Source organism: Rheinheimera soli, from assembly GCF_021290985.1.
In the GTDB taxonomy this organism is placed as follows: domain Bacteria; phylum Pseudomonadota; class Gammaproteobacteria; order Enterobacterales; family Alteromonadaceae; genus Pararheinheimera; species Pararheinheimera soli.
Map to the genome: position 1 here is coordinate 1 of NZ_JAJOYU010000031.1, position 51,648 is coordinate 51,648.

The window sequence follows — 51,648 nt, forward strand, 5'->3', positions numbered from 1 at the left end:
AGGCAGCGCAAGCTGCCTTTTTCTTCTGTGCTTAAGCAAAATAAGCGCCTTTCGCTGGGCTTTGCTGATTTATTATTTTTTTATCCTGCCTTTTGATTGAGCGACAAGCCGCCCTTTGTTATAATTTTCACCCGTCCTAAGTTCGTAAATTCTTTATTGCCAATGGCGTCTCAGGGGTCTCATGACTACAAGATACATCTTCGTGACGGGTGGGGTTGTCTCATCCTTAGGTAAAGGCATTGCTGCTGCATCGTTAGCGGCTATTTTAGAAGCCCGTGGCCTGAAAGTGACCATCCTTAAACTGGATCCGTACATTAACCTGGATCCGGGCACCATGAGCCCAATTCAACACGGTGAAGTGTACGTCACAGAAGACGGCGCAGAAACCGACCTCGATTTAGGTCACTACGAGCGGTTTATCCGCACCAAAATGACCAAACGTAATAACTTCACCCAAGGCCGCATCTACTCAGACGTATTACGTCGTGAGCGTCGTGGTGATTATTTAGGTGCCACTATTCAGGTTATTCCTCATATCACCAACGAAATCAAAAGCCGTGTAGTTGCTGGTGCTGAAGGTTATGACATTGCTATCGTTGAAATTGGTGGCACTGTAGGTGATATCGAATCCTTACCATTTTTGGAAGCTATTCGTCAGTTAGGTACTGAACTTGGCCGCGAGCGTGCCATGTATATGCACCTGACCTTAGTGCCGTACCTGGGCACAGCCGGTGAAATCAAAACCAAACCTACTCAGCATTCGGTGAAAGAGCTGCGTTCTATTGGTATTCAGCCGGATATTCTGGTCTGTCGTTCTGACCGCGCTATTCCATCGAACGAGCGCGCTAAGATTGCACTTTTCACCAACGTGGAAGAACGTGCAGTTATTTCTTTAAAAGACGTGTCCAGTATTTACCAGATTCCTGCGCTGTTAAAATCCCAGGGTCTGGATGAATTAGTAGTACGTCGTTTCCATATTACCTGCCCTGAAGCAGACCTGACCGAGTGGGAACAGGTGTTGTATCAGGAATCCAACCCTACAGGTGAAATCACCGTAGGTATGGTGGGTAAATATGTTGAACTGCCGGATGCTTATAAATCAGTGAACGAAGCGTTAAACCATGCAGGTTTGAAAAACCGTTTAACTGTGCATATCAAATACATCGACTCGCAGGACGTAGAAAGCAAAGGTACAGATATTCTGTCTACTGTGGATGCGATTCTGGTACCAGGTGGCTTTGGTGAGCGTGGCGTGGAAGGCAAAATTTTAGCGGCCCGTTATGCTCGTGAAAACAAGGTGCCTTACCTCGGCATTTGTTTAGGTATGCAAGTAGCGCTGATTGAGTATGCCCGTCATGTAGCTGGTATGAAAGACGCACACTCTACCGAATTTAATAAGAACACGCCTTACCCTGTGGTGGGTCTCATCACAGAATGGCTGGACTCTGATGGTAATGTTGAACAGCGGACCGACAGGTCTGATATGGGCGGCACTATGCGTCTGGGCAGTCAAAACTGTAACCTCAAAGCCAATACAAAAGCCCGCGAGATCTATGGCAGCGACATCGTCAGCGAACGTCATCGTCACAGATACGAAGTGAACAACAACTATGTTGCTCAGCTCGAAGAGGCTGGCTTAAAGATCTCTGGTTTGTCGGCGGACAACCAGTTGGTTGAAATGATTGAAATACCTACACACCCATGGTTTGTGGCGGGTCAGTTCCATCCGGAATTTAACTCAACACCACGTGACGGGCATCCGTTATTCCAGGGCTTCGTGGCCGCCGCTTATAAATATCAGAAACAGCAACTCGTTTAACCAGTTGCAGCCGGGCTATTAGTCCGGCTTTTTTATGCGACAAACAGAAGGGGATTTACATGTCTGAGATCGTTAATATTATCGCCCGTGAGATCATGGATTCACGCGGAAACCCAACAGTAGAAGCCGACGTTTTCCTGGCCAGTGGTGCTATGGGTCGTGGCTGTGCGCCATCAGGTGCTTCTACTGGTACCCGTGAAGCCTTAGAACTGCGTGACGGCGACAAAAGCCGTTACTTAGGTAAAGGCGTGCGTACTGCTGTTGCCAATATCGATGGCCCAATCAAAGCAGCTTTACTGGGCAAAAATGCCTATAAGCAAGCAGAAGTAGACCAGATCATGATTGATTTGGACGGCACTGAGTCTAAATCTAAATTAGGCGCTAACGCTATTCTGGCTGTGTCTTTAGCTGTAGCCCGCGCAGCTGCTGCTGACAAAAAAATCCCACTGTATCAGCACATTGCCGACTTAAACGGCACACCAGGCGTGTACTCCATGCCAGTACCAATGATGAACATCATCAACGGTGGTGAACATGCGGATAACAACGTCGATATTCAGGAGTTTATGGTGCAGCCTGTTGGCGCTAAAACTTTCGCTGAAGCTCTGCGTATGGGCGCTGAAATTTTCCATCAACTGAAAAAAGAACTGCACAGCCAGGGCTTAAATACAGCTGTAGGTGATGAAGGTGGTTTTGCTCCGGATCTGAAATCAAACGAAGAAGCTTTAACTGTGATTTCTAAAGCTGTAGCTTCTGCAGGTTATGAGCTGAACAAAGACATCACTTTAGCCTTAGACTGCGCTGCATCTGAGTTTTATGTTGATGGTAAGTACAAACTGTCTGGCGAAGGCAAAGAATTCACTTCGTATGAATTCAACGACTTCCTGGCTGGTTTAGCGAGTCGTTTCCCGATCATTTCAATTGAAGACGGTTTAGACGAGTCGGATTGGGATGGCTGGAAAGACATGACCAATAAAATGGGCGATAAAATCCAGCTGGTAGGCGACGATTTATTCGTCACCAACACCAAGATTCTGACCCGTGGTATTGAGCAGGGCATTGGTAACTCTATCCTGATCAAGTTTAACCAAATAGGTAGCTTAACTGAAACTTTAGCTGCCATTAAAATGGCGAAAGATGCGGGTTTCACTGCAGTTATTTCTCACCGTTCAGGCGAAACTGAAGATTCCTTTATTGCTGACTTAGCTGTAGGTACAGCTGCTGGTCAAATCAAAACAGGTTCTTTATGCCGCTCAGACCGCGTGTCTAAGTACAACCAATTACTGCGTATTGAGCAGGAATTAGGTGCTAAAGCCCCGTACCGTGGCCGTGTAGAAATTAAAGGCCAGGCGTAAGCCAGGTCAGATAAACCAATCAAGGGGTCTTTGCTCTGACCCCTTGATCGGTTTTGCTCCCTTGATTACCATCAACGGATGAAAAAACATTCAGCCGATCAACATCAGCTGTGGCATGGCCCGGCGCAGGACCTGACTTATACAGAGCTTTGTAATGCTTTGTATGAACGGGAGTTGATGCGTTATGCCAAAATGTCGCCCGAATTTTTAGCCAGTCTGCAAAAACGCTTAGCCAGTTTACCTTTTTATATCCGCCGCGCTGCCAGTAGTATTTTGTCGCATAAATCTCCACTTGAAATTGATAGCCAGAATGCCAGTTGGATGGGACGTCAGAGCCCACAATGTCCGGCCAAAGAACAGGGCATAGAGCAAATTGAGCAGTTTTATTTAAAACACAAAAAACTGGCTTTGATAGTGCCTGTGTATCAAAACCAGCAGTCTTTGGAGACCATCTTTCTGGATTCAGTGGATGAAATTGATCTGGCCGGACAAAAGCTACACTGTAATGAACATGGCTGGTTTAGTTTTAATGGCACTCCTCTTACCGACGAAAACAGCGATAAATTCCTGCTTAAGCCAACCAAAAGCTTAATGACAGCTGCTTGTTGTGGTCATCAATGGCTCAACAGCGAACGCAAAACCCCACGGGTGCTGAGTTTAAGAGAATTATTATTGGCCAGCCGACTGAATTGGCAGAATTTTGCTAAGCCTTTTCAGCCTTAAGCAGCATTTTTGTGCAGCAAGCCTTTATTTTCGGCCTTATTAGGGCTTTCCAGTATGGCCGATAAGCTTCATAATACTTCTATGTCTTTATTTTTTGGTTCGTTATGCGCCTGTTAGTTTTATTGCTACTCACGCTGCTTGCAGCACTTCAACACCGCTTATGGCTTGGCCAGCACAGCGTGATGGAGTATTGGGCACATAAAACTGAACTCGCCAAGATGGAACAACAAAATGAAGTTCTGACCAAACGTAATAAATTACTCAAAGCCGACGTCACCGACCTGCAAATAGGTTTAGATGCGATTGAAGAACGTGCCCGTAACGAATTGGGTTTAATTAGACAAGACGAAGTGTTTTTCCGGATTATTAGCCCGCTGGACAAAAAATGACCGCTATTCCTGCTATTGCGACTGTGATCCCGGCCGCTGGTGTTGGCAAACGAATGAAGGCGGATAAGCCCAAACAGTATCTGCAACTTTGTGGTCTGACTGTGCTGGAGCAAACTCTGTTTCGCTTAAAACAAGTTCCTGCCCTACAACAATTTTTTCTGGCGCTGAGCCCGGACGATCCTTATTTTCCTGAATTGCCTGTAGCTTTAGACCCACAAATTCAACGTCTGGATGGTGGCGCGGAGCGTGCCAACTCAGTGCTGAATGCCTTAGTTCAGATTGATGAACAATTGTACCCATGGGTGCTGGTGCATGACGCGGCCCGTCCTGTAGTGCGGGTTAGTGATATCGAACTTTTAATTGATAGCTGTATCGAAGCTGGTCAGGGTGGCATTTTAGCTACACCGGTACGGGATACGATGAAACGCGGCTCTACTGCTGTAGAACACACAGTCGATCGGGTTGGTTTATGGCATGCCTACACGCCGCAATTATTTCCTACCGCTTTGCTCAGAGACACACTGCAACAAGCTTTAGCCCAAGGCGTGGCCATTACCGATGAGGCCAGTGCTATGGAATGGGCAGGATTGCCAGTGCTTTTAGTGCAGGGACATGCCGACAATATCAAAATTACTCAGGCTGAAGATTTAGCTTTGGCCGCTTTTTACCTGGAGCATTCTGTATGATGCCGTTTCGTATTGGCCATGGTTTTGACGTACACGCTTTTGGTGGCGAAGGCCCTATTACTTTAGGTGGCGTAAAAATTCCTTATCAGCAAGGTTTGCTGGCACACTCCGATGGTGATGTGGTGTTGCATGCGGTATCAGACGCTTTGTTAGGTGCTATGGCCTTAGGTGATATTGGCCATCATTTCCCGGACACAGACGCTGCTTTTCAAGGCATCGACAGCCGTATTTTATTGCGCAAGGTGTTTGCTGATGTCAAAGCTCTGGGTTATGAAGTCGGTAATCTGGATGTGACCATTATGGCGCAAGCACCAAAAATGGCCCCTCATGTGGATGCGATGCGTGCTTGTATTGCCGAAGATCTGATCTGTGGTTTATCGCAGGTCAATGTCAAAGCCACCACCACTGAAAAACTGGGGTTTGTTGGTCGTAAAGAAGGCATTGCCGTTGAAGCCGTCGTACTGTTGGTGAAGTCCTGATGCAAAAAACAGCGGAACTGCCAAAGCTAAACTACCTGTACGGTCAGCCTGAAACTACAGCTTTATTGCGTGTACAACCTGATGATTTTATTGTGCACGAAGAACTGAGTTTTATACCGACTGGCGCAGGCGAGCATATGTTGTTGCTGGTGGAAAAAATTGGCCAGAATACTCAGTATGTCGCCAAGCTGTTGGCTGAATTAGTCGGCTGTAAAGCCCGTCAGGTCAGTTATGCCGGTTTAAAAGACCGACACGCTGTAACCCGTCAGTGGTTTTGCGTACCAGTGCCAATCAAACAACAGCTGAACTGGCAAGAATGGACTATTGAAGGCGTTAAAATTCTCGACAGCATCCGTCATCAGCGCAGGTTAAAGTTGGGTTCGATAAAATACAATGAATTTAGCCTGACCTTGCGGGATGTCAGTGATATTCCTGCGCTGTTAGAGCGGCTGGAATTAGTGAAAAAAGGCGTGCCGAACTATTACGGTGAACAACGTTTTGGCATTCAGGGCGGTAATTTAGCTTTAGCCGAACAGCTGTTTTGTGGTGGTGGTATTGAGGATCGAAAAATCCGGGGTTTAGCTTTGTCGGCAAGCCGTTCTTTTTTGTTTAACTTGCAGGTTGATGCGCGCGTCAAAGCTGGTACTTTTAACCAGATTTTGTCAGGTGAAGTGGTGCAACTGGATGGTTCTGGTTCGATTTTTAAAGTCCCAGAAGTGGATGATACCCTGCGCCAACGTTTGTTGGAGGCTGATATTCACCCAACTGCTGGTTTACCAGGCTTAGGTGAGCCGTTAATCACGGCCGATGCGCTGGCTTTTGAACAACAAAGTCTGCAGCATTGGCAGCATTGGGTCGACAAACTGGCCGAGCTTAATGTCAGAGCCGAACGCCGTGCTATCCGGGTTCTGCCCGCAGAATTAACGGCTGAAGTACAAGGCCAAAATGTAAAAATAAGCTTTAAACTCTACTCCGGTTGTTTTGCTACCTCCGTATTACGGGAGCTGGTGAATTATCAGGATGTGCAACGTAATTACGCCACACTGGATTAAGTGATTTTTAAGCGAGGGCGGGGTGTTGAATGCGGATTTTATTAAGTAATGATGATGGCGTTTACGCCAAAGGTATACAGGTTTTACAAAAAGCCTTAGCAGAAATTGCAGAGGTGACTACCGTTGGGCCAGACCGCAATTGCAGTGGCGCCAGTAATTCGCTGACCTTGCTGAATCCGTTGCGCACCCAGCAACTGGAGAATGGTTTTATTGCGGTCAATGGCACACCCACCGACTGCGTGCATTTAGCTATTAGTCAGTTATTGGCTGATGCCCCGGATCTGGTGGTGGCTGGTATTAACCACGGCGCTAATTTAGGTGACGATGTGTTGTATTCAGGCACTGTGGCTGCTGCAACTGAAGGCCGGCATTTAGGTTTGCCTGCTATTGCGGTGTCTTTAGCTGGACGGGATGAACAACATTTTGCAACAGCTGCTTATGTTACAGTGCAGGTGATTAAAAAGCTGAAATCCCACCCTTTGCCTGCGGATCAGATTTTGAATATTAACGTGCCAGCACTGCCCTTAGAGCAACTTCGAGGCATTCAGGTGACTCGCTTAGGGCGGCGGCATAAAGCGGAAACTATGCAAAGCTCGACCGACCCATGGGGCAGGCCTATTTATTGGTATGGTTCTTTAGGACCAGAGCTTGATGCAGGGCCAGGCACAGATTTTTATGCCATAGCTCAGGGCTACGCTTCGATTACACCTTTGCATGTGGATATGACAGCCTATCGCAGCATGGAATTATTAACGGACTGGTTAGATGGAATTGAGTGTTAAGTTATGGCAGTAGTCACCCATCGTAGTGCCGCAGTATTGGCACAAAAACTTCAACAAGATGGGATTAAAGACAGCAAAGTCTTATCCGCTATCGCGCAAACGCCACGGCATTTGTTTGTTGAAGCAGTGTTAGCTCACAAAGCTTATGAAAATACCGCCTTGCCCATTGGGCAAGGACAGACCATTTCGCAGCCTTATATAGTGGCGAAAATGACTGAGTTACTGCTGCAATCGCCGCAGTGCCAAAAGGTGCTGGAAATTGGCACTGGCTCTGGTTATCAGACTGCTGTACTAGCCCGGTTGTTTTCACAGGTTTGTAGTGTAGAGCGGATAAAGTCGTTGCAGTTTCAGGCCAAGCGGCGCTTGCAGCAGCTGGATTTACACAATGTGTCAATGAAGCATGGCGATGGCTGGCTCGGCTGGGCCAGTAAAGCGCCTTTTGATTGTATTATAGTCACAGCTGCACCGCACGAAGTGCCACAAGCTTTGCTGCAGCAGTTAGCTGAAGGCGGACGCTTAGTGATCCCTGTTGGTGCTCAGGAACAAGTGTTAAGAGTCTTTACCCGTGTGGGTGATGAGTTTGAACAAAAAGATGTTGAGGCGGTACGTTTTGTGCCATTAGTGCCGGGCGAGCTGGCTTAATCAAAAGGATAAAGTAGTTGAAAATTTTTCAATGGATGTATGACAAAGCACTGGTCTGGGCCAAACATCGCCACGCCGAACGTTACTTAGCTGGGTTGAGTTTTACTGAATCCGTTATTTTCCCTATTCCGCCTGATGTGATGCTGGCGCCTATGGCTTTGGCTCAGCCAGCAAAAGCCTGGCGTTTTGCCTGGGTGACGACTTTATTTTCAGTATTGGGTGGTATTTTTGGCTATTTCCTTGGTTTATGGTTGTATGAACCGGTAGTGTTGCCTGTCGTCGAGTCTCTGGGCTATCAGGAAACCTTTGCCAAAGTAGAACACTGGTTTACAACCTATGGGGTTTGGGTGGTATTTATCGCCGGATTTTCACCTATCCCCTACAAATTGTTTACTGTAGGTGCAGGTTTAATGAGCATGGCATTTCTGCCTTTTGTGATTGCTTCTTTTGTCGGTCGGGCCAGTCGGTTTTTTCTGGTGGCAGGATTGATGTACTGGGGCGGCGAAAAAATGCAGCAAAAACTGCGGGATATAGTGGACTGGCTAGGCTGGGGTACAGTGGCCCTTGGCGGCATTTTATATCTGGTGTATCGCTAACTAATGAAACTCTTTAGTGTGTTTTTTCTGGTGTTGATCTTAAGCGCTTGTAGCTCAAGAGAATCACCAGCGCCCGTTACCACACTAAATGACATCAAAAATTATTATAAAAAATACCCTCAAGGTGAGCCTGGCTCCGGCCATATAGTTCAGCCAGGCGATACCTTATATTCCATAGCATTTCGGGCTGGTATGGATTACCGTCAACTGGCAAAACAAAATAATATTGCACCCCCTTATCGTATTTTGGTTGGCCAGAGGATACATTTTAGTAACAATTATTTATCATCCTCTGTGGCGGCAAAGCCAAATTTGACGGTCAAAGGCCAAAAAAACGCGACCAGTACTGTAAAGACTCCGACACAAAGCCAAAGTAAATTAACAACTGCTAACAAAGCTGTTGCGCGCAACAATCAAACGGGTTATGTTCAGAAACAGACAGTAAAGGAAAATGCAACTTCAGCAGCAAATTCTGTTTCCAGTTCTAAAGTGCGTTGGGCATGGCCAGTTCGTGGACCTATATTGGCAGGCTTCTCCAACGCTGAACATGGCAACAAAGGGTTAGATATAGGAGGAAAAGCAGGAACTCCTATAAAGGCAGCAGCAGCAGGAGAAGTAGTTTATGCGGGCAATGCACTAAGAGGCTACGGCAATCTGGTGATAATCCGTCACAATGACGACTTTTTAAGTGCTTATGCACATAATCGAAAATTACTGGTGAAAGAGCGTGATACTGTCGTAAGCGGACAAACTATAGCCGAAATGGGTAATACAGATGCACCTTCTGTCAGGTTGCACTTTGAAATCCGCTTCCGTGGTAAGTCTGTAGATCCAAAACGATACTTAAAATAATTAAATACAATAATAATAAATATCACCCCGAAAGGGCGAAGAGGTAAGGATGCCAGGCAGTTCAGGTGATACCCAAAGCTTGTAGAAGTGGGAGAAGGATATGGGCCATAAAGATGATGACGATGTAATCGAATTTAAAGAAACTGAATTAACGGATGACGTTATTTTATCTGATGATGATAACGCCGAACCTGATTTAGCCGCTTTAGCAGCGGAAGAAGACAATACCCCTGACGATGTGTTTACAGCCAATGATAGCCAGCGCGCTATGGACGCCACTCAGATTTATCTGGGTGAAATTGGTTTTTCCCCTTTATTATCTGCCGAAGAAGAAGTCTATTTTTCCCGCCTTGCCCTCAAAGGCGATAAAGCCGCCCGTAAACGTATGATTGAAAGTAATTTACGTTTAGTGGTGAAGATTGCCCGTCGGTATATTAATCGTGGTTTAGCTTTGCTGGATCTGATTGAAGAAGGCAACCTTGGCCTGATCCGGGCTGTGGAAAAGTTTGATCCTGAGCGTGGTTTCCGTTTTTCGACTTACGCTACTTGGTGGATCCGTCAAACCATAGAACGGGCCATTATGAATCAAACCCGCACTATTCGTTTGCCTATTCATGTAGTCAAAGAACTGAATATTTACCTGCGGGCTGCCCGTGAGTTATCGCAACGCCTGGATCACGAGCCAACACCGGAAGAAATTGCCGCAGCTTTGGACAGGCCTATTGAAGAAGTTCGTAAGATGTTGAAGCTGAATGAGAAAATTACCTCAGTGGATACACCTGTTGCTGGTTCTTCAGAAAAACAACTGCTTGATGTATTGGCTGATGAAAAAGAACTAGGCCCGGAAACTGAATTACAGGATGCAGATATTCGTCAGCATCTGGTGATTTGGTTGGACGAGCTGAATCCAAAACAACGTGAAGTGTTAGCCCGCCGTTTTGGTTTATTAGGTTATGAGCCTTCCACACTGGAAGATGTAGGTAAAGAAATAGGTTTAACCCGTGAACGAGTGCGACAAATTCAGGTGGAGGCATTACGCCGCCTGCGTGAAATTGTCACTCACCAGGGGCTCAATATCGAAACTCTATTCCAAGAATAACAGACGTTATTCTGCACTAACCACAAAAACCTGTTGCCTTGTGTAACAGGTTTTTATTTTTCTGCTTCTGCTTCTGCTTCTGCTTCTGCTGCGGCTTCTGTGTTTAAGGCTATTGCTGTTCAATCTTCTATAACTTAGCTTTCCTGAGACTAAACTTCAGCTACCGACTTTATTGGCGAAGATAGCCGAATAAAATTCCCGCAAATGAGACAGCGCACCATTAAGTTGAGATGATCTCTATTGCAATTCTTTACTGGCTTCATTTTTTTCATGTCAGATTTGTTGTTTTTTTGAGAATATTCATTTAGGTTAAATTAACAAGATCATTATTGCGTTCAGATTTTGGTCATGTTTGAACTATAAGCGAGTTGTATCGTGGCTTCTGTTCAATAAATCCATCCAGGGATTACATTAAAACTAAAAGAGAATATAAAAATGCAAAAAAAACACAACTTAAGCAGCCTCACACTTGCAATGTTGCCGCTCTTAGTTGCTCCTTCGGTTTTGTTCGCTCAAGATCAGGATGCAGCCAGCGCCTCTGCAGAAGAACAGGAAATGGAAGTGATTACGGTCACTTCACGGAAACGGGTGGAATCTTTAATTGAAGTTCCAATGAATGTCACTTCCGTCTCTGCGATTCAAATTTCAAATCGTAACCTTATTAACAAAGATGACCTGTACAGGACCCTTGCAGGGGCCGCTTCACCAACTGGTACCTTAATTTTGCGTGGTTTGTCTGGAGGTAACGGTGCCGCGCCTTCCACAACATCTTCATTTACCGATGATATTCCGTTTAACTTTGTTGACTTGTATGACATCGAAGCTGTTGAAGTATTACGTGGCCCGCAAGGTACTTTATGGGGCTCAAATGCTATAGGTGGTACAGTACGGGTTATTACGCAAAAACCAAAGCTGGATACAGTTGAGTTTACCTCTGCATTACAGTCCAAGAATACAAAAAATGTGGAAGGCCTGGATTTACAGGGCTGGGCTGCAGTGAATATTCCTTTGATTGAAAATGCTGTGGCTATGCGTATTACAGGCCACAGTTCCAATAAACCTGGCCCAATTATTAACGCAGCAACAGGCGTGCAACGAGAAGTAAAAGATCAGTATTTACGCACTCAGTTTTTGTGGCAGCTCAGTGAAGACATTAGCTTTAACTTAGGTTATTACAATGTCACCACTCGCACTGTAGGAACACGTTTCGCAGATTTGTCACGTCCTAATGGCAGGACATTTGCTAATACTGTTGAAAACCCGGATTCAAACTACGGGTATGACGTAAGCTACGGCTCAACGCCTTGTACTGAAGGACAGACCCGTGCGGCCTGTTTTGGCAATGTTTCTTCTGTACCTGTTGGCAAATACCATATTTGGGAAAGCCTGGATGGTTGGGCTAAAGACAATACAGAACTTGTGACCGTCACAGCCAATGTGGACGATCTGATGGGTTTTGCAGATTTTGCCTATTCAGGTTCTTACCGCACTATTCAAAGTGATTCTTTGGATAACTGGTCACGTCTGGATATGGCTGATTTAGTCAAAACCTGGATTATTAACTACGACAAAACCGCACGAGTAACTCATGAGTTCCGCTTGCAAGATAAAGGCAATCTGGAAAACTTTACCTGGACTGTCGGAGCTTTTTACGACAAAGGCTGGCGTGGCAACATCCCAAATACTCAGTTTCAATACCACGAAAGTGATGATCGCAGCATAGCCGTTTTCTCTGACTGGAATTCCTGGGTGGATTGGGATGACTATTGGGGTGAATTTGGTATTTATAACGTAGGTCAGCTTGGTGAAGCTTTATACGGCGATAAAAGCAAAAACTACAATTTATATTATGACGGGTCACATAATACGGAGTTAGCATTCTTTGGTGAAACGACCTATACGGTTGATATGAAAACTTCGGGTAGTTTGGAATTTACCGCAGGTATTCGTTATTACGATCTGGAAGATTACGCTTCATTTGGTTACAGCGGAATTTGGGAAGCCAGAGAAGGCCGTACAGCCCTGAGTGAAGGTGACGAATCAGGAAACCGGAAAAAACTAAGTGTTGCCTGGATACCTGAATCTAAAGATATGTCAGTTTATGCTTTATATTCAGAAGGTTATCGCCCTGGTGGTAACAATACGCCTTTGGCTGCCGCATGTCGCAATGATGAGTATGCTTCGGGTCATACCACCCGCTATACAAGTGACAGCATTGACAACTATGAAATTGGTTACAAAGCCAATATGGGTAACCTGAGATTTTCTACTGCTGTCTACCAGATTGACTGGGAAGATGTCTGGGCTTCGGTTTATATGCCTAGTTGTGGCTTCAGCTACACGGCAAACGCTGCAAAAGCCCGGTCTCGTGGTATAGAGTGGGAAAGTAGCTACAGCTTTGAAAATGATCTGGAGCTGATCCTGAATGCTTCTTACACTGATTCTGTGATGTTATCAGACGTAGAAGCTCTGGGAGCTAAGTATGGGCAGGATATGACACAGGTGCCTAAGTACAATGCGTATGTAGGCTTGGATAAAGGCTTTACCTTTTTTAATAAGCAAACTAATGTCCGCTTGGATGTTGAAGCTTATGGTGAGTACAGATCCCACTTTAATGCACGGGACGATGGTTCAGACACAGCAGACGCCTACCGTCGGGTGAATCTGTCATCACGTATTGAGTTAAACGACAATATACGTCTGTCTGCTTTTATTCATAACTTGTTTGACTCTGAAATTGAGCAATTTAAACAAGCTCGTACCCGCGCAGGCAGTACAAATAACCTGAACGTGTTGTACGCTCCGGAACGCAGTCTGACCTTAAGAGTGGATTACAGCTTTATGTAATTTCTAAGGTGTTGAATACAAGGCCCTGCTTTATATCGCGGGGCTTTTTTTCGATTTTATTTCAGAGCATTGAAGCTCATTGCGTTCAAAACCCAGCTTCCTCAGTCGTTCAAACCAAGGCTGTTTTGCAAGAGTAAACTAAGCCACCTAGCTGGTTGTCGTCGTCATACTGAACTCATTTTCCGCACTGGCATAACCCTTGCTCTTTTCTGATACAGAACTAAAAAAACAGGCCTTGAACTGATGGTGTTCGGGTTGTATCGGACGGGAAGGAGTCGCCAATGGGTGCAAAAAGTTTTGGGCACTATCAGCAAATTGACCAGTGTTTTGATGAGCTGGTGCATAAGGACGGACAAATACGGACCCCTGCTGCGGCTATAGCCCGTTTTATTGATCGCCATGGTTCAGGCGAACTTATTCAAAGACAAGAGCAATTAAATCAAACGATTAGCGCTATGGGTGTCTGTTTTACCTTGTATTCAGATGGTAATAATATTGACCGCTGCTGGCCTTTGGATGTGATGCCACGCACTATCCCAAGCTCCGAATGGCAGAAAACCAGTGCTGGTCTCAAACAACGTTTAGCTGCTTTAAACCTGTTTATTGACGACTTGTACCACGATCAGCGCATCCTTAAAGACGGCATAGTACCGGCTGATTTAGTGCTGGATTCGCGCAACTATCTTGCACCATGTAAGGGCATTTCGCCCCGTTATGGGGTGTGGGCCAATATCTGTGGGACTGATTTGGTGCGTGATGGCTCTGGCCAATTTTTAGTGCTGGAAGATAACTTGCGGGTGCCGTCCGGTGTGTCTTATATGCTGGAAAACCGCACTGTGATGAAGCGCGTATTTCCGGAGTTGTTTGCCGATTCCTTTATCTATCCTGTTGACGATTATCCACATCAGCTGTGGCGTATGCTGGCGTCTTTATCGCCTCGTCCTGGTGATGTGCCTTGCATCGTATTACTGACACCTGGGGTTTATAACTCTGCCTATTTTGAGCACAGCTTTTTAGCTCAGCAAATGGGTGTAGAGCTGGCGGAAAATACCGATTTGATCGTACAGGACGACATTGTTTATTTAAAAACTCTGCATGGCCTGCAACGGGTGGATGTAATTTATCGCAGGGTGGACGATATTTTTATTGACCCAGAAGCCTTTCGGCCAGACTCAGTCTTAGGCATTCCAGGTTTGATCAAAGCCTGGGCCAAAGGCAATGTGTCTATCGCTAACGCACCTGGATCCGGTGTGGCTGATGATAAAGTGATTTACGCCTACGTGCCTGAAATTATTAATTATTATCTGGGTGAACAACCGCTGATTGACAATGTTCCTACCTATTTGTGTCTGGATAAAAAACAACGGGACTATGTGTTGGCCAATCTGGACAAACTGGTGGTGAAACCTGCCAATGAATCCGGTGGCTATGGCATTTTAATAGGCCCGCGCTCGACCAAAGAAGAGCAACAGCAAATGGCAGAAGCCATTAAAGCGAACCCGCGCAATTTTATTGCTCAGCCCACTCTGGCGTTGTCCACAGCTCCCACTTTATGCGATGGAGTGCTGGAGCCACGGCATTTGGATTTACGGCCTTTTATTTTGCAGGGCAGAGATTTGTATTGCACCACAGGTGGTTTAAGCCGGGTGGCGCTGAAAAAAGGCTCTTTGGTGGTCAACTCGTCGCAAGGCGGTGGTAGTAAAGACACCTGGATCATCAACGATGAGGTCTGATCTATGTTATTAAAATCTTTGGATCATATATTCTGGTTAGGCCGTTATCTGGAGCGTTTGGATGACACGGCCCGCTTAATTAATGCCACCAGCCATTTACTGATCGACAGTCACAAAGACAGCCAGTTTAGCTGGCCATTATTGCTGGATGTATTAGGGCAGAATGGTGCCGAACTCTTGAGTCAGTTGCCCGCAAGTGATTTGACGGTAGAGCAGCAAGTGATGGGGTATTTAATTACTGATGTGGACTGTCAGGTGTCTATTCGTGCCGCTTGTACTGCATTGAAACAAAATGCCAGAACAGTTCGGCAACTGATCCCACGTGATATGTGGGAAGAGTTGAATTCACTGGATTTGTTTTTACAGGAACACTGCCAGCAGTTACAAGGTCGTCAGCACAGATACCGCTTAATGACTGAAGTCAGCCGCCGTTGTCAGATGGTGGTGGGCGTGCTGGACGGCACTATGTTGCGTAGCGACGCTTTTGATTTATTTAATATTGGCCGACATGTGGAGCGGGCAGATATGACCACCCGCATTATGGATGTGATGGTGTTACAGCAGTTGCAACCGACGGATATTAAAAGACCCCGTTTTCGCTGGACCTCCATTTTAAATGCTCTGGGTGGCGTGGAGTCCTATCACTATTATCTGGCACATCAAAACACTGAAGTGGATGCGGTGGATTATCTGCTGACTTACGCTGATTTTCCTCGCTCCATTGCCTATTGTTTGCATAGAGTGGCAGCATCAGCGAAAGGTTTGCCGCACAGTGCTGCTATATTGCAACGAGTATGGCAGTTACAGGACTTATTAAAAACGCAAAACTTATCAGAATTAACCACAGGTCAGCTGCATCAGCTGATTGACCAATTTCAGACGGGGATTATTGAATTGCATCAGGTGATTAGCACGCCAAATCTTGAGTTGTCCAAAGATCTCAGCCAGCAAATGTCGGCCTGATCTATGGCCATTGTGGTGCAGGACACAGAGCCGGGCATAGTGCAGAATCCAGCGCAGGACGCCGCACATCATTCTGAGCAACAGCTCTGGACTGAGCTACCTCAGTGGCAGCAATTGCAGCTGTGGTGGCAACAACAAAGCCAACAACATCTGCTGGAGTTGCATACCGATTTACAGCATCAGCTGCGGGAAAACGGTGCTACTTTTGATCCCTGGCTGGAACAACAGCGCCAGCTGGATTTAATGCCGTGGCTGATCAGTGATACCCAGTGGCAGCAGTTGCAGGCGGGTGTAAAGCAGCGTCAATTGTTGCTCTCGATGGTGTTACAGGATTTGTATGGGCCGCAGTTATTGATACAACAAGGGCTGCTGCCCGCTGAACTGATTTTTCAAAACAAAAACTACTTACTGCCTTGCCATCAGCTGGTGCCCACTCATCAGCAGTGGCTGAGTTTGCTGGCTGTAGATATAGGCCGCGATGCTCATGGCGACTTTTGCGTTTATGCCGATCAAAGCCAGATGCCGGCGGGGCTTGGTTTTGTCTTGGAGCACAGGCTGGCGTTTAACCATTGTATTGGTGAGCTCAATCACAGTATTGGTAAAAGTCAGCTGGCCGGATTTTTCCGTAAATTGCAGCTGGTGTTTGCACAGGGCACAGGCCATACCGCCGAAGGGCGACGACCGCTTTGTGGTTTATTAACTCATGGCAAACGCGACGCCGCTTATTTTGAACATGCCTTTTTAGCCAATTATTTAGACATAGCCCTGATGCACAGCGCCGATCTGATGTTTAAAGATGGCGCTTTGTGGTTAAAAACTGTCACTGGTTTACAACAGGTTGACAGTCTGATGCGTTATTTACCCGATGCGTGTTGTGATGCACTGGAGCTGGATCCTGATTCAACAGGCACTGCAGGTTTACTGCAAAGTATTCGTCAACAGCAGCTGTTTTGCGCTAATCCGCCAGGTGCTGCATTGCTTGACTCCGGCGTGTTATTGCCTTTTTTACCTGCGCTCTGCCGTGCGCTACTAAATGAAGAATTGCAATTGCCCACCACTGCCGCTTTTTGGTGTGGTAAGCCTGAGCAGTTGCAACAGGTTTTATCTGAAGCCACTCATTATCGATTTCGCAGGATCGACACTGCAGAAAGCTGGCTTTGGGCCGAACTGGACCCGCTGCAACAACAGCAGTTACAGCAGCAGCTTCTGGCAGAATCCAGGCTTTTTATCGCCATCCGCTTACTGCCCTTAAGTTCTGTGCCCTGCTGGAACAGCACTCAAGGCGAACATCAACAGTTTGGTGTGTTGCGTTTATTTGGTTTGTTATCCGAGCAACACACAGCTGCAGTAATGCCCGGTGCTCTGGCTCGTATCAGCCCTGATGCGAACTGTTTGCAGCATCAGTACAGCATGGGTTTTGTGGCCAAAGATGTCTGGGTGCTGGCCGATCAGGACCATGCGGTCAGCCTGCTGCAAAATACCCAAAAGCGGATTTTGTTATCCCGTCACAGTGGTTTATTGCCAAGCCGCGTTGCCGACCATTTATTCTGGCTGGGCCGTTATAACGAGCGGCTGAATTTAGTTTGCCGCGCTTTACGTTACACAGTGCCGCTTTTAACCAGTTTCCAGGTGACAGCCGGTCAACAAAATGACAGCAGAGCTTTAGTACGCTTTTGTTTGCAGGCCAATGGCACTTTGCCAGACAGTGCAGCTTTGAGTTCATTGCAGCAGACCAGCGCCTTGCAGCAGGCCTTAAGTGAATTGTTTTCACTGCAGCATCCGGCAGGTTTAGCGCAGGTGCTGAAAAATTTATTGTTTAACGCGCAGTCGGTGCGGGAATACTTCAGTGAAGACACCTGGTATGTGCTGGATAAATTGCAATTGGCACTGACGCAATGGCCTCATCCGCTGAACTGGCAACAGCCGCAACAAATGGTGCGTTTACTGGATGAAGTCATATTATTGCAAACCGCTATTTATGGTCTGAATAACGAAACCATGAGCCGCACCCAAACTTTAAGGTTTATGGATTTGGGTCAGCATATGGAAAGGGCATTGCAAAGTGTCACTCTGCTGCAAGAGGTTTTTGTATTTGATCAAGGCCGTAACTGCAGTGCTTCGTTGATGGAATCGGTGCTGCGCATGACAGATACCTTAATGACTTACAGGCGCCGTTATAAAACCGAGCTGCATCCGTTGGCGGTGATTGACTTACTGCTGCTGGATGACAGTACGCCACGTTCTGTGGGTTATCAGTGCGCCCGTCTTGCCAGTCAAATTCAGCAACTGCCTAAACCTGGAGCTGCTGTGGTACTTAGTCGTGAGCAAAAACTGGCAGTGGAGCTGGTGTCTTTACTGCAACTGGCTGAACCAGAACAACTCTTTGATGATCAGTTGCAGGCAACACCAGAGCTGGGGCTTTTGCTACAGCAGTTGCACTCAGTACTGCGGCAATTGTCCGACAGCATTACCTTGTCCTATTTCAGTCACGCCGAAGCGGGCAAATCATGGCAGAGTTTTTAGATGGGCATTGATTTGAATTTCAGGCGGGCGGGGACAAGCCTCGCCCCTATAAGGCCAAACTTATGAAGTACCAAATCCGCCACCTGACCCGTTATTGTTACCAGCATCCTGTGGCTAACAGTTACAATTTGGCTTGCCTGCAGCCACGTCGATTGCCGACACAGGAGCTATGTAGTTTCTCTTTAGAGGTGTCGCCAACAGCCTCTTCTGTCTATGCCAGAACAGATACTTTTGGTAATACCCAGCATTTTATTCACTTGCAGCCACCGCATCAGCAACTGGCTGTGACGGCTTACTCTGTGGTTGAGGTTTTGCCACGCCAACAGAGTCTGGCTTTGGATTTAACCCAGCCCTGGCCACAAGTCGCAGCTTTTTTCCGCCAACAACAAGGCTATTCGCCAGAGCAACTCAAAGCACTGTTGTGCACTGGACCAAGCCGGATGATCCCTGTGCTTGACGAAACAAAGGCGTTGATCCAGAGCATAGCCGACCCGGCTTTTACTGTATTACAGTTGGCACAACAACTGACGGATTTGATTTTTCAGCAGTTTGAATACGATCCTGAATTTAGCTCTGTCGTTACGCCAGTGTCTGAAGTGTTGCTGCATAAAAAGGGGGTTTGTCAGGACTTTGCCCAACTGGCCGTCAGCTGTTTACGTGCTTTAGGTATTCCAGCGCGTTATGTCAGTGGGTATCTGGAAACCTCGCCACCAGAAGGACAGCCACGTTTAATAGGCGCTGATGCATCGCATGCCTGGTTTGCGGTGTACGACCCTGAACTGGGTTGGGTCGATTTTGACCCCACTAATAATCTGATGCCGGCAGAACGTCATATCACCTTAGCTTATGGCCGCGACTATGCCGATGTAGTGCCGCTGAAAGGCCTATTGCAAGGTCATGGCGTGCATCTGCTGGAAGTGGAAGTGGATGTTGTGCCGATTTGATGTCTGGGTCAGATCATCATTTGCGAAGCAAATATGTTCTGACCCTAGAGATCAAGTTACAAACTATAGTCCTGCGTCAGTTCATCATCGCCTTTTTCCAGCTCAAAACTGACAGTGTCGCCATCGGCGCAAAGTTGCTGAATTTTGCAAGGCACACCTTCAGGCGTCAGCTCGAGTAAACCTATACCAGCAGAGTTCACCAAACGGCGGCCTTTGGTTTCGCCTATAGGCCTGTGGTGGGTGATTTTCATCCGGCGTCTTTTGGTAAACCAGTTCAGTGGCGATCGGGAGGCGTAAAGCCAGCGGTTGGCTGTATCTAAAATAGCCAGGAGCCGGTGTGGAAACTCATTTTTCAGGCCGCTGCTGGTGATTTGCCAAATGGATGGGCTTTGTTGTTTGTGTTTGAGCGCCACTTGAAATACAAAACTGTAATGCACATCACCGGATAAAATGATGAAGTTGCGTGGTGTTTTTGGATGGCGGAATAAATTCAGTAGCGCATAAGCAGAACCCGGATGGGTCATCCAGTTTTCAGCATCCACCATCAGAGGTTTACCAAAGCTGGTAAAAATACGCTGAATAGTTTCAATCAATTTGACGCCAAACACTGGGGCAGGGGAGACCAGCAATACAGCTTCATGGCCCAAGAGTTGTTGCTGCAATTCAGTAATAGATTCCCAGTCCATCAAACCCGAAGGTTTTTCCATCGACAGCTCTGAGCGCCAGCGTTGGGTGCGGGTGTCCAGCACCAATAACGGTGGTTGGGTCGGCCAACTGTAATGCCATTCAGAGAATTTAAGCAGGCTGTTAATACATTCATCATGAATTTCTGTACCGGGTCGATTCAGCGCTTGTTGGCACAAGGGCACTAGCTTTTGCACTTTTTCTGGTGCATTACCCCAGCCCTGAAACAGCAGGTAGCCCATTAGTGCATTGCCAATAATACGGCGCGAAAACGGATGTTCGTAGGCGGTTTTTTCCCACTCTGCAGTTAAATTCCAGTCGTCAGTAATGTCGTGATCATCAAACATCATGGCGACTGGCAGATGGGCCATTAAACGCCTGACCTGGCCTAAACCTGCTTTAAATTCTTCCAGGTTTTGAGTGTATGTGGCACAACGTTTTTGCCGTGCTGGACTAAAACTGCTGAGTAGACCTTCCGGCATCTGCAAATCCAAGCCCTGCCATGGTGCAGGTGACCAGACCAGCAGGTACATCGAAAACACTTCGGCCATAGAGATCAAATGGTTGTGAGCGCTGTCTGTGGTAAATACCGGTTTTTTTGCGCCTTGAAACAGCTGTTTTAATACCTGATAACTGGCTTCGGTAGCAGGCAGAAGTTTCTCTCGCTGGTAATAAAATGGCGTTTTGCTGTGCAGTTCATGAGCTGAGCTTAAGGTGGAACAAGGTAATGCTTCGTCGGCAAAATCCAGTTTAGCTATCAGTTGATGAATAGCATAAAGCGTAGGTGCGGCCACGTCGTCTGTGTAGACCTGGTCGCCACTTAACATCAAAAGCGATGGCCACTGTGCAGGGCTTGTTTCCAATAGTTGCTGATCGGCACGGACTAAGCCATCGCCAGCGCCAAAATGCGGTTTGCGACAGGAGCCATGTAACACCGAATGCACTTTGGGTTTGAGAATAAACCCTGGTAAGTCCCGTCCAGGATAAACTAAATCGTCCGCCCACTGCCGCCAGTTTTGCCAGTCGCCTGTGCTGGTTTTTAACTGCAGATCATAACTGATCCAGCGTTCAGTTGGCAGCGCCTCATGCAGCTCCAAATCCAAAAAATACAGATAGAGTTTGCCGGCAAGCTGAAGTTGTTGCACAAAGGGCTGCAGCTGTTTTACTTCAAACTCGAGCGGTTCACCTTGTTCAGGTTGAAGCTGAAGTTTCAATTCCACTGGTTCAGAAGTGGCTAACCAGAGACAAAGTCGCTTTGGTGTCAGGCGGCGTAACATAGGGCCAGCCCACACCAAGGGAATATCATTTGCTACTTTGGACAAACTTAGTTCAGAAATAACAACACTCCTTTTTCAACCCCATTTTTACAAGCTGGCTTTCAGCTGGTACAACAAATCCAAAGCCTGACGGGCTGACAGCTGATCCGGATCCAGTTTTGCCAGTTGCTCAAGTATTGGATGAGGTTCGGCTTCGACAAATAATTGTTGTTGCAGCGGTTGTGCTGTTTTAGCCGCTGCTGGTGCTTTGGCACTGACAACGGACTGTTGTTCCAATTGGGCCAGTTTTTGTTTGGCTTTTTGGATCACCACCCGCGGCACACCAGCCAGTTGCGCTACCTGTAAACCATAACTTTTACTGGCTGCGCCATCTTGCACCTGATGCATAAAGACGATGTGTTCGTCGTGCTCTACCGCATCCAGATGAATATTGGCTAAGCCCTGTAACTGTGAGGCCAGCTCCGTCAGTTCAAAATAATGGGTGGCAAACAACGTCATGGCTTTGAGTTGCTGCGCCAGGTATTCAGCACAGGCCCATGCCAGCGACAAGCCATCATAAGTACTGGTGCCACGGCCTATTTCATCCATCAGTACTAAACTTTGTGCTGTGGCGTGATGCAAAATAGTGGCGGTTTCTGTCATTTCCACCATAAAGGTAGAGCGGCCTGACGCCAAATCATCGGATGCACCAACCCGGGTGAATATTCTGTCAACCGGGCCTAATACAGCGCGCTCTGCTGGTACAAAACTACCTATATAAGCCATCAGCACTATTAAAGCGTTCTGGCGCATGTAAGTCGATTTACCGCCCATATTTGGGCCTGTAATCATCAGCATGCGACGCTCTGGCGACAGCTTAAGTGGGTTGGCAATAAAAGGTTCAGTCATCACCTGTTCTACTACGGGGTGACGACCTGCTTCTATGTGGATGCCTGGCTCTGGCGTCAGCTCTGGCTGATGATAGTTCAGCTGTTCAGCGCGCTCTGCAAAGTTAGTCAGTAAATCCAGTTCGGCCAAAGCCGCTGAAAGTTGCTGTAATTCAGCCAGATAAGGCGCTGTTAAATCAAACAACTCATCGTATAACTGCTTTTCCAACGCCAAAGCTTTGCTTTGACTGCCAAGCACCTTGTCTTCATATTCTTTTAATTCAGGAATAATAAAACGTTCGTTGTTTTTTAACGTCTGGCGGCGAATATAATCTGCTGGTACCTGATCGGCAGCGCTGCGGCCGGTTTCAATGTAATAACCCGCCACTCTGTTAAAACCAACTTTGAGTGAGGCTATACCAGTACGTTCTTTTTCACGTTGCTCCAGTCGCTCCAGATAATCAGTGGCACCAGTGGCGAGTTCACGCCATTGATCCAGTGCTGCGTTGTAGCCTGAAGCTATCACGCCGCCATCACGAATAAGCATAGGTGGAGTTTCGACTATGGCACGCTCTAATAAGTCACAAAGTTCTGGCAACGGCTGACATTTAGCGGTCAGCTGAGCCAATAAAGGGCTGTGTAACAGAGTCAGTTCAGGCGATAGCTCTGGCAACAACTGCAAAGCAGCTCGTAAACGGGAGAAATCACGGGGCCGTGCACTTCGAAGTGCTAAACGGGCTATGACCCGCTCCGTATCACCTACTTGTTTAAATAGCGGCTGCAAACTCTGGTGGTGTTGCTGCAATTCAGCTACCGCCTGATGACGACCTGACACCAACGCCTGATCGCGCAGTGGCGCATGGATCCAGCGCTTCAACAAACGACTGCCCATAGCTGTCTGGCATTGATCCAGCACTGCTGCAAGGGTGTGGTCAAACTGGCCTGCTAAGGTTTGGGTCAGCTCTAAATTACGTCGTGTTGCTGCATCTAGTACTATGCAGTCCTGATTACGCTCAAGAGCAATAGAGCGGATATGAGGCAGCTGAGCGCGCTGGGTGTCTTTGACATACCCCATTAAGCAGCCGGCGGCCATCAGCGCCACTGGTGCTTGTTCTACGCCAAAACTTTGTAAGTCGCGGGTGCCAAATTGTTGGGTTAACAAACGTTTGGCGTTGCTTAACTCAAATTCCCAGACAGGGCGGCGACGCACGCCTTTACGGTTAATGACGCTATCAGGCCAGTCCTGCTCTTCAGCATATAAAATTTCTGCCGGATTTAAGCGTTGCAATAAGGCCAATAAATCATCCAGATGGGTGACTTCGTTAATTAAAAAGCGGCCGCTGCTTAAATCTAAGTAAGCAAAACCATAGCTGCCTTTTTGCTGATACAAAGCCGAGACCAGGGTGTCCTGACGTTCATTCAGCAGCGCTTCGTCTGTGACAGTGCCTGGAGTCACAATACGTACCACAGCGCGTTCAACCGGGCCTTTGCTTAAGGCCGGATCGCCGATTTGTTCACAAATAGCAGCGGATTCACCCAGTTGCACTAAACGGGCTAAATAACCTTCAATCGAATGATAAGGCACGCCTGCCATAGGAATAGGCTGTCCTGCCGACTGGCCTCTTTTGGTCAGCGAAATATCTAACAAGGCAGAGGCCTTTTTGGCGTCATCGTAAAACAGCTCGTAAAAGTCACCCATACGATAGAACAGCAAAATATCAGGATGCTGGCATTTCAGGCCAAGGTACTGTTGCATCATCGGAGTGTGCGGGCTTAGGGCTTGCCCGTCTTTCTGTTCTGGCGGCATAATGGCTTAATAATTCCTGCGTTGGACCAAAGATGACAATTCCAGTAACCACCTATCAATTGGCGGCGGATCTCGGAGCGCTATTATTGCGGAAAAACTTCAGTATCACCACCGCAGAATCCTGCACTGGCGGTGGTATTGCATATGTGTTGACCGCTGTGCCCGGCAGTTCAGCTTATCTGGACCGATCTTTTGTCACCTACAGCAATAAATCCAAACAACAACTGTTGGGTGTCAAGGCCGAAACTTTGTTGCAATACGGTGCTGTCAGTAAAGAAACTGTATTGGAAATGGCTGTAGGCGCAGCCAGAGCAGCTGGTGCTGAAGTAGCGGTAGCGGTGTCTGGTATTGCAGGCCCTGATGGTGGATCTGCCACTAAACCTGTGGGTACTGTACATTTTTGTTTTGAAATTCAGGGCCATCAGGTATTGTCGCATCGCATCTTTGATGGCGACAGAGCCACAGTGCGCCAGCAGGCGATCGATTTTGTCTTGCAGCAGCTGATCTTGTTATTGACAGACTAAAGCAAAAAGACTACTGTATGAGCATACAGCACTTTGAGTGCATCCAAGAATCCACCGGAGAGAGCAATGGACGACAATAAACAAAAAGCACTGACCGCAGCCTTAGGTCAAATCGAACGCCAGTTTGGTAAAGGTTCAATTATGCGTTTGGGCGACAGCACTGCGCTTGATATCGACTTTATCCCTACAGGTTCGTTAGGTTTGGATATTGCGCTCGGCATAGGCGGTTTGCCTTGTGGTCGTATTGTTGAGATCTACGGTCCTGAATCTTCAGGTAAAACCACTTTAACTTTACAGGTCGTTGCTGAAGCTCAGCGCATGGGTAAAACCTGTGCTTTTATCGATGCTGAACACGCGCTGGACCCTGTATACGCGAAAAAATTAGGCGTAAACGTCGACGATTTATTAGTGTCTCAGCCGGATACTGGTGAACAAGCTCTGGAAATTTGTGACATGTTAGTACGTTCTGCTGCGGTAGACGTGATTGTTGTCGACTCAGTGGCTGCATTAACACCTCGCGCTGAAATTGAAGGCGATATGGGTGACAGCCACGTAGGTTTACAAGCACGTTTAATGTCTCAGGCGCTGCGTAAACTGACAGGTAATATCAAACGTTCAAACACTTTATGTATTTTCATCAACCAAATCCGGATGAAAATTGGTGTGATGTTTGGTTCACCAGAAACCACGACTGGCGGTAACGCGTTAAAATTCTACGCTTCAGTGCGTTTAGATATTCGTCGTACTGGTTCTGTCAAAGATGGCGACGAAGTGACGGGTAACGAAACCCGCGTCAAAGTGGTGAAAAACAAAGTAGCACCACCCTTTAAACAAGCCGAATTTATTATTATGTACGGCGCTGGTATCAGCAAAGATGGCGAGTTAGTCGACTTAGGTGTACTGCATAAGCTGATCGACAAAGCTGGTGCCTGGTATGCGTACAAAGGTAACAAGATTGGTCAGGGTAAAGCCAACGCCATGAAATATCTGCAGGAAAACCCTGCTGTTGCTAAAGAAATTGAAGCTGAATTACGCCGTATGCTGTTACTGGAACCATCGAAAGGTGCTCCGTCACCAGCAGAAGATTTTGGTATGCTGCCAGCTGACGCAGAAGCTGATCTGTAAGCTGCATTAGCTCACAGTTTAAGCTTAAAGAATAAGCGTAAGAACAGGCGTAAAAATTAAAACAAACCCGGCTCAGGCCGGGTTTGTTGTTTTTAATAGCGTGCTATTTAAGAAAACGCAGGTTTATTTTTCGCCCCGCCTGGCCATTGTTAACATCAAAAGCTGATGATGCCGATGCCTGAACAACCTGTATTTATTCATCGGCCATCTTTATTTTTATTTAGACGTCTAAACGTGTAGAAGTTGACATTTCCGCAGCTTTGAGCCAGAGTAACCTCATTTTTCAGCCTTGTCGGAGATGCTATGCCTATTAAAGTCATTGATCAGTTACCTGCTGTGGAAGCTCTTTCTGCGGAGAACGTTTTTGTCATGACTGAAAGCCGGGCTTTATCGCAGGATATCCGGCCGCTGAAAATTGCCATTCTGAATTTAATGCCGAACAAAGTCGCGACTGAAATCCAGTTATTACGCTTGTTAGCCAATAGCCCGCTGCAGGTAGATGTAGAGCTGATACGACTTGATAATCATGTCAGCAAAAACACACCACAAAATCATCTGGACTGTTTTTACCGCTATTTTTCTGATGTACAGCAGCAAAATTATGATGGCTTGATTATCACGGGTGCGCCTTTAGGTTTAGTCAATTACGAAGATGTCAGTTACTGGCCTCAACTGGCTGAAATTCTGACCTGGGCTGACCGTCACGTCACTTCCACTTTGTTTTTATGCTGGGCTGCTCATGCCGCTTTGTATCATTACTATGGTTTGCAGCGCGAAATTCGTGGCGAGAAGTTATCCGGTGTCTACTGGCAAAATGTTTCTCAGCCTTTAAGCCCTTTAGTACGGGGTTTTGATGATGAGTTTTTAGTGCCACATTCGCGTTATGCTCAGGTGCCCAAACAAAAGTATCAACATCATCCGGATTTGCATGTGCTGGCAGAAGCCGATGCGACAGGTGCTTATTTACTGCAGAACAGCACAGGCAGCCGGGTTTTTGTTACTGGTCATCCTGAATACGATTTAACCACCTTAAATGATGAATACCAGCGCGATCTGGCCGCAGGTCTTGAGCCTAAAATTCCAGAGAACTACTATAAACAAAACGATCCGGCCAAAGGTCCACATAAGTTATGGCAAAGCCATGCCTTTTTATTATTCAGCAACTGGCTGAACTATTATGTGTATCAGGCCACACCTTTTGATATTCAGCAGATAGGGCAGTAGTAATGACCAATCGCAGTGTGTTAACTCCGGACGCCCTTCGTGCGCTGTTGGCGGAACGTATTTTGGTGTTAGATGGTGCTATGGGCACCATGATCCAGCAATACAAATTACAGGAAGCAGATTACCGCGGTACTGAATTTGCTGACTGGTCCACTGATCTGAAAGGCAATAACGACTTGCTGGTGTTGACCAAGCCTGATCTTATTCTGGATATTCATCGCCAGTATTTAGCTGCTGGTGCTGATATTCTCGAAACCAATAGCTTTAATGCCACGCCTATTGCTATGGCTGACTACGATATGTCGCATTTATCAGCGCGCATCAACCGTGAATCGGCCGCTTTGGCGCGTCAGGCCTGTGATGAATACAGCACGCCAGACAAACCACGTTTTGTCGCTGGTGTATTAGGCCCAACCAACAGAACGGCTTCTATTTCACCTGATGTAAACGATCCGGGTTACCGTAATGTCGACTTTGATACCTTAGTCAGCGCTTATTCTGAATCTACTCATGCACTGATTGAAGGTGGCGCCGACATTATTATGCTGGAAACCATTTTTGATACCTTAAACGCCAAAGCAGCCGCTTTTGCTGTACTGAAAGTCTTTGATGAATTGGGTTTCAGCTTACCTGTGATGATTTCTGGCACTATCACCGACGCCTCAGGTCGTACTTTGTCCGGTCAAACCACTGAAGCTTTTTACCATTCATTAGCTCATGTAGAGCCAGTCAGCTTTGGTCTGAACTGCGCTTTAGGGCCAGACTTATTACGGCCTTATGTTGAGACTTTATCCGGTATTTCAGAATGTTATGTCTCAGTGCATCCAAATGCGGGCTTACCGAATGAATTTGGCGAATACGATTTAGGTGCAGTAGAGATGGCCAAAGAAATTGCCGATTGGGCAGAGCAGGGCTTTTTAAATATTGTCGGTGGTTGCTGTGGTACTACGCCTGAACATATCAAAGCCATCAGCGATGCGGTGGCTGATTTACCTGCGCGTCAACCGAAACAGAAAACGCACCAGTTTCATTTGTCTGGTTTAGAAGCTTTTGGTCTGGAGTGGTAATGCGACAACAAGCCCGTTTTATTAACGTTGGTGAACGCACTAACGTCACAGGCTCAGCCCGTTTTAAAAAGCTGATATTAGAAGGCGAATACGAAAAAGCTTTGGATGTTGCGCGTCAGCAAGTCGAGAGTGGTGCTCAGATCATTGATATCAACATGGACGAAGCCATGCTCGACAGCAAGGCAGCCATGGTACGTTACCTGAATTTACTGGCATCTGAACCCGATATTTCCCGCGTGCCTATTATGGTCGACTCGTCCAAGTGGGAGGTGATTGAAGCAGCGCTGAAATGTATTCAGGGTAAACCTGTCGTCAATTCGATTTCGCTCAAAGAAGGCATAGAGCCGTTTTTATACCAGGCAAAATTACTTCGCCGTTATGGTGCTGCAGTAGTAGTGATGGCCTTTGATGAAAAAGGTCAGGCTGATACCAAAGCGCGTAAAGTCGAAATTTGCCAGCGTGCTTATGAGATTCTGGTCAATCAGATTGGTTTTCCGCCAGAAGATATTATCTTCGATCCAAATATTTTTGCCGTTGCAACAGGTATCGAAGAACATAACAATTACGCGGTCGACTTTATTGAAGCCACCCGCGAAATCAAACGATTATGCCCTTATGCCAAAATCTCTGGTGGCGTGTCCAATATCTCTTTTTCGTTCCGTGGTAACGACCCGGTGCGTGAAGCCATGCACTCGGTGTTCTTGTACCATGCCATTGGCGCTGGTATGGATATGGGCATAGTCAACGCCGGTCAGTTGGCAGTGTATGACGATATCCCAGAGTTATTGCGCGAGCGGGTTGAGGATGTGATCTTAAACCGCCGCGAAGATGCAACAGAGCGTTTACTGGACATTGCGGCCGAGTTTAAAGGCGATGGTTCGGTCGCTGTTAAAGAAGACGAAGCCTGGCGGGCCTGGCCTGTGAATAAACGTCTTGAACATGCGTTAGTGAAAGGCATTACCGACTTTATTGACCAGGACACTGAAGAAGCACGCTTAACTGTTGAACGGCCTTTGCACGTGATTGAAGGGCCCTTGATGGACGGCATGAATGTGGTCGGCGACTTATTCGGTGAAGGCAAAATGTTCTTGCCTCAGGTGGTTAAATCGGCCCGTGTGATGAAAAAAGCAGTGGCCTATTTACAGCCTTTTATCGAACTGGAAAAAGCCGGTACTGGCGCCCGAGCTCAGGGCAAAGTGCTGATGGCGACAGTCAAAGGCGATGTGCACGACATAGGCAAAAACATTGTAGGCGTAGTGCTGCAGTGCAATAACTATGAAGTCATCGACCTTGGTGTGATGGTGCCTTGCGCTACCTTGCTGCAAAAAGCCAAAGAGCTGAATGTCGATATTATTGGTTTGTCTGGCCTTATTACGCCGTCTTTGGATGAGATGGTGCATGTGGCGAAAGAAATGACCCGCTTAGGTTTTGATATTCCGCTATTGATTGGTGGCGCTACTACGTCTAAAGCTCATACCGCGATAAAAATTGCTCCCAGTTATCAGCACGGTGTGGTTTATGTGCCTAATGCGTCACGCAGTGTATCAGTGGTGCAATCGCTGATTAGCAAAGAACATAAACCGGCCTTTTTAGAACGGGTGAACGACGAATACGACAGAGCCCGCGAGCAACATGCCCGCAGTCGACCAGGTGAAAAGCTGCTGACACTGGAGCAGGCCCGGGCTAATAAATTTAAACTGGATTTAACCAAAGTAGCACCTGCGCCAAAACAACCGGGTGTGCATTTATGGCAAGACGTTGAGTTAGAGCTGCTTCGCGATTACATCGACTGGACGCCATTTTTCCTGACCTGGCAGTTGTCCGGTAAATTCCCTGCGATTTTGAATCACCCTGAAGTGGGCATGGAAGCACGTCGTGTGCACAGAGACGCCAACGCTATTCTGGATTTAATGATTAAGCAGAAAAAAGTGCAGGGCAAAGCTGTGTTTGGCTTTTTCCCGGCCAATAGTTTGGGCGATGACATTATTGTCTACACGGATGAGAGCAGAACAGTGGAGCGTTGCCGTTTATTTAATTTACGTCAGCAACTGCAACTGCGTAACGACAATCCAAACTGCTGCTTAGCTGACTTTGTTGCCCCTGTGGGGTCTGGTATTGCTGACTATATAGGCGGTTTTGCTGTCAGCACTGGCTTTGGTGCTGATGAGCTGGCTGATGAATTTGCCGCTCAGCACGATGATTACAACAGCATTATGGTTAAAGCCTTGGCTGACCGTTTAGCTGAAGCATTAGCCGAATACCTGCATATGAAAGTACGACGTGAACTCTGGGGTTATGCGCCGGATGAAACATTGGATAACGAGCAACTTATTCGTGAGTTGTATCAGGGCATACGACCAGCTCCTGGTTATCCGGCTTGTCCAGAGCATACAGAAAAGGGCACTTTATGGCAGTTGCTGGATGTCGAAGCCCAAACTGGCATCCAGTTGACTGAAAGTTACGCCATGTGGCCAGGCGCTGCAGTCAGTGGTTGGTACTTTGCTCATCCTGATAGCAAATACTTTGCCGTCAGCAAAATTGGCACTGACCAAAAAGATGAATACGCGGCGAAAAAAGCTTGGTCAGCTGAACAGGCTGAAAGCTGGTTAGCACCGAACTTAGGTTAAGGATTGTTGGGTCAGAGCCAAGGCTCTGACCCTGGTTTTAGCTGGCGATAGCCGGGTCGACGATAAAACGTTGCAGCATTTTAGCGACCTGTCGCTCAGGGAGTTCAAATTTAATCCCCAAAGACAACTCCTGCAATTCCAAATGGCAATTCATAATCTCACCTGGGATCTGAATTCTTTCCTCTTCACCTGGTACCAGAAGTTCCATCAAAATTTGTACCTTGTTAATCTGGCTGGCTTCCGCATGCACTTTCATCGAAAACCGGCAGCCACAAGGTGATATATCGATGACAAAGCCGTTATAAAGGGAAAAGGTTTCAGGCAAAGCCCCTTGTTCTACTGGATTGACATAGGCCGGAATAAAAGCCCGGATCCGTTGTTTGGCCCGTAAAGAACGGTTTTCTATTTGCTGAGGATACTCCAGAAATAATAAATGCACCGGATGATGAGAAATGGTTTTTATCATGGCTCTGAAGGCAATACATTCACCTAAATCGCCTTCCAGCAGGCAACGCACAACCGTCATATTGCCTTCAACAAACACATCTTTATAGCCACCATCTATCACTTGTTGTGGTAGCTTCAACACCAGATAGCGGTTTTTTTCATAACCAACCAAGGAGGTTCTGATCCTTAAACTACTGGGTTGTGAAAACTGCAAGTCGACTTGAGAGCCTGGATGCAAGTGCCTGATTTTTTCATGCACCACGGGTGAAAGTAACGACTGTTCCATCGATAGTCACTCCTGATTAAAAAGTGAACAAAAACGCATCTTTGATTAATAGTGCAAATATGATAAAAGTGCAAAGTTATTTTCTGTTTTGGAGACTGATTTTATCAATTATGCCAAAGGGTGAAAAAACGTGATGAAATGGGTATGCGAAAACATTAATTTTGGATAAAACTACCCTATAGTTTAACAATGAAAAACTAATACAGATGACGGCCATGAAACTTCTTCTGCCCATTGGTTTGGTGGTATTTTTAACCGCATGCCAGCAAAACAACATTTCAACTACAACACCTGCTAGTCTGCTGAATGACGATTTGTTTAATCCTGTCGATGTCGTTATTGAAACTCCTGAACAAATTTTTGCTTTGCCTGAGCAAACCAAAGTGGATATCAGGGACTTAACTCGTTCAGCAGATTCACCTCGGGTGAAAACAGATTTGTTACTGAATTATTTGTTTGAGAAAAAAGGCAACAGCTTACTGTATCAAAATGATGCAACTCTGACCGCAGCGGAAACCCTGGCTGCCCGCCAGGCGAATTGTTTGTCTTTAACGATCTTGTCTTACAGCCTTGCACAGGAGATGCAACTGAATGCGGAATTCCGGGATATAAAAATTCCGGAATATTGGACTCAGAACAATGGTCAAAGTCTGTTGAATGGCCATGTGAATTTGAATATTGTTGGTGGTCAGAGTATTGGAAAAGGCGGGGGAGTTCATTACAGTGTTTTCAGTTATGTGATTGATTTTGATGTGCAAAGCAACAAAAACCATTTCCCTTCTGCTGTGCTGGATCAGCAACAGATTGTAGGCCTGTTTTATAACAATAAAGCAGCTGAAGCTATGGTGTATGGCAAAGATGATCTGGCTTATGCTTACCTGAAGGCAGCAATTTCTGTTGATCCTCGGGCTGAAGAGAGCTGGAATAATCTTGCAGTGTTATACAGACAGAAACAACAATTTGAGCTTGCTGAAAAAGCCTATCTGTTAGCGGCACAATTGGCTCCTGAGCAACTTAATTCAAAAGCAAATCTGGCTTTACTTTATGAAGTGATGGGAAAAACCGAACAGGCTGCTCAGTTAAGCGCTATGGTTGCGGCAAAAAGAAACCAAAACCCTTATTACCATATGATGTTAGGCAATGAGTCATTAACTTCTGGTTCTGCCCATAAAGCGATAGAGCATTATAAAAAGAGCCTTACATTAGATAAAAAGTTAGCTGAGGCTATGTTTGGCCTGGCTAAAGCCCATTTGTCACTGGGACAAACAGACAAGGCACAGCACTACTTGCAGTCTGCTGAGAAGTCTGCGCCAAGTCGCAGTGAACGTGCACGTTATCAATACAAACTAAAACTACTGACAGCTGCCGCTGTGCAGCATTAAGAGGCTTAAATCAGTGCTGTGTCGTGTTGTTTTTTCTGCGTTGTTTTTGTTCAGCACTGTTGCTTGTTTTTTTCTGCAGGCTCAATCTGCTTTATTAGATGATATTCAGCAGTTATCTGATGATCGTATGAGTGGGCGGGAAACTGCCACTCAGGGCTCTGAGCTGGCCCGTAATTACATCCAACAACGCTTTTCCGATTTAGGTTTGACCGCGCTAAAAGATAATTTTCGGCACCCTTTCAGCTACAGATCCGGCTTTTCTGACAAGCATGGCATTAACCTGATCGCTGAATTAAAAGGCTGCTCTCAAGCAGATACTTACATAGTGATGACAGCGCATTATGATCACTTAGGCATAGTCGCTGGCAAAATATACAACGGGGCTGATGATAATGCGTCTGGTGTTGCGGCTATGTTGGCATTGGCGGAGTTACTGAAAACTCAGTCTTGTCCTCGTTACAGCTACCTTTTTGTCGCGACTGATGCTGAAGAAATCGGGCTCTATGGCGCGAAAGCTTTTGTCGCGTCACCGCCAGTGGCCATACAGCAGGTTGTACTGAATATTAATCTGGACATGCTGAGCCGGGGAGAGCGCGCGAATCAATTGTATCTGTATGGTGCGTTTTCATTGCCCGGTATGGCGGATTATGTAAAAACTCAGCAGTTTGCGGTCAAGCTGAAACTACGCAAAAGAGGCCAGGGGTTAAGAGGAAAGCATCAGTTGGATTGGGCTAACGCCAGCGATCATGCACCATTCCGGCGGGCTGGAATTCCTTTTTTGTTTTTTGGGGTCGACTCGCACAAAGACTATCATACGCCACAAGATGATTGGCAGAGAATTAACCCTGCTTATCTGCAACGTATGTTTGAAAGTCTGAGTCAGGTGGTGGTATGGCTGGATCAGCAACCGCCTGAATGGTATCAGGCGGCACGAAAAACCAAATAATCAGTCACTTTTGCAGCGTTAAGGTGCAGGGATCCATTCTGCATCGTCAGTCAAACGAGGAAAATTACCACTGTTCCACTCTTCTTTTGCCTGAGCTAAGCGCTCCTGGCTGCGAGCTACAAAATTCCAGTTCAGCAGCACAGGGTCTGCCACTTCATCGCCACCCAACACCATAAAGTGGGCACCGTCATCGCCAGCGACCACTGTTAAATCATCTGTCATAACCAGCATTTGCCCTGCACTCAGCACTGGTTCTTTCAGTGAACCAGCGGCCAGATAAATGGCCAGTTGCTGCTCAGATTTAGGCAAAGCCAGACTACTGCATGGATCCAGTTTCAGTTCGGCATAACAGCAGCGCGCAGGGAAGCTTACTACGGATGTCTGGGAAAAGTATTCACCTAAGAGTACACGTATCTCACTGCCTGGCACCTGAATAGCCGGAAATAATGCGGCAGGGTAATGCTGGAAAGCAGGTTCTGATTCGGCTTCGTCTTCCGGTAAAACTAACCAGATTTGCATACCTTCCACTTTCACCTGTTCAGTTCGGATATCGGCAGGAATACGTTCGGAATGGGCGATACCGCGACCAGCGCGCATCAGATTGACAGCACCAGGCTCAATACGTTGATTGTTGCCAAGAGTGTCGCGATGCTGCATAGCGCCGGAAAACAAGTAGGTTACAGTCGCAAGACCAATATGTGGATGCTGGCGCACGTCGCCTTCAGTGCTGTTTGGAGTAAAAGTAGCAGGGCCCATATGATCCACAAAAATAAAAGGACCAACACGGCGCTGCACTTTGGCCGGTATCAATCGTTTGATGATAAAGCCAATATCACGTTCTTGTGGCTGAATAATCAAAGGTTCTGCCTCAGCTGTTGCTGCTGGTTGCGCTTTCAGGCTGGTGTGCACTTGCACTTCGGTTTGAGTCATCAGTTTGTGGATGGGGCATTTGTCAGCAATAGCCAGCAATTGCTCCCGTTGCTCTGTGGTTAATTCACCAATTAACTCCAGGCGGACATGCAACTGATACAAGCCTTTTGCTTCAGCACTGTCATCCCGACTGATTTCAACTTTTACTTCTTGCAGCGGGATATTTTTGCGCTTGGCATAAAGCTGTAACGTCATGGCTTTGCACGTGGCCAGTGCTGCATCAAATAAATCATGTGGATCAGGCCCTGTCGCAGAGCCACCAGCAGCTTCTGATGCATCTGCATTAAGCTGATGACTGCTGATCTGGATGGTCTGGCGTAATTGACCCGGTGTATGTTGGCTGACAGTAATGGTCATAAATAAATCCTTTTTAAGGTAACTGAACTCAGCATAACCTAGATAGACCTACCAGTGCTTTATTCGTTCAGATCTAAGCTCAACTGTCCTGCATTACCTGCGGATTTAACACTGCGCCCTGTTGCTCTTTTTCGGCTGGCATGGCGCTGTACCACTTGCCGTTTTTGTTCACGCCACCACTGCGGGTCTTGCTGTTGTTTGCATTCAGTGATGCGCTGTTTTGCCAATCGCATGGCCTGTTGCAAGTCCACCACTGGCATAGGGTAATCAGAGCCCAGCACGCACCCATACTGGCGCTGCAAGGATAGTGGCATTAACCAGGGTTGATGCAGCCAGCTATCGGGCAACAGCTTTAATTCAGGACACCAGCGTCTGATAAAGTGACCTTGTGGATCTTTTTGCTGACTTTGCAGCACAGGGTTGTACATTCGGTTTGGATTGATACCTGTAGTGCCAGCCTGCATCTGAATTTGTGGATAATGAATGCCTGGTTCGTAATCGACAAAACACTGCGCCAGATGCAAAGCCACAGGTCGCCAGTCCAGCCATAAGTGGTAGCAGGCGAAAGCCACTAACATGGCCCTGGCACGAAAATGTAACCAGCCTGTCGCCAGCAAAGCTCTCATGCAGGCATCAATCAACGGATAACCCGTGTAGCCATTAGACCAGGCCCAAAACCAATCCGTATCAAAACTTTGTTTACGTAAGCGGGCATAACCAGGGTGCAAAGCTTCAGTTTCAATTAAGGGGTCTGATTCCAGTTTCTGAATAAAATGACAATGCCGGCGCAACCTGCTGTAAAAAGACGACAAACCAAAGCTTAAAGCCGGTTGTTGTTTGATGTTGCGTAGCGTGTGCTGTTGCAAAGCTCTTAAACTCAATTGGCCATAAGCCAGGTAAGGACTCAGGCGAGAGCTGCTGTGCTGCGCTTTTTCGGGCAACGAAATATGTCGGCTATAGTCTTTGGCTCTGTAGTTAAAAAAGCTTTGTACTGTATCTGGCAGGGTCAATGCGGTTTGCCCCGAACTGCAGGCGGGCAAATCCAAAGCTCTGTGTGGCCTAAAAGACTGTAGCGGCTGACGGCCGTGGCAGAGAAAAGCCAAAGCTGTTGGTGCTTGGTACAAAGCGCCGGATAAATACAGATCCGCTTGTTTAGCCCACAAGTCGCGGTCTTTCAAAGCCCGAAATACCGCATGTTGCTGGTATTGCCGCCATGGGATGGCCAGCTCTTTCAGTAGCTGTTTGACCGCCAGATCGCGTTGGAAAGTCCATAAGTTGCCGGATTCTTCGTGGCTAAGGACTTGGGAGATCGGAAACTCCTGACACAACTGTCGAAGTACTTGTGTTGCAGGGCCTTTGATCACCAACAAAGGCTGGCCTAAGGCGGTTAACTGTTGATCCAGCAGCTGCAGGCTTTGTTCGATAAAAAGCCATTGCCGCACTGAGGTGTCGGGCTGTTGCCAATAATCAGGTTCAATAATATAGAGAGGTAACACAGCACCTTGTCTGGCTGCTTGAGCCAAAGGGCCATGGTCATCAATGCGTAAATCACGCTTAAACCAGACCAGACTGATCATGGGGTTGCCGTCAGTTGCTGTAAAAAAGGTAACCAAAAATCCTGCACAGGCACTTTAGCTTCTGGCAGATGCACCGAGGCGCCAACTGCTGTTTTTTCCGGTAGCCAACGCCGGACAAAGTCACCTTGTGCATCATGAGTTAACGCTTGTTTTATTTGATTAAATTGCCGGGCACCACTATTGCCCACCCCAGCTATATAAGCCCAGTTACACCAGTTGCTGGCACAATCATAATCCAGCAAATGCTGCTCAAAAAAAGCAGCGCCTAAACGCCAGTCCTGCTGTAATTCAAAAATAAGATAACTGGCGACATTCTGCCGGCCACGGTTTGACATCCAGCCGGTGTGTAACAACATCTTGATATTGGCATCGACAAAAGGCAGACCTGTTTGGCCTTGGCACCAAAGTTCAAAGCGCTGATCAGGAGCAGGTGCAGAGAAATCCAGTGGTGGACGAAAGGCATTTTTACTAAACCAGGCCCGGCCATGCTGGCGCATTTGCCAACGGAAATACTCTCGCCACAGCAACTCAAAGCGGATCCAATAGGTGGATTCATTGGCAATATGCTGTTGTTCAAAATTCAGTACCTGCTGCCAGGCATAACAAGCTGACAAGCAACCATTGGCCAGATAAAAAGACCATAAACTACTGTTCCATTCACCATCCAAAGCATCGCGGCTTTGTTTGTAGTGGCGGACCGCTTGTTGTTGCCAGATAAACTGCATCAGTCGCTCTAATGCTGCCGCTTCGTTCAACAGAGCTGCTGCTGGATTGTGATACTGGCTGATAAAGTTTGCTGTGGCAGCATCTAAAGCCTGTTCAGCTTCGCCGTAAAACTGCGAAGAAACAGCATAATGTTCTGGCTGTTGCACCAAAAGTTCTGGTTCGCGTTCTCGTCTGAAGGCAGAAAAGCTTTTTGGCAAAGTGGCCAGATCCGGCCTTAGCTGGTGCTGTAATAAAGAGTTGATATCAACAAGCCTCAGCTGTAACCCGCTGCGCTGCAGTTGTTGGTACTGCTCTGGTGCCATGGGTTCTGCTGCAATCAAGCTCTGTGCCTGATACTGCTGTGCCAGCTGCTGCAGGCAGTTGGAGGTGCTGCCGATGCGAATATGCAGCAGCAGTTGTTTTTCCTGCCATTGCTGCTGCCAGTCCAGCATTAGTTTTAGTTGAGCCTGCAAACGAGGCAGGCCGGCGCGGCGTATACCGTATTGCCTGCTGAGATACTCAGCAGGGTCCAACACCAGAACTGCGATCAGTTGGTCAAATTCTGCTTGTTCTGACAGCAGCAGGTTATCGTGCCAGCGCATGGCTTGATTAAATAGCACCAAAGCCCGTTTCATAGCTGCTCCAGATGGATTAGCAACTGCTGAGCTTTTTCAGTGATTTTTAAACGTTCTTCATCTGGTTTACGAAACCAGTTCTGATAACTCAGTTGCATTCTGGCATTACCGGACAACAGCGCCTGATTCCGTTCGAGAAAATACCAGTACAAAGCATTAAAGGGGCAGGCCGTGGGGCTGGTGGTTTCACTGACATCGTAAGCGCAACTTTTGCAGTAATTGCTCATACGCTGAATGTATTTACCGCTGGCGGCATAAGGTTTAGACGCCAGTACGCCTTCATCGGCAAATAACGCCATACCTAAGGTATTCGGCAGTTCAACCCACTCGTAAGCATCAGCATAAACAGCCAAATACCAATCGCAGATTTCTTCGACGGACAAGCCAGCCAAGAGTGCAAAATTACCTGTGATCATTAAGCGCTGAATATGGTGCGAATAGGCATGTTCAATAGTGTGACTGATGGCTTGTTGCATACAGCGCATTTTGGTTTCGCCTGTCCAGTAATAGGACGGCAAAGGGGTGTGAGCTTGTAAAAAGTTACGATTTTTGTAGTCTGGCATCAATAACCAGTACAAACCCCGCACATATTCGCGCCAGCCAATCAATTGACGAATAAAACCTTCGGCGGCATTCAGAGGCACTTTGCCTTCTTTATAAGCCAGCTCCACTTTTTGGCACACCCAGCGCACATCCAACAGACCGCAGTTTAAATACATAGAGCAAATGCTGTGAAACAGATGAGGCTCATTCAGCTGCATCGCATCCTGATAGTCGCCAAAGAGTGGCAACTGATGCTCAACAAAATGCAAAAACGCCTGACGTGCCTGCTTGCCTGTAACTGCGTAACTAAAACTGTCGGCATTGCCCATATTGTTGGCAAACTGCTGTTGAACCAAAGCAATGACTGTTGAGGTGATGTCGTCTGGCTCAAACTTTAGTATGCCTGGCAGCTGTTGTTTTGCTGACATGGCTTTTCTGTTGCTGGCGTCAAAATTCCATTGACCGCCAACAGGTGCTCCGTCTTGCATCAAAAGACCGGTATAGCGGCGCATTTCACGGTAGAAATACTCCATCCGATACTGTTTTCGGCCTTGAGCCCAGTGCTGAAACATGGCCTTTGTGGCAATAAATCTGTCGTCTTCCAGCACAGATAAAGGACGTTGAAACAAGTTCTGCCAGCTTAGAATTTCCTGCTCTAGCCTGTATTCACCACATTCAGTGATACAAATCTGCTCCAGCTCTGGATAGCGCGTGAGTTCTATGGCTACAGCTTCGGTCAGGCTGCTGACTTTTTGCTGGTAGTCTATATAACTGACGTGGATGCCTTGCTGCTGCAGCACTGCGGCAAAATGGCGCATAGCACTGAAGATCAGAATGATTTTTTGTTTGTGATGGGGGGTATAACTGGCTTCACTGGCTACTTCAGCCATTAACACTCTGTCTTGCGGTTGCACATCACGTAAAGATGACAGCGCAGGACTGAGCTGATCACCTAATACCAGAATTAATTTCGCCATTCAGCTTTGCCATTAGTTTGCTTTTGGATACGGCAGGGACTCTTAATCAGATCAATTGCAATTTCGCAGGGCTGATACCGTTGGATCTACAAAAAACTGCGGCAAAAAGCCAAATCAGACCGCTTATACTGAGGGTGCTGAGGTTATGATAAAGCAGAATTTTTTGCTTTGGAGTGGGCCGTGATGAAATCAACAATAGTGAATACAAAAACAATAATGTCAGGTTTGCTTCTTGCCAGTGGCCTGTTGACCGGCACTGCTCTGGCTCAGGAACACCATCATGAAGAACATGGCAGTCACACTCACGGTCAGGCAACTCTGACTTTTGTGCTGGAAGGTAACGAGGCCGAGCTGGCTTTTGCGACTCCAACCGCTAACGTTGTGGGTTTTGAACATCAGGCGAAAGATGATACGCAGCGCCAGTTAGTGCAGAAAATGATTGCAGACTTTACCTCGGCCAACTGGTTTAGTTTTGATGCTCAAGCTCATTGCACTGTAACGGGCACAGATATCAGTTCTGACTTAACTGCAGAGCGCACCACTAAACCACAGCATGCAGATTTAAATGCCAATTACACTCTGGTTTGTCAGAATCCGGCGCGTTTACAGGCATTGACGCTTGACTTAGCAGCTATCGCCGCTGGCGTGGAGAAAGTCACAGTACAGTGGATTGTAAATGGTGAACAAGGGGCCGCAGACTGGGCCGCGGGGTCAGGCGCTTTGTCTCTGACAGCGCAGTAAGCCAACAAAGCATTAATCACCAATAAAAAAATCGGCAAAAGCCGATTTTTTTATTGGGTAAAAGAAATCACTTACTCGTAGGTATATTCTTCAATTTTATCGGCTTTCATAGAGTAGGCTGATTTTGCCAAATCATGACTCATGGTTTCAGTGGTTAAAGTGCCGCTTATCCAGAAAGGCGAATAAATCATATCACCTTGAATTTTTTGCTTGTTGGTGACAAAAATAATCTGGTTTGGTGGTGGTGGCGGCACGTGAATACAAGCGCCAAAATAAGGCACTAAAAAGAATGCAGTGACGTTTTGATCTGCATCGTATTCCACTGGCACAATAAAACCAGGAACCCTCACTTTTTTATTGTTCAGCTCGCCTTTGACATTGGCAGACATCAACACTTCATTCCATGCGGCAGCGGCCGGGTCCTGATTACCAAAAGCCTGATTTAATGCACCTCCAGCTGGAGCTTCGCCACCTTCATGGCTGATTTCCGGCAGTTGTTCCATTTTTTTTAAATCTTCTTCCGGCAATAAATCTGTCCATTCCAATGTCTTGTAGTCTTCAGCTTTTGCTGGTAACGCAGTAAATGCGACCAAAGTCAGAATTAACGCCATGTATAACGATTTAACCATTGGAGCCTCAGCCTCTGCATATGTTATAAGGTCTCAAAAGAAGCCGTATCATAACATGAGCATTGTAATGTCAGCGCACACAGACCTGAAAATTCCGGCACTTGAACTCAAATCTTTGGTGTTCAGTTGGCCGGGCCAAGCCCCTTTATTGGAAATTCCACAACTGCAATTAGCGCAGGGCCAGCACTTATTTATTTATGGATCTTCTGGTTCAGGCAAAACCACCTTACTGAATTTGTTGGCCGGGATTTACCCTTGTAAGTTCGGTGATATTTTGATCGCCGGTCAGTCTATGGCTGCATTATCAGCGGCCAAACGGGATCAATTGCGTGCATCTTCTATAGGGGTGGTGTTTCAGCAACTGAACTTAATTCCTTATTTGTCAGTGTTGCAAAACGTCTTGCTGGTCAGTGCTTTTGCAAAAAAAATCCCACAGGCAGAACAGCGGGCTCGTTATTTATTACAAAAACTGGGTTTAGAGCAACAGTTGTGGCAAGCGCCAGCCAATCAATTAAGTGTTGGCCAGCAGCAGAGGGTGGCGATAGCCCGTGCTTTGTTGAGTCAGCCCGCTTTATTGATTGCCGACGAACCCACTTCAGCTTTGGATCATAAACACAGAGACAACTTTATGCAACTGATGCTCAGTGAAGCTGAACTTTGTGGCACCACAGTGGTGTTTGTCAGTCATGACCCTGCTTTGCGTGCGTATTTTAAGTTTGAGCTGGATATGGAGCAGTTACACAAAGGAGTTCAGCCATGTTAATGCAGTTGGCAAGAGCCAGTTTATGGAACCGTAAAGGCACTGTGCTGATGACGGTTATCTCGTTAACTATCAGTATTGCTTTGTTATTGGGTATCGATCATATACGTCATGAAGCGAAAAGCAGTTTTACCAGCACAGTGTCTGGTACCGATCTGATTGTTGGCGCCCGTTCCAGCCAGCTGAATTTGTTGTTGTATTCAGTATTTCGTATTGGCAACGCCACCAATAATATTGGCTGGCAGAATTATAAGCAGGTAAAAACTCATCCGCAGGTGGCCTGGAGTATTCCGCTTTCTTTAGGGGATTCCCACCGGGGCTATAGGGTGATAGGCACCAACGAAGATTATTTTAAGTTTTACCAGTATGGCGAAAAGCAGCCGCTAAAACTGGCACAAGGGAAAGTCTTTGCTGGGGTGTATCAGGCGGTTTTAGGTTCTGTCGTTGCGCAAAAGCTGGGTTATCAGTTGGGTGAGCAAATCATTTTGTCGCATGGTGTCGGCAGTGTTAGTTTTGCTCAGCATAAAGACAAGCCTTTTGAAGTGGTTGGTATTCTGGCTGCCACTGGTACTCCTGTGGATCAGAGTGTGCATATTCCACTGGAAGGCATTGAAGCCATTCATCTGGGCTGGCAAGGCGGTGGTATGCCTGCGCCAGGCCGGAGTATCAGTGCTGAACAAAGCCTGGCTATGGATTTAGAACCTAAAGTCATTACCGCTTATATGCTGGGGCTCAAATCTAAAATGGCCACTTTTGCGGTGCAACGGCAGTTGAATGAATTTAAAGGCGAGCCACTGTCCGCTATTTTGCCTGGTGTTGCTTTAGCTGAGCTGTGGCAAATGCTCAGTATGGTAGAGAATATGCTGCTGCTGATCACTGTATTAGTCATAGTGGCAACACTAGTAGGTATAGTCACAACCTTGTTGGCAGGGTTAAAAGAACGTCAGCGTGAAATGGCGATATTACGTGCTGTAGGGGCTCCTGCTTCCACTGTATTTTTACTGATAGAGCTGGAGTTATTGCTGATGGCGTTATTATCCATTGGGTCTGCATTTATCATTTTAGTGGCAGGACTTTGGGGCTTCCGTGAATTATTAGCCAGTCAGTACGGGCTTTTTATCAGCATCAACCCATGGCATGACCAGACCGGCATACTGCTTGCTGCAGTACTTGGCCTGACTTTGTTGCTGGGCGCTATTCCGGCCTTTTTAGCTTATCGCCGAGCCTTGGCTTCAGGATTGATGGTCAGGTTATAACTGATTTGGGCATATCCGTTTTGGATTATGCCCAATTTTTGTTGTTGTTTTAAGCACATAGCGTGCAAATATCCCGGCAAATTTGTATTTCTCGCTGGGATTTGTTTAATCATTTGTTATAGTAGAACTGCACCTACAATCGAACAATGACTGAGCATGACTGCAGAGCAATCCAAATTAGAGCAACAACTGGCTAAGCTTCACCATCAATATATGGAGCGCTTACAAGCCGATATTCCTGTTTTAGCCTCTCAGGTTAGCGCCTTAGTCACCTTATCTGCCCAACCAGACTGGCGTTCTGTGCTGCTTCCGCTTAAGCATAAATTCCATACTTTAGCTGGATCTGCCGGCACTTTCGGCTTGCCGCAACTGGGCAAGCTGTCAAAAAATCTGGAGCTGCAACTAAAAGATTGGTTAGCTGAAGAGTCTGTGCCTGATCTTGGCAAAATTAATAGTTTTATGACCAGTTTCCAGCAGGTGCAGTATGCCCATCAAAGCGGGCATCAGGTGATGAACCTGACGTCTGCCAAGCTGGATCTGTTGCATGATCAAAAAGCGACCATTTACGTACTGGAAGATGATGAAGAAATCGCCAATCATCTGACCCTGACTTTAGCCACTTTTGGTTACCAGATCCAAAGTTACAAACGTATTGCCGAATTGGATCAGGCGTTGAAAACGCAGTTACCCGATGCTTTGATCCTCGATATTTCCTTGCCGGAAGAAGAACAAACAGGTTTAGATTACATTGCTGGTTTTCAGCGCAGTTTAGCTGAGGCTTTGCCTGTACTGGTGTTAACCAGTCATGACAGCTTTGCACATCATTTGCAGGCTGTGCGTATAGGTGCTCAGGGTTATTTTGTTAAACCTCTAAACACCACAGCCCTTGAAGCCCGTTTACAGCGTTTATTGGCAGTAAGGCGGCGTGAAGCCTTCAGAGTGCTGATTGTGGATGATGATCAGCTTTTAGCAGAACATTATGCTCTGGTGTTGCAAGGCGCTGGTTTACGTGCAGAAATTTTACTGGACCCTTCACAAATTTATGATGGCCTGAGCCGTTTCCGCCCCGATGTTATCTTGCTGGATGTACTGATGCCTGATTGTTCAGGGCCTGAGCTGGCTCAACTGATCCGGTTGCAGGATGAATGGCTTAGCGTACCTATTATTTACCTGTCTTCAGAAACTGATGGTGAACGCCAACTGGCCGCGCTGGTGAAAGGGGGCGACGATTTCCTGACCAAACCTATTACTGACACTGCGTTGATAGTGGCCGTTTTTGCCAGAGCGCAACGCGCCAGACAACTGGCTGATATGATGACAAAAGACAGCTTAACCGGCTTGTTGCAACATGCCAGAGTAAAAGAGCGACTGAGTCATGAGTTGCAACGCAGCGAGCGTACCGGTGAGCCTTTAAGTGTGGTGATGCTGGATATTGACCACTTTAAAAAGGTCAATGATAACTATGGTCACCTGACAGGGGATCAGGTGATCAGCAGTTTAGCCAACTTACTCAAGCAGCAGTTACGTAAAACTGACATTATTGGCCGCTATGGTGGCGAAGAGTTTTTACTGATTTTACCTGATTGTAATCAGCAGCAAGCTTTTGGTCTGGTAGAACAACTACGACAATCTTTTGCCAGCTTACCTTTTAGTTTTGACTATCAGAATTTCCACTGTACTTTCAGTGCTGGTATTTGCCAGGCCACAGCGACAGATCACACCGATCAATTGATCGATCAGGCCGATAAAGCCTTGTACGCTTCCAAACATGCAGGACGAAATCAAACCCAGCTGTATCAGCCTGTTTCTTAACGCTCACTAAACAGCCTGACGAGAATGTTGTCTCTACAGGCTGAGCTTTAGCTTGCTACTGCATGGGCGGCAGTAAGTTTTTTAACTGCTGTAGTAACGCAGGTAAGTCGATTCGGCTTTTTGCTAAGACTAAATCCACCTGATGTCGCTGTGCCTGATTTAATTCCTGAGCTGACCATATAACGACAGGGGTCTGTGGCTGTCGAACCGCTAATTCAGGCAACAACTCTAGGCCTGAACCGTCAGGCAAACCAATATCCAATATAACTAAATCAAATCTTTGGCTATTTAAAAGCTGCAGAGCCGATTTGACACTGGTGGCTTGTACTGACGAAGCAAAGTCAGCCAGATGCATGGCCAAAATTTGGCCTAAATGGGGGTCATCTTCCACATGCAGAATTCTGATGGTATGGTTTTTATCAGCTCCTAATAACAGCTCCAGTTTTTCAAGCAGTGACGAGGGCGACACAGGTTTATCCAGCCAATCCAGAGCGTGGATCCCACCTAACAGCTGAGTGTGGTCATCTTTGGATTCAGAGCTGACGATCAGTACAGGAGTGGTCTGGTAGTGGCTGCGGCTGCGCAATTCTGCAAAAAGAGCTGAACCATGGCCATCAGGCAAGCTCAGATCCAGTGTCACGGCCTGATATAAGTCCTGATCTAAAGCTGCTATTGCATCTTTTAATGTGGCAGCGCAGTGGCTTTGGTAACCCTGGCTGTGCAGCAACTGCATCACAAAGCCTGCTACGTGGGGATCATCTTCCACCACCAGTATTTTCGGCTGATTCAGGCTGGCTTGTCTGGCTTGAGTAAAGCTCAGATAGAAACAGCTGCCTTTGGGGCTCAGGTTGTAAAAGCCAACTTTGCCTGCCATATGTTCAGTCAGCTCTTTGACTATAGATAAACCAAGGCCTGTGCCTTCGCTTTGCCTGCTGTCTGCGCCATCAGCCTGCGAGAATTTCTCAAAGATAAAAGCTTTAAACTCATCTGTGATACCCGGGCCTTGGTCTTCAACTTCAATCCGGACCTGACCTTCGTCCAGCAAGGAACGCACTTTAACTATTGAACCGGCAGGTGAGAATTTGGCCGCGTTGGATAACAAATTCGCCATAATTTGCTGAAATCTCATCGCATCCACCATCACCAGGGCGTCCGCTTGTTCACAGAGTTGAAGTTGAACTTGATACTTATCAGCGTAAGGCTGATTGCTTTGGACTGACTTCTCGAGCAGATCGGAAATCAGGCACAGGCTCATATCAAAATGCATTTTTCCTGCGACCAGCTTATCTATATCCAACAGATCGTTGATCAACTGGCTGAGTCTGGAGCTGTTGTCTTTGGCGATATCCAGCATAGGCATCATAGCAGCTGGTACTGGGCCCAGAACACCGCCAGTGATTAACGCCAAAGAGCCGGAAATAGAAGTCAGTGGAGTGCGCAGTTCATGGCTTACCATAGAAACAAACTGATTTTTCATCTGCTCAATACGGCGACGCTCAGTGATATCCTGAATAATGGACCAGATGTGCTGCTCACCTTCGTGATTTTTAATCAGCACTCCTGTGGCAGACACAGGTACCTTGTGTCCGTCGTTATGCAGCAACTCATGTTCCAATGGACCATAACGGCCATTATGTTGCAGTTGCATCATCGGCTCGGCCGCCATAGTGGCATCATCCGCAAATGATGGCCTCTGAGTCATGGCTTCGGCATTCTGATAACCCAGCATGCGGTAAAACTCGGGGTTTGCTTCAAGAAAAACACCATCACTAAAACGGTTCAGCACTATAGCCAGTGGTGCCATCTGATATAAAGAGGAGAGTTTTTGTTCGCTTGAGCTTAAGGCCTGCAAGGCTTCGTGTTGTGAAGATACATCCCAGATAAAGCCATCTATATATAACAGTTCACCTTGCTCATCAAAAACACCCTGACCCAGTTCCTGTACCCAACGCAGGCTGCCGTCTTGGTGATAGAGTCGGTATTCCACATGAAAACGTTGTTTGTTAGCCAGAGCCTGCTGCACTAACGTATTGGCTTGTTCTGCATCGTCCGGATGATAAAGCCTGGAAAAATTCATTTCTTTGTTGCGGATTAATTGCTGGGCTTTATAACCCGTCAGTGCAAACACCTCGTCACTGATAAAAAGCATGGTCCAGTTGGCGTCATTACGGCAACGGTAAACCACACCAGGTAAGTTATCCAACATAGAACGGTACCGTTGTTCACTCATCAGCAAGGCATGGTTTAGGTGCTCCAACTGCGTCACATCAATAGCGACTCCCAAAAAGCCACGGATGTTGTTTTGTTCATCGCGCATTGCAGACACACTCAGGCGTACTTGTTTTCTATCCCCATTTTTACAGATGTAGGTCCATTGCCTGGTTTCGCTTTGACCTTGCTTTGCCAGATAAACAAAAACGTCAAAGCCCTGAATGTTTTGCTGATGATGTGTACTCAGTAGCTGGCCGTGAGCTTCAACTTCTGCCGGATCATGAAACAAGGCTGGGCTATGTTGACCAACCAGTTCGTCTGCGCTGTAACCCAGCATACGTTCAGCTCCTGTATTAAACAGCTGAATAGTGCCACTTGGGTCAACAGAAATCAGTGCCGCTTCTGTAGAGGAGTCAATAATGGCTTGCAACCAGGAGCGGGTTTGCAGGATTTCGGTTTCTTTTTCTAATGCCTGGGTGACATCGGTGTGGACACCAAACATCAGCAGCGGCTGACCATCGCTGGTCCAGCTCATCACTTTACCTATGGCATGGATCCATACCCAGTGCCCATCCTGATGCCTCATTCTGAATTTTGTGTCGTAATATGGGCTTTGCCGGGCGAAATGCTGGCTCAATAACTTTTTTGACTGAACTAAATCGTCTGGATGGGTGAGGTCTGCCCACAAGGTCACCGAAGTGCAGCCTTGCTGTTGCAGGCCCAGTAGCTCAAACCAGCGTTGATTATAAACAGTAGTTCCGGTTTGGACATTCCACTCCCAGGTACCAAGGTTGGAGCCATTGATAATGGCGTCCATCCTGTCATGCTCCTGTTTAATCTGAGCTTGTTGCTGATGCACTTCGGTAACATTAGCCGCAATAATCAAAATGCTTTCCACTTCAGCACGTTGATTTTTTTGGGGCACAAAATTGACTTCAAAAACCTGCCCGCTGGCTGGTTTTGCATAAAAATGTACTTGTTCTCCAGTCAGGCACAGTTCCAGCGAGGCTTTGGCTTCAGCAAAAGGGGCTTCACCAAAAACTTCAAGGATAGTTTTTCCCAACATATTAGTGGGGTCCAGCTCAAACCATTCGGCATACTTGTGGTTACAAAAAATGTAGCGAAAGTTTGTATCGACCTGGCCTAACAACAAGGGCGCATTTTCAATGACAGTGGTCAAAGTACGTTGTTGTTGATAATAAAGTTCGGCCTTCTGCCGCGCTTCCAACAGCTGCACGGCCTGTATGCCAAGCAGGGACAGGCTGTATTGTTGTTCAGGTGTCAGCTCTCTGACTTTGGTGTCTACCACGCACAAAGTACCCAATACAACGCCGTTGCTTAAGGTGAGTGGGGTACCGGCATATAAACGTATGCCTTGCGGTTTGATGACATCAGGGTTATCGGAAAAACGTGGATCTTCACTGGCGTCTGATACGTAGGTCAGCGCGTTTGGCTCCAGAATGCTGTGAGCACAAAAAGAAATATCTCTGCTGGTTTGATGATGATCAAAACCAATCTTAGCTTTAAACCATTGCCTGTCTTTATCCACCAGCGTCATCACCGCATAAGGGGTTTGGCAAATATGACTGGCTAACTGTACCAGCGCATCAAAGGCCGCCTCAGGTGCTGTATCAAGAATATTCAGCGAATGTAGTGTTGCTAAACGTTGTGCTTCGTTGGATGGAAAAGCTGCCCGCATACCAAATTCCAGACAAGAGATATGAATTGAGTGTAACTGTAAATTTAGAAGCTTTTAAACAAAAAGCAGAAACAAAGCAGGTATTTAGCAGTTGAGCAGAGTAATAAGTGTAAACACTTGCCCTGACTCTGGTGTTTAAGCTGACTTGTTTCTTTAAAGGGAATGACCAAGCTAGCTTTATCTTTGTAAAAGCAGCGCATTTTTAATGTGTATAGAACTCACTTTGCAGTGGCTTTGGCTGAAATTACAGCAAAGTGACATGACAAAAAACAAAAAGTCAGCGAGCATGGGGGAGGGGTTAATGTGGTGAGCACAGGCTGGTCGTGCCTGAAATCCTGCAGCGTCATGATCAAAAGGAGTTTTTATGTTCTTCAGACTATTATTTTTATGCACTTTGTTGCTGGTGAGTGTTGCACAAGCCTCAGAGGCGCAGCTGTTGAGGCAAGATTATCAAAGCACAGTCGATGGTTTAAAGCGGCAGTATTTTGTTTATTTACCTGCGGGCTATGATCAAAAGGCTGCACAAAAATGGCCGGTGCTGTTGTTTTTGCACGGTAATGGCGAACGTGGCAATGGCCTGGATGAGCTTGATTACACTATGGTTCACGGCCCTTTATACGAAGCCTGGGTACAAAAACGTGACCTACCTTTTATTATGATAGTGCCGCAATTGCAGATGTTTGATATGGGTAAGCTGCCTTATATTGCCAACCGCAGCAAAGCTGATATTCCCAAACGCTTAGCGGATGGCGTGCCTGAGCGCCCTGTGATGTTTCCATCTGATAAAGCCATAGCGCCAGCTAAAGCTGTAGCTGATATGTCGAAAGTACCAGTGTTATTGCCAAATGGCTGGGAGAAGGCAGAGCAGGATTTATTGGCGATGCTTGCCGCAGTGCAGAAAAATTACAACACAGATACCAAACGGCTGTATATCTCTGGCATCAGCTACGGTGGTTTTGGCACCTGGTATATGGCCAGCAAACACCCACAATTATTTGCTGCCGCTGCTCCTGTAGTGGCTTGGGGTCATCCGGATTTAATGCCACCTATAGCCAAAGCTAAGTTACCACTTTGGGTGATAGCTGCAGGCCGTGATTCGGCTATCAATAAAGATAACATCTACCCAGGCATAGAGAAGCTGCGCCAATTAGGCCACACCAATGTGCGCTTTAGTATGCTGGAACAAGCCGAACACGACGCTTGGCGACAAGTGTACGAAGGCTGGGATATTTATGGCTGGTTATTGGGGCAGGAGAAGTAGGGTTGATAGTCACTTTGGGCTCTTGATAAAACAGAAGGCTATCGCGAGGTAGCCTCTGGCTTTGTTGGTGCCGCACGTATTTGTAGCTAAAACCTTTCCCGCTCTTGTTGCTCTTGACTGGCTCGCTCTAAGGTAAAATCTTCCGTGGCGACTTCGCTTTGGAAGAAAAATGAATCCCATGTACTTGCTACAGGTGTGAGAATACGATCTTGTCCAACAACCCTAATGCTGACCTCATTCACACGTTCTGGGAAGCAAGCTTCTGCTGGCAAGCGCACGGTCTGTGAGTTTTTATGTTGAAACACAGTAGCTGTTTTCATTGTGCATTCTCCACTTACTTATACCGATGCTGAAAACATATACCCGAATGCTTAGTGACTCAAGTTACGGAAATATTTTAATGTGAGTCTTAAAGTGGCCATTTTGCGGTAGGGGATTACCGTGCCACGGCTCAGATCATAGGCAGCATAAGGTCTTGCATCGTATTACTGATTGCATCCTCAAAAGTAAGCGATTCTTAATGAAATTTAACTCTTGACGCCCTTGGCTTTAGGTCTTTCGACCAGCGCCACTAGGTCCTTTAAGTTACGGGCAAGTCGGTCGATCTAGTGAGCATGAACTGTATCACCCTCGCGGACGTAATTGAGAAGATCTTGCAGGGCTGGTCGGTGAGTAGATCAGCCAGAACACTTATCGGTAAACGTCTTGTTGATAGTAATGCCGTCGAGCTTGCGGTCGGTGTTTTGGTCGGCTGAGCTTACACGGATGTAGGCAATGTGGGACATAAACACCTCATAAGACATTAAGATCTAGATGTACCGAATTATCTTCAGCTTTTCGCTAATGTAAATCTTAATATCTCTACTTTTTCCGGACAATTAGACCGGACTTTAAGGTGTACCCTGATGTCCGGCTATGGTGGTCGTGCGGGAATTCGTTTAGTCTCTACTTTTTACACAATGGATATGGAGTCGTTGAATGGACATGTGGGAGTTGCTGAAAGACGGCGGTTTGCTTGTAGTCGGGATAGTTCTCGGTTGGGGAGGGCATTTTGTTCAACAACGAGCGCAGTTCCAAGGTAAGCTAAAAGTCGATGCGCTTGAAGCTGACAGGACGTTTTACCGTCGTATATTGTCGATGCTTCCGACAGATTCTGCTCCCGTCGGCCTTTTCACAAGACATAATTTTGCGTTATCAATACATCGAGGGGCCTCAGCACCTATTTTTGAGGTAGGCGAGTTTCTGCAAGCACCTGATTCTGTGTTCTTGTTACCAGAGATGAAAAAGGTTTTTAAGCCTTTTGCAGATGACTTTCTCGCATTCAGATACAAGCTCGGAGAGCTGATTCACCCAAAGACCGAGGAGTGGTCCACTTGTGTCAGGGGGGATTGTGACCCAGACCACTTCATTCCGCCAGAAGTAGAAAAGGAGCTAAATGACATTTCGACTTTGGCAGATAAATTAGCGGAGTCTTACACAAATCTGGTTTTGAAGGGCAAGCAGAACTTAAGTATCTAGGGGGCCCGAAAAAATTTGTGTCAGGCCTTGCCCTTTGCTCCCTGTTTTGTGCTTGGTATTTAGTGGTGACAACTCAATTTCTTGCTGCGGCTGATGGCAAAGGCCACCTTGCGGTGGCTAGGTAGTTGGGGGGATTTATTCGCGGCTTTGCCGCTCACCTCTCGTTTGACAACGAGAGGCCGCCCTTTGGGCGTTGTCTACGCTTGCTGCGCAAGCTCCGGCTGAACCCCTAACGGCGCTTCGCGTCCACCGCGAAACCACAATAAAGCAAAAGGCCACCGTTAGGTGGCC

At 46.8% G+C, this 51,648-nt stretch carries 40 protein-coding genes; 30 read left to right on the top strand and 10 right to left on the bottom strand.

All coding sequences use genetic code 11. The annotated features are described in order from the left end of the window. Window positions 1-181: 181 nt before the first annotated feature. The 17 genes from pyrG to LSG37_RS17355 all read left to right on the top strand — a co-directional run bounded on the left by pyrG (window position 182) and on the right by LSG37_RS17355 (window position 19,484). Window positions 182-1,819, top strand: coding sequence for a CTP synthase (pyrG, locus tag LSG37_RS17275; RefSeq protein ID WP_233081054.1), 1,638 nt, complete (start codon window positions 182-184; stop codon window positions 1,817-1,819). A 59-nt stretch (window positions 1,820-1,878) separates the two neighbouring features. After that, window positions 1,879-3,174, top strand: a complete 1,296-nt coding sequence (gene eno / locus LSG37_RS17280) for a phosphopyruvate hydratase (protein WP_233081055.1) — start codon at window positions 1,879-1,881, stop codon at window positions 3,172-3,174. 78 nt (window positions 3,175-3,252) lie between these two features. Next, window positions 3,253-3,897, top strand: a complete 645-nt coding sequence (locus LSG37_RS17285; protein ID WP_233081056.1) for a hypothetical protein — start codon at window positions 3,253-3,255, stop codon at window positions 3,895-3,897. Window positions 3,898-4,001: 104 nt separating this feature from the next. After that, window positions 4,002-4,286 (top strand): cell division protein FtsB, encoded by a 285-nt coding sequence (gene ftsB, locus LSG37_RS17290; protein WP_233081057.1) that lies wholly within the window; start codon window positions 4,002-4,004, stop codon window positions 4,284-4,286. Next, a complete protein-coding gene (gene ispD, locus LSG37_RS17295; protein WP_233081058.1) occupies window positions 4,283-4,972 on the top strand; it encodes a 2-C-methyl-D-erythritol 4-phosphate cytidylyltransferase in 690 nt (229 codons plus the stop codon). The genes ftsB and ispD overlap by 4 nt, the downstream gene beginning before the upstream one ends. Further along, entirely contained in the window at window positions 4,969-5,451 is a 483-nt protein-coding gene (gene ispF, locus LSG37_RS17300) for a 2-C-methyl-D-erythritol 2,4-cyclodiphosphate synthase (protein WP_269836647.1), read from the top strand. Before ispD ends, ispF begins: the two co-directional genes overlap by 4 nt. Next, on the top strand, window positions 5,451-6,503 hold the full coding sequence (gene truD / locus LSG37_RS17305) for a tRNA pseudouridine(13) synthase TruD (RefSeq protein WP_233081059.1): 1,053 nt from the start codon (window positions 5,451-5,453) through the stop codon (window positions 6,501-6,503). Before ispF ends, truD begins: the two co-directional genes overlap by 1 nt. Before the next feature lie 29 nt (window positions 6,504-6,532). After that, a complete protein-coding gene (gene surE, locus LSG37_RS17310) occupies window positions 6,533-7,285 on the top strand; it encodes a 5'/3'-nucleotidase SurE (RefSeq protein ID WP_233081060.1) in 753 nt (250 codons plus the stop codon). A 3-nt stretch (window positions 7,286-7,288) separates the two neighbouring features. Continuing rightward, window positions 7,289-7,927: a protein-L-isoaspartate(D-aspartate) O-methyltransferase gene (locus LSG37_RS17315; protein WP_233007946.1), complete on the top strand. Its 639-nt coding sequence runs from the start codon at window positions 7,289-7,291 to the stop codon at window positions 7,925-7,927. 17 nt (window positions 7,928-7,944) lie between these two features. Continuing rightward, complete coding sequence (locus LSG37_RS17320; RefSeq protein WP_233081061.1) at window positions 7,945-8,523, top strand: YqaA family protein; 579 nt, start codon at window positions 7,945-7,947, stop codon at window positions 8,521-8,523. A gap of 3 nt (window positions 8,524-8,526) precedes the next feature. Beyond that, window positions 8,527-9,375 (top strand): peptidoglycan DD-metalloendopeptidase family protein, encoded by an 849-nt coding sequence (locus LSG37_RS17325; RefSeq protein WP_233081062.1) that lies wholly within the window; start codon window positions 8,527-8,529, stop codon window positions 9,373-9,375. A gap of 100 nt (window positions 9,376-9,475) precedes the next feature. Further along, window positions 9,476-10,474 carry an RNA polymerase sigma factor RpoS gene (gene rpoS, locus LSG37_RS17330; protein ID WP_233081063.1) on the top strand — a complete coding sequence of 333 codons (999 nt, stop codon included), beginning with the start codon at window positions 9,476-9,478 and terminating at the stop codon, window positions 10,472-10,474. Between the two features lie 435 nt (window positions 10,475-10,909). Next, window positions 10,910-13,321: a TonB-dependent receptor gene (locus tag LSG37_RS17335; protein WP_233081064.1), complete on the top strand. Its 2,412-nt coding sequence runs from the start codon at window positions 10,910-10,912 to the stop codon at window positions 13,319-13,321. Between the two features lie 281 nt (window positions 13,322-13,602). Continuing rightward, the gene (locus tag LSG37_RS17340; RefSeq protein ID WP_233081065.1) at window positions 13,603-15,054 is read left to right on the top strand and encodes a circularly permuted type 2 ATP-grasp protein; all 1,452 of its coding nucleotides are present in this window, start codon (window positions 13,603-13,605) and stop codon (window positions 15,052-15,054) included. Window positions 15,055-15,057: 3 nt separating this feature from the next. Next, window positions 15,058-16,017, top strand: a complete 960-nt coding sequence (locus tag LSG37_RS17345) for an alpha-E domain-containing protein (RefSeq protein WP_233081066.1) — start codon at window positions 15,058-15,060, stop codon at window positions 16,015-16,017. 3 nt (window positions 16,018-16,020) lie between these two features. Further along, window positions 16,021-18,540, top strand: a complete 2,520-nt coding sequence (locus LSG37_RS17350; protein WP_233081067.1) for a circularly permuted type 2 ATP-grasp protein — start codon at window positions 16,021-16,023, stop codon at window positions 18,538-18,540. A gap of 62 nt (window positions 18,541-18,602) precedes the next feature. Then, window positions 18,603-19,484 carry a transglutaminase family protein gene (locus LSG37_RS17355; RefSeq protein WP_233081068.1) on the top strand — a complete coding sequence of 294 codons (882 nt, stop codon included), beginning with the start codon at window positions 18,603-18,605 and terminating at the stop codon, window positions 19,482-19,484. A 56-nt stretch (window positions 19,485-19,540) separates the two neighbouring features. Here the strand turns inward: LSG37_RS17355 and LSG37_RS17360 are convergent, their stop codons facing one another. Further along, a complete protein-coding gene (locus LSG37_RS17360; protein ID WP_233081069.1) occupies window positions 19,541-21,490 on the bottom strand; it encodes an alkaline phosphatase D family protein in 1,950 nt (649 codons plus the stop codon). 42 nt (window positions 21,491-21,532) lie between these two features. Then, entirely contained in the window at window positions 21,533-24,118 is a 2,586-nt protein-coding gene (gene mutS, locus LSG37_RS17365) for a DNA mismatch repair protein MutS (protein WP_233081070.1), read from the bottom strand. A 32-nt stretch (window positions 24,119-24,150) separates the two neighbouring features. Here mutS and LSG37_RS17370 point away from each other — a divergent pair, with 32 nt between their 5' ends. From LSG37_RS17370 to metH, 5 genes are all read left to right on the top strand, one after another. Beyond that, window positions 24,151-24,642, top strand: a complete 492-nt coding sequence (locus tag LSG37_RS17370) for a CinA family protein (RefSeq protein ID WP_233081071.1) — start codon at window positions 24,151-24,153, stop codon at window positions 24,640-24,642. A gap of 66 nt (window positions 24,643-24,708) precedes the next feature. Continuing rightward, window positions 24,709-25,767: a recombinase RecA gene (gene recA, locus LSG37_RS17375; RefSeq protein WP_008898131.1), complete on the top strand. Its 1,059-nt coding sequence runs from the start codon at window positions 24,709-24,711 to the stop codon at window positions 25,765-25,767. 303 nt (window positions 25,768-26,070) lie between these two features. Then, window positions 26,071-26,991 (top strand): homoserine O-acetyltransferase MetA, encoded by a 921-nt coding sequence (metA, locus tag LSG37_RS17380; protein WP_233081072.1) that lies wholly within the window; start codon window positions 26,071-26,073, stop codon window positions 26,989-26,991. 2 nt (window positions 26,992-26,993) lie between these two features. Further along, window positions 26,994-28,058, top strand: a complete 1,065-nt coding sequence (locus tag LSG37_RS21450; RefSeq protein ID WP_366515571.1) for a homocysteine S-methyltransferase family protein — start codon at window positions 26,994-26,996, stop codon at window positions 28,056-28,058. Then, complete coding sequence (gene metH / locus LSG37_RS17385) at window positions 28,058-30,685, top strand: methionine synthase (RefSeq protein ID WP_366515572.1); 2,628 nt, start codon at window positions 28,058-28,060, stop codon at window positions 30,683-30,685. The genes LSG37_RS21450 and metH overlap by 1 nt, the downstream gene beginning before the upstream one ends. Before the next feature lie 37 nt (window positions 30,686-30,722). Here the strand turns inward: metH and LSG37_RS17390 are convergent, their stop codons facing one another. Beyond that, complete coding sequence (locus LSG37_RS17390; RefSeq protein ID WP_233081073.1) at window positions 30,723-31,418, bottom strand: flagellar brake domain-containing protein; 696 nt, start codon at window positions 31,416-31,418, stop codon at window positions 30,723-30,725. Between the two features lie 215 nt (window positions 31,419-31,633). Between LSG37_RS17390 and LSG37_RS17395 the strand changes: the two genes are divergently transcribed. Next, the gene (locus LSG37_RS17395) at window positions 31,634-32,800 is read left to right on the top strand and encodes a tetratricopeptide repeat protein (protein WP_233081074.1); all 1,167 of its coding nucleotides are present in this window, start codon (window positions 31,634-31,636) and stop codon (window positions 32,798-32,800) included. Window positions 32,801-32,813: 13 nt separating this feature from the next. Next, a complete protein-coding gene (locus tag LSG37_RS17400) occupies window positions 32,814-33,746 on the top strand; it encodes a M28 family peptidase (protein ID WP_233081075.1) in 933 nt (310 codons plus the stop codon). 18 nt (window positions 33,747-33,764) lie between these two features. Here LSG37_RS17400 and LSG37_RS17405 read toward each other — a convergent pair whose 3' ends face one another. From LSG37_RS17405 to LSG37_RS17420, 4 genes are read right to left on the bottom strand one after another with little or no spacing between them, the layout of a single operon-like run. Further along, window positions 33,765-35,033 (bottom strand): pirin family protein, encoded by a 1,269-nt coding sequence (locus LSG37_RS17405; protein WP_233081076.1) that lies wholly within the window; start codon window positions 35,031-35,033, stop codon window positions 33,765-33,767. 59 nt (window positions 35,034-35,092) lie between these two features. After that, a complete protein-coding gene (locus tag LSG37_RS17410) occupies window positions 35,093-36,610 on the bottom strand; it encodes a cryptochrome/deoxyribodipyrimidine photo-lyase family protein (protein ID WP_233081077.1) in 1,518 nt (505 codons plus the stop codon). After that, window positions 36,607-37,950: an FAD-binding domain-containing protein gene (locus tag LSG37_RS17415; protein WP_233081078.1), complete on the bottom strand. Its 1,344-nt coding sequence runs from the start codon at window positions 37,948-37,950 to the stop codon at window positions 36,607-36,609. Before LSG37_RS17415 ends, LSG37_RS17410 begins: the two co-directional genes overlap by 4 nt. Next, the gene (locus tag LSG37_RS17420) at window positions 37,947-39,470 is read right to left on the bottom strand and encodes a cryptochrome/photolyase family protein (RefSeq protein WP_233081079.1); all 1,524 of its coding nucleotides are present in this window, start codon (window positions 39,468-39,470) and stop codon (window positions 37,947-37,949) included. The genes LSG37_RS17415 and LSG37_RS17420 overlap by 4 nt, the downstream gene beginning before the upstream one ends. A gap of 183 nt (window positions 39,471-39,653) precedes the next feature. On the opposite strand from LSG37_RS17420, the gene LSG37_RS17425 reads away from it, so the two are divergent. Then, a complete protein-coding gene (locus tag LSG37_RS17425) occupies window positions 39,654-40,211 on the top strand; it encodes a ZrgA family zinc uptake protein (protein WP_233081089.1) in 558 nt (185 codons plus the stop codon). A 71-nt stretch (window positions 40,212-40,282) separates the two neighbouring features. On the opposite strand, the gene LSG37_RS17430 is transcribed toward LSG37_RS17425, so the two are convergent. Continuing rightward, the gene (locus LSG37_RS17430; protein ID WP_233081080.1) at window positions 40,283-40,840 is read right to left on the bottom strand and encodes a DUF3299 domain-containing protein; all 558 of its coding nucleotides are present in this window, start codon (window positions 40,838-40,840) and stop codon (window positions 40,283-40,285) included. A 67-nt stretch (window positions 40,841-40,907) separates the two neighbouring features. On the opposite strand from LSG37_RS17430, the gene LSG37_RS17435 reads away from it, so the two are divergent. The 3 genes from LSG37_RS17435 (at window position 40,908) to LSG37_RS17445 (ending at window position 44,668) form a co-directional block, all read left to right on the top strand. Continuing rightward, the gene (locus LSG37_RS17435; RefSeq protein ID WP_233081081.1) at window positions 40,908-41,603 is read left to right on the top strand and encodes an ABC transporter ATP-binding protein; all 696 of its coding nucleotides are present in this window, start codon (window positions 40,908-40,910) and stop codon (window positions 41,601-41,603) included. Continuing rightward, window positions 41,597-42,856: an ABC transporter permease gene (locus tag LSG37_RS17440; RefSeq protein ID WP_233081082.1), complete on the top strand. Its 1,260-nt coding sequence runs from the start codon at window positions 41,597-41,599 to the stop codon at window positions 42,854-42,856. Before LSG37_RS17435 ends, LSG37_RS17440 begins: the two co-directional genes overlap by 7 nt. Before the next feature lie 156 nt (window positions 42,857-43,012). Further along, window positions 43,013-44,668 (top strand): diguanylate cyclase, encoded by a 1,656-nt coding sequence (locus tag LSG37_RS17445; protein WP_233081083.1) that lies wholly within the window; start codon window positions 43,013-43,015, stop codon window positions 44,666-44,668. A gap of 55 nt (window positions 44,669-44,723) precedes the next feature. On the opposite strand, the gene LSG37_RS17450 is transcribed toward LSG37_RS17445, so the two are convergent. Beyond that, a complete protein-coding gene (locus tag LSG37_RS17450; RefSeq protein WP_233081084.1) occupies window positions 44,724-48,578 on the bottom strand; it encodes a PAS domain S-box protein in 3,855 nt (1,284 codons plus the stop codon). Window positions 48,579-48,942: 364 nt separating this feature from the next. On the opposite strand from LSG37_RS17450, the gene LSG37_RS17455 reads away from it, so the two are divergent. Beyond that, a complete protein-coding gene (locus tag LSG37_RS17455; RefSeq protein WP_233081085.1) occupies window positions 48,943-49,839 on the top strand; it encodes a carboxylesterase family protein in 897 nt (298 codons plus the stop codon). Window positions 49,840-49,925: 86 nt separating this feature from the next. Here the strand turns inward: LSG37_RS17455 and vapB are convergent, their stop codons facing one another. Next, window positions 49,926-50,159, bottom strand: coding sequence for a type II toxin-antitoxin system VapB family antitoxin (gene vapB / locus LSG37_RS17460; RefSeq protein WP_233081086.1), 234 nt, complete (start codon window positions 50,157-50,159; stop codon window positions 49,926-49,928). A gap of 658 nt (window positions 50,160-50,817) precedes the next feature. Between vapB and LSG37_RS17465 the strand changes: the two genes are divergently transcribed. After that, on the top strand, window positions 50,818-51,357 hold the full coding sequence (locus LSG37_RS17465; RefSeq protein ID WP_233081087.1) for a hypothetical protein: 540 nt from the start codon (window positions 50,818-50,820) through the stop codon (window positions 51,355-51,357). Window positions 51,358-51,648 lie beyond the last annotated feature (291 nt).

Coding starts and splice junctions, on each gene's coding strand:
- LSG37_RS17395 (WP_233081074.1), top strand. CDS start 31,634: ATGAAACTTCTTCTGCCCATTGGTTTGGTGGTATTTTTAACCGCATGC.
- rpoS (WP_233081063.1), top strand. CDS start 9,476: ATGGGCCATAAAGATGATGACGATGTAATCGAATTTAAAGAAACTGAA.
- ftsB (WP_233081057.1), top strand. CDS start 4,002: ATGCGCCTGTTAGTTTTATTGCTACTCACGCTGCTTGCAGCACTTCAA.
- truD (WP_233081059.1), top strand. CDS start 5,451: ATGCAAAAAACAGCGGAACTGCCAAAGCTAAACTACCTGTACGGTCAG.
- LSG37_RS17425 (WP_233081089.1), top strand. CDS start 39,654: ATGAAATCAACAATAGTGAATACAAAAACAATAATGTCAGGTTTGCTT.
- LSG37_RS17420 (WP_233081079.1), bottom strand. CDS start 39,470: ATGGCGAAATTAATTCTGGTATTAGGTGATCAGCTCAGTCCTGCGCTG.
- LSG37_RS17325 (WP_233081062.1), top strand. CDS start 8,527: ATGAAACTCTTTAGTGTGTTTTTTCTGGTGTTGATCTTAAGCGCTTGT.
- LSG37_RS17450 (WP_233081084.1), bottom strand. CDS start 48,578: ATGCGGGCAGCTTTTCCATCCAACGAAGCACAACGTTTAGCAACACTA.
- LSG37_RS17465 (WP_233081087.1), top strand. CDS start 50,818: ATGGACATGTGGGAGTTGCTGAAAGACGGCGGTTTGCTTGTAGTCGGG.
- LSG37_RS21450 (WP_366515571.1), top strand. CDS start 26,994: ATGACCAATCGCAGTGTGTTAACTCCGGACGCCCTTCGTGCGCTGTTG.
- LSG37_RS17440 (WP_233081082.1), top strand. CDS start 41,597: ATGTTAATGCAGTTGGCAAGAGCCAGTTTATGGAACCGTAAAGGCACT.
- LSG37_RS17340 (WP_233081065.1), top strand. CDS start 13,603: ATGGGTGCAAAAAGTTTTGGGCACTATCAGCAAATTGACCAGTGTTTT.
- ispD (WP_233081058.1), top strand. CDS start 4,283: ATGACCGCTATTCCTGCTATTGCGACTGTGATCCCGGCCGCTGGTGTT.
- eno (WP_233081055.1), top strand. CDS start 1,879: ATGTCTGAGATCGTTAATATTATCGCCCGTGAGATCATGGATTCACGC.
- LSG37_RS17430 (WP_233081080.1), bottom strand. CDS start 40,840: ATGGTTAAATCGTTATACATGGCGTTAATTCTGACTTTGGTCGCATTT.
- LSG37_RS17355 (WP_233081068.1), top strand. CDS start 18,603: ATGAAGTACCAAATCCGCCACCTGACCCGTTATTGTTACCAGCATCCT.
- LSG37_RS17445 (WP_233081083.1), top strand. CDS start 43,013: ATGACTGCAGAGCAATCCAAATTAGAGCAACAACTGGCTAAGCTTCAC.
- LSG37_RS17370 (WP_233081071.1), top strand. CDS start 24,151: ATGACAATTCCAGTAACCACCTATCAATTGGCGGCGGATCTCGGAGCG.
- LSG37_RS17345 (WP_233081066.1), top strand. CDS start 15,058: ATGTTATTAAAATCTTTGGATCATATATTCTGGTTAGGCCGTTATCTG.
- LSG37_RS17405 (WP_233081076.1), bottom strand. CDS start 35,033: ATGACCATTACTGTCAGCCAACATACACCGGGTCAATTACGCCAGACC.
- metA (WP_233081072.1), top strand. CDS start 26,071: ATGCCTATTAAAGTCATTGATCAGTTACCTGCTGTGGAAGCTCTTTCT.
- LSG37_RS17285 (WP_233081056.1), top strand. CDS start 3,253: ATGAAAAAACATTCAGCCGATCAACATCAGCTGTGGCATGGCCCGGCG.
- surE (WP_233081060.1), top strand. CDS start 6,533: ATGCGGATTTTATTAAGTAATGATGATGGCGTTTACGCCAAAGGTATA.
- LSG37_RS17315 (WP_233007946.1), top strand. CDS start 7,289: ATGGCAGTAGTCACCCATCGTAGTGCCGCAGTATTGGCACAAAAACTT.
- LSG37_RS17335 (WP_233081064.1), top strand. CDS start 10,910: ATGCAAAAAAAACACAACTTAAGCAGCCTCACACTTGCAATGTTGCCG.
- LSG37_RS17410 (WP_233081077.1), bottom strand. CDS start 36,610: ATGATCAGTCTGGTCTGGTTTAAGCGTGATTTACGCATTGATGACCAT.
- metH (WP_366515572.1), top strand. CDS start 28,058: ATGCGACAACAAGCCCGTTTTATTAACGTTGGTGAACGCACTAACGTC.
- pyrG (WP_233081054.1), top strand. CDS start 182: ATGACTACAAGATACATCTTCGTGACGGGTGGGGTTGTCTCATCCTTA.
- recA (WP_008898131.1), top strand. CDS start 24,709: ATGGACGACAATAAACAAAAAGCACTGACCGCAGCCTTAGGTCAAATC.
- vapB (WP_233081086.1), bottom strand. CDS start 50,159: ATGAAAACAGCTACTGTGTTTCAACATAAAAACTCACAGACCGTGCGC.
- mutS (WP_233081070.1), bottom strand. CDS start 24,118: ATGCCGCCAGAACAGAAAGACGGGCAAGCCCTAAGCCCGCACACTCCG.
- ispF (WP_269836647.1), top strand. CDS start 4,969: ATGATGCCGTTTCGTATTGGCCATGGTTTTGACGTACACGCTTTTGGT.
- LSG37_RS17455 (WP_233081085.1), top strand. CDS start 48,943: ATGTTCTTCAGACTATTATTTTTATGCACTTTGTTGCTGGTGAGTGTT.
- LSG37_RS17415 (WP_233081078.1), bottom strand. CDS start 37,950: ATGAAACGGGCTTTGGTGCTATTTAATCAAGCCATGCGCTGGCACGAT.
- LSG37_RS17390 (WP_233081073.1), bottom strand. CDS start 31,418: ATGGAACAGTCGTTACTTTCACCCGTGGTGCATGAAAAAATCAGGCAC.
- LSG37_RS17435 (WP_233081081.1), top strand. CDS start 40,908: ATGTCAGCGCACACAGACCTGAAAATTCCGGCACTTGAACTCAAATCT.
- LSG37_RS17350 (WP_233081067.1), top strand. CDS start 16,021: ATGGCCATTGTGGTGCAGGACACAGAGCCGGGCATAGTGCAGAATCCA.